The organism is Terrabacter sp. MAHUQ-38, from assembly GCF_014518425.1.
Lineage (GTDB): Bacteria > Actinomycetota > Actinomycetes > Actinomycetales > Dermatophilaceae > Terrabacter.
In genome coordinates, this window is the sequence record NZ_JACVCU010000005.1 from 286,441 (window position 1) to 342,637 (window position 56,197).

Sequence of the window (56,197 nt, forward strand, 5' to 3'; positions counted from 1 at the left end):
TCGATGACGGGGGTGGGAGCCGGCCTGAACGGGCTGTTGGCGAGGTGGCGACGGCGGTCGGGCGTTCCGTGAGAGGTCACCCCTCAGTATGCGCCCTCCCCGGCGGTCCGCAGAGACATCCGAGCCCTCGGGGGGCCGCTCACCCGCATACGGCCCGCGTGGCGTGACCGGATCGTGACCGGTTGACGGGCCCACGACGACCTGCCCTTCGGGCCGCGACCGAGCGCGAACACGGCGCACGAACACGGCGTACGAACACGGCCCACGAAAGGCGCAGGCACCTGTGGGCGGTGCTCGCGCGTCAGTCGACCGGCTCCTGCGTGGGCTGCCAGGCTCCGAGCTCGTTGCCCGCGGGATCGGTGAAGAAGAACCGCCGGCCACCCGGAAAGTCGTAGGGCTCACGGGTGACCGTGCCGCCGGCAGAGACCACGGCCGAGACCGTGGCGTCGAGGTCGTCGGAGTAGAGGAGCACGAGCGCACCCCCCGGCGACCCGGACGCCCCGCGGTTGAGCCCGCCGACCTCGCCGTCGCCGTCGGGCGCCTGGATGCCGGCGTAGTCGGGCCCGTAGTCGTTGAAGGCCCAGCCGAACGCATCGGCATAGAACGCCTTCGAGGCCGAGAGGTCGGGGGCGGCCAGCTCGATGTAGTCGATCGTGTGGTGGACGTGTGCCATGACGTCTCCTCGGGCGCTGGTATGGGCTGGGGTGCGGTGGTCAGTCGATGCCGAGAGCGTTGACGACGCGGTCGAAGGACGACGTCAGACCGTGCTCGACCGCGAGCCTCGACATGAGCGCGGGGTCGGCCACGGATGCCGGCACCGTGATGTCGTCGTCGGGGATCGGGGCGTCCTTGACGACCGCGACCACACGCGGGGCCGCATCGAGGTAGTCGCTGGCGGCCTCGAGGCGCGCCCGCTGGGCCCCCTTGAGCGCGGGGTCGCCCGCGGCGATGGCCGCCCGCAGGGCCTCCAGCGTGCCGTAGGTCGTGATGAGCTTGGCGGCGGTCTTCTCGCCCACGCCGGCCACACCCGGCAGCCCGTCGCTCGTGTCACCGCGCAGGACGGCCATGTCGGCATAGGCGGCACCGGTGCCGACGCCGTACTTCTCCGCGATGAACGCCTCGTCGACGAGGTCGGGGGAGCGCACGCCGCCGCGGGCCGTGTACACGACCCGGACCTGGTTGGCGTCGTCGACGAGCTGGAAGAGGTCGCGGTCGCCCGTGACGATGTCGATGGGCATGCGTCCGCTGTATGCCGTCGCGTAGGTGCCGATCACGTCGTCCGCCTCGCAGCCGTCGACGCCGACGCGCGCGATGCCCAGGGCAGCCAATGCGTCGGCGATGATCGGCACCTGGACCGCGAGCGCCTCGGGGACCTGCTCGCCGGCGAGCTGGTCGTCGCCCGGCTCGGCCACGCGGTGGGCCTTGTACGAGGGGATAGCGTCGACGCGGAAGGCCGGTCGCCAGTCGTTGTCCCAGCAGGCCACGAGATGCGAGGGCCGCCCCCGCTCGACGAGTGAGGCGATCATGTCGAGCACTCCGCGGACCGCGTTGGTCGGGACACCGCTCGGACCGATGACTTCGGGCACGCCGAAGAAGGCGCGGAAGTACAGCGACGCGGAGTCGAGCAGGAGCAACCGGGAGGCGGAGGACGGCATACGCGAGAGGCTACCGGGACGGCTCAGCATGCAGGCCGGCACACCAGAGCGCTCCCGTGAGCACGGTCCGGTCCCGGCCCTCGAGCGAGGCGTACCGACATGAGGAATGCAGCCACCGCCGCATAACCCCTGGTCTACCCTTCGGCCATGGAAGATCTCGACCGTCGCCTCGTCGGCCTGCTGCTCGCTGACGGCCGGATGAGCTACACCGACCTCGGCAAGGCCACGGGCCTGTCCACCTCGGCGGTGCACCAGCGGGTGCGCCGGCTCGAGGAGCGCGGGGTCGTGACGGGGTACACCGCTCAGGTGTCTCCCGAGGCGCTGGGTCTCCCGCTCACCGCACTCATCTCGGTGACGCCGTTCGACCCGAGCGCCCCCGACGACGTGCCCGACCGCCTTCGCCACATCTCCGAGATCGAGGACTGCCACTCGGTCGCGGGTGTCGAGAGCTACATCCTCAAGGTGCGCGTCCAGACGCCCGGCACCCTCGAGGACCTGCTGGCCCGGATCCGCACGGCCGCAAACGTCTCCACGCGCACCACGGTCGTGCTGTCGACCCCGTGGGAGGGCCGCAGCGCCTCAGCGGCGCCCCGCGACGACGCCTGAGCCGCCGGGGTGGCGTATGCCGAGGCCGGGGGTCCGCTCCTCGGCGTGGGCGGGGCGCGTCAGAGGTCTGACGGGTCGGTGTTCGCGCCACAGAGGACGACGGCGACTCTCTCGTCCGGCTCCGGCCGGTAGGCGCCGGAGGTCACGCCGGCAAGAGCTGCGGCGGCGCCGTGCTCGACGACGATGCGCCAGCGGTCCCACAGCATCGACCGCGCCGCGATGATGTCGTCATCGGTGACCACGACGCTCGTCACCGGCAGCCGGCTCGCGACGTCGAAGGCGATCTCGCCGAGCCGTCGGGCGCCGAGGGAGTCCGCGGCGACGCCGGAGACCGGGACGTCCACGGGACGGCCGGCGTCCAGTGCCGACCGGAGCGTCGGCGCACCGGCGGGCTCGACGCCAACGACCGTTGCGGCACCGTCGAGGGCGGTCGTGACACCCGCCAGGAGGCCGCCGCCGCCGACGGCGACGACCACCGTGTCCAACCCGGCAGGCACCTGCTCGAGAAGCTCCAGGGCGAGCGTCCCTGCGCCGGCAGCGATCTCGGGCTGGTCGTAGGCGTGGCAGTAGAGGGCGCCGGTGCGTGACACCTCTTCCTGCGCGGCTTCGTAGGCGGTGGCGTACTCACGGCCGGCCAGGACGACGCGCGCGTCGTAGCTCGCGAGCCGGGCCACCTTGACGGCCGGTGCCGTTTCCGGGACGAAGACCGTGGCGCGCACGCCGAGGCGGGCGGCGGCATAGGCGTTGGCCATGCCGGCGTTTCCTCCGGACGCCACGACGATGCCGGTGGCCGGGTCGAGGGAGCCGTTCTCACGTGCCCGCAGGATGCGGTTGAACGCGCCCCTCGCCTTGAACGAGCCCGTGTGCTGGAGGTACTCGAGCTTGAACACTGCGCGGCCGCCGATGAGGTCGCTGTCGACGGGGCACAACGGTGTGGTGCGGACGTGGTCGCGGATGCGGTCGCCGGCCTCGTCGACGTCAGTGCGCTGGATCACGTCCCGACAGTACGACGACGTCATCAGAGCTGGTCGGTCGGCTCGACCGCCGGGCCCGCGACGTCGACGACGTCGTCGTCCCGCGCGGCCCCGGAGCGCGCGAGCACCCGCGTGCGGTGCCACCACCACAGGGCGAGAGCAGTCAGTGTCATGCAGTCGGCGACGACCGCGAGCGTCGTGAGCGACCCGCTCACCAGCGGCGACACGGCGCCGGCCACGACGGCGTTGACGCAGGTGCTGAGGAACGCCTGGAACGACGAGACGGCGCCTCGATGGCGCGGCCTCGAGTCGAGCACTGCGATCGTGAGGATCGGGAACACGAGCGAGACGCCGAAGGATGCGGTGGCCACGGGCAGCACCGTCCAGAGCACGCCGGGGACGTCGACGACCGCCTGGTAGACGACGGCGAAGACACCACCCGCCAGGGCCACGACCATGCCGGCGAGGACGAATGCTCCCTGCCGGACCCGACCCGCGAGACGGCCCGTGAGGAAGGACCCGAGCATCATCGTCGCGACGAGGGGGATGAAGAGCACACCGAAGTCGCGTTCACCGAGCCCAAGATGGCCGACGACGATCGCCGGGGCCGAGGCCACGTAGAGGAAGAGCGCGCCGAAGTTCAGCGCGATGGCTGCGCTGAGCCGCAGGACGCCGCCGTCGCCGGCGGCCGACATGAAGGACGCGAGCAGCGGACGTGGCCGGAACGGGACACGTGCGCTCGCTGGATGGGTCTCGGGCAGCGAGGTCAGGGCGATCGTCACGAGGACCACGCCGTAGCCCGCCAGGACCCAGAAGATCGTGCGCCATGACCCCCAGCCGAGGATCCACCCGCCGACGATGGGAGCGAGAGCCGGCGCCACCGCGAAGATCATCGAGATGTGGCTCATGAAGCGCTGCGCCCGTGCGCCGTCGAAGAGGTCCCGCACGACGGTACGTCCGACGATCATGCCGGCGCCCGCGACGAGGCCCTGAGCCGCCCGCGCACCGAGAAGGAGCGGCATGCTCGGCGCCAGCGCGCAGAGAGCGCTGGCCACGGCGTACAGCAGGCACCCGGTCACGATGACCCGGCGCCGACCGAGCGCGTCGGACAGCGACCCGTGGAAGAGGCTCGCGACGGCGAAGGCGGCGAGGTAGACACTCAGCGTCTGTTGCATCGTGACCTTGTCGACCTCGAGCTCGCGGGTCATGACGTCGAACGCCGGAAAGATCGCGTCGATGGTGAACGGCCCCACCATCGTCAGGGCGGCGAGGATGAGGACGAGGCGCAGCCGCGACAGCCGTGACCCTGCCGCGGTGGGGACGTCTCGGGTGAGGGTCACGCACGCCCGATCCGGGCGCGCACCGCTCGGGTGACGGCCGCGAGGTCGCCGGGGGAGAGCCCGATGTCGAAGCCACGCCGCCCACCTGAGACGTAGACGGTGTCGAAGCCGTATGCAGTGTCGTCGAGAACCGTTGGGAGAGCGCGCTTCTGCCCGACGGGGGAGATGCCTCCGACGACGAAGCCGGTGCTGCGCTCAGCTGCCGCGGGGTCGGCCATCGTCACACTCTTGGTGCCGAGCGCCGCTGCGACCGCCTTGAGGTCGAGCTGTCCGTCAACGGGCACGACCCCGACCGCGAGTCCCTTGCCGGTGTCGACGAGGAGGGTCTTGAAGACCTGCGCCGAGTCGACGCCCAGGGCAGCGGCGGCCTCCAGGCCGTAGCTGCCGCTCGACGGGTCGTGCGCGTAGGGGTGTCGCGTGTAGGCGACACCGGCGCGGTCGAGTGCCACGGTGGCAGGCGTGGAGGGGCCGTCGGCCTGGCGCCGGCTGCCCATCAGGCGTTCGCGACGGACGCGAGCCCGTCCCAGATCGTCGTGATGACGAGGTCGGTCGCCTCGTCGGCGGTCGTGCCCGGGTGGGCGCTTCGCCACACCGCGAGCCGTTCGCACCCGCCGATGAGGATCTCGGCCATGACCGTGACCCGGTGCGGCTCGAGCACGGCGAAGGCCGGCAGGGTGCGCAGCGCCTCGGCGAACGCCTTCGCCGTCTGCTGGCGGATGCGCTCGACGGACGCCGACGCCTCACCGATGAGGGCGCCCTCCGTGCGCAGGAGCGCGAACGCCTGCGCATGCTCGTCGATGAACGAGAAGAACGCGTGGACGACGTCGCGCACTCGGTCGCGCGCCGGAGCCGCCGGCTGGGCGACCCATGACTCGATGAGGGCCGCGAGGAGCTGACCGCGGGCCCGTTCGATCGTGGCGGCGAGCAGACCCTCCTTCGACCCGAAGTAGTCGTAGATGAGGGGCTTGGTCACGCCCACGAGCTCGGCGATCTCGTCCATCGTCGCCGCCTGGATGCCCCGGCTCGAGAAGACCTGCTCGGCCACGGCCAGCATCTGCGCCTCACGTTCGGCACGGGGCATGCGGACGCGGGTGCCGGGGGCGCGGGAGGTCACCGCCGCAGTCTACGTGCGCCCCTGCCCGATGCCCTCGTGCCTCAGACGAGCTGCGATTCGGCGGCGGCGCGGCTGGTCGCCGCCTGCTCGGTCGCCTCGGCGAGGACCGACTCGTGGTCGACCGACTCGTGCCACCACCGCTGGCCCGACTCGGGCAGGGTGTAGATCGGGTCGTAGTAGACGTACTCGCGCGACAGCGCCTCGGTGTCGTCGCCCTCGATCGAGGTGCGGTAGTTCTTTCGCCAGTAGGAGATCCCGCGCTCGGTGTCGTACTCCTCCACCTGGTGCACCCAGCGCTTGCCGACGAACGGCACGTCGCAGACGATGCGTGGCGTCGAGAAGCCGGGGAGGTACCCCATCATCGAGTGCTGGAGGCGCTGGGCCTCGGCGAGCGAGAGTCGCCAGTGCTCGGAGAACGGGATCATGTCGCACATGTAGAAGTAGTACGGCGTGATCTGTGCACCGTCGGCGAGGGCGAAGCACAGGTCGAGCAGCTGCGCGGTCGTGTCGTTGACGCCCCGCATCAGGACACCCTGGTTGCGGACGTCACGCACGCCCGCGTCGAGCATCGCCTTCGAGGCGCGTGCGACCGAGGGCGTCATCGACTGCGCGTTGTTGACGTGGGTGTGGATCGCGAGAGAGACGCCACGTGCGCGTGCCTTGGCCGACACCCGGCCCACGCCCTCGACGACGTCCTCGGCGAACCAGTGCTGGGGCAGGCCCATGAGCGCCTTGGTCGCGAGGCGGATGTCGCGGATGTTCTCGATGTCGAGGAGCTGGTCGATGAACACCTCGAGGTTCTTCCACGGCATGTTGGCGACGTCGCCACCCGAGACCACGACGTCGCGCACGACGGGCGAGGAACGCAGGTAGTCGAGCATCGCGGCGTAGCGGTCGACGGGCTTGAGGTCGAACTTCAGCTTGGCGACCTGGGGCGTCGAGTTGCCGACGAGGTCCATGCGCGTGCAGTGGCCGCAGTACTGCGGGCACGTCGGCAGCAGCTCGGCGAGCACCTTGGTCGGGTAGCGGTGCGTGAGGCCTTCTGCGACCCACATGTCGTGCTCGTGGAGCGAGTCGCGCGAGGCGTGCGGGTGCGACGGCCAGTCGGTGCGGCGGTCGGAGAACACCGGCAGCATGTAGCGGCGGATGGGGTCGGCGTAGAACGCGTCGGTGAAGTCGTGGCCGGCCGACGGCATGGGGCTGTCGGTCGACGGGACCATGGTGTTGAGCATCTGCGGCGGGACGAGCATCGACATCGTCGCGCGCTCGGCCTGATCCTTGGCGAGGTCGTCGTAGAAGCGGTCGTCGAGCAGGTCGCCGAGGAGGGTTCGCAACTGCTTGATGTTCCTGACACAGTTGACCCGCTGCCACTGCGCGCTGTCCCAGTCGGCCTGGGTGACGTCCGCCCATCCCGGGAACCGTGTCCAGTCGGGCTCGACGAGCTCGCGCCGGCGGTAGGCGTAGGGCTGCTCAACCTTGCTCATGCCGGCAACAGTAATGGCACGGGTGGCGTCTCTCCAACATGTCCGGCCCCCGGATTGGCGAAGATGTGCCTCTAGTGGTCCTATGCTGACGCAAGATCTTCGGCCTCCGTCCGTACAGACAGAAGGATTTGTGAACGTGTCAGACCCGATGTCGGCCGCCCCGGATCCGGTGGCCACGGCCCGCGTGTCGTCGCCTGTCGGCCTCCACCGCGTCCTCGAGCCCGCCGGCGCTGCCATCACGCTCCCGCAGGCCGCGCGCCGCCTCGACGCCCGGCCCGAGCTGTGGGACGACGAGGTGCGGATCGCGGTCGAGACCCTCAACCTCGACGCGGCGTCCTACCGCCAGCTCGCCGAGAAGCACAGCGTCGGCGGGCGGGTCGACGGGGGAGCGGTTCGTGCCGAGGTCCGTGACATCATCGCGACGCGAGGCAAGATGCAGAACCCCGTCACCGGTTCGGGCGGGATGCTCATCGGCACCGTCGAGGAGGTCGGACCGGGCAGCCCCCTCGGCCTCCGCGTGGGCGACCGTGTTGCGACCCTCGTCTCGCTGTCGCTGACGCCCCTCGCGATCACCGACGGGCTCGAGCGCTGGGACGGCCTCTCCGAGCAGGTGCCCGCCGCAGGCCACGCCATCCTCTTCGGTCGCAGCATCGCCGCGACGCTGCCCCACGACCTCGACCCGCACCTCGCGCTCATGGTCATGGACGTCTGCGGCGCGCCCGCGCTCGTCGAGCGGGTCGTCGGGGAGTATGCCGCCCGCGGCCTCGCGCCGACGGTCGCCGTCCTCGGTGGGGCCGGGAAGTCCGGCTCGCTCTCCCTCGCCGCGGCGCGCGCCGCGGGTGCTGCTCGCACGATCGGCGTCGTGCCGGTGGAGCGTGAGCGCGAGGTCCTCGACGCGAGTGGCCTCGCGGACGCGGTGGTGCTCGCCGACGCCCGCTCACCGCTCGGGCTGGCCGCCGCGGTCGAGTCGGCCGGTGGCCCCGCCGACATCACCGTCGTCTGCGTCGACGTGCCCGGCTGCGAACAGCCCGCCATCCTCGCCACCGCGCAGGGGGGCACCATCATCTTCTTCAGCATGGCGACGAACTTCGCAGCAGCCGCCCTCGGCGCCGAGGGCCTTGCGGCCGACGTGCGGATGCTCGTCGGCAACGGCTACGTCCCGGGCCACGCCGAGACCGCGCTCCGCCTCGTGCGCGAGGTGCCCGCCGTGCGGGCGCTCTTCGAGGGCCGTCTGGCCGCCGAGACGGCAGGATCGGACGCATGACGCGGCAGACCCCCATGCTCGAGCTCGACCCCGCGGTCGTGCGGCGTGCCCGGTCCCTGGCCCGGAAGGCCGCGGCGCCCGTCGTCGAGATCGCACGGAGCCACACGACCGTCTCCGTGGAGCGCGCGACCCTGCGTCTCGCAGGTCTGTCCGGTGCCGACCACGAACGCGTGCCGTGGGTCAACCACCTCGTGAACGCCGTCCGCGACGAGGTCGGCCTCGAGCACGGCGTGACGACGCCGGTCTACGACGCGCTCCTGCGCGGCGAGGCACCCGACCTCACGACGCTCGCGCAGAAGGCGGCCAGCGGCAACGTCTCGTTCCGGCTGCCGACGGGGCGTGAGGGCGCGGCCGCCCGGCGCGCCGCGGCGAAGGGCGTAGGGTCCGGGCTGCGCACCATCGACCGCTCGCGCGCCACCCGCGACCGGCTCGTGAAGCGTCACGGCGACCCGAAGACCACGCCGTGGATCTACCTCATCGTCGCGACCGGCGACATCTACGAGGACATCCCCCAGGCCCAGGCCGCCGCGCGCGAGGGCGCCGACATCATCGCGGTCATCCGCTCGACCGGTCAGTCGCTCCTCGACTACGTGCCCGAGGGCGCGACCCGGGAGGGTTTCGCCGGGACGTATGCCACCCAGGAGAACTTCCGCCTGATGCGCGCGGCCCTCGACGACGTGAGCAAGGAGCTCGGTCGCTACGTGCGCCTGACGAACTACGCGTCCGGACTCTGCATGCCCGAGATCGCCGCCCTCGCCGGCATGGAGCGTCTCGACATGATGCTCAACGACTCGATGTACGGCATCCTCTTCCGCGACATCAACCCGATCCGCACCTTCGTCGACCAGCGCTTCTCGCGCCAGGTCCACGCCCGCGCCGGCATCATCATCAACACCGGTGAGGACAACTACCTCACGACCGCCGACGCGGTCGAGGCTGCCCACACGGTCACGGTGAGCCAGCTGCTCAACGAGCGGTTCGCCAAGGAGGCCGGTCTCGAGGACTGGCAGCTCGGTCTCGGGCACGCGTTCGAGATCAACCCGGAGATCCGCGACAGCTTCCGGATGGAGCTCGCCCACGCGATGCTCGCCCGCCGGCTCTTCCCGGACGCACCGCTCAAGTGGATGCCGCCGACGAAGCACATGACCGGCGACGTCTTCCGCGGCTACCTGCTGGACGGGTTCTTCAACCTCGTCGGGGCGATGACCGGACAGGGCATCCTCCTGGTCGGCATGATGACCGAGGCCGTCGTGACCCCGTTCCTGTCCGACCGTGACCTCGCCCTGCAGAACGTCCGCTACGTCATGAACGCGGCGAGCGGGCTCACCGAGGACTTCCACCCGCCGCGCGACGGCTTCATCCAGACCCGGGCCCGCCAGGTGCTCTCCGAGGCGGTCGACCTGCTCGACCGCATCGTCACCGACACCGACGCCGCCGGCGACGCGCCGTTGCTCGCAGCGATCGCGGACGGCACGTTCGGCCTCATGAAGCGTCCCCCGACGGGCGGCAAGGGGCTCGACGGCGTCTTCCGGCGCGCCGACGACTACGACAACCCGGCAACCACAGCCCTGGACGCGTGGACGCCACCGGCGCGGGGGGCGAAGCGATGACCAGCGGCACGGCTCCACGGGGCAACATCGTCCGGCCCTACGGCGACACGACCGGCGACGGCATGGTGCAGATGTCGTTCACGCTGCCCCTCCCGCACGACAAGCTGGCCGAGGGTGCGGCGCTGCAGCTGGCACGCAAGATGGGCCTCGACCCGGCGCTGCTCGTCCACGCCAAGGCCATGGGCCCGGACTTCACCTTCGTCGTCGTCTACGGCAGCTCGACCCACCTCGTCAACCTCGACGACGTGCACGTCGTCGAGCGCGAGTACCCGCTGCTCAGCGCCAAGGACGCGAACCTGGCGATCCGGAAGCAGCTGCGCCGCAAGCTCGTCGTCGTCGGCGCCTGCATCGGCACCGATGCGCACACGGTCGGTATCGACGCGATCCTCAACATCAAGGGCTTCGCCGGCGAGAAGGGCCTCGAGTACTACCGCGAGATCAAGGTCGTGAACCTCGGCGCCCAGGTGCTGGTGCCCGACCTCGTCGCACGGGCCCGCGCCGAGAAGGCCGACGCCGTCCTCGTCAGCCAGGTCGTCACCCAGAAGGACGCCCACATCCACAACACGACGCAGATGTCCGCAGCGTTCCGGGAGGCGTACCCGGCCGGCCAGGTGCCGGTGCTCATCGCCGGCGGCCCCCGCTTCGAGGACGGTTCCGAGAAGGCCCTCGGGGTCGACCGGATCTTCGGCCGCGGCACGACGCCTGGAGAGGTCGCGAGCTATCTCGTCCACGAGATCGGTCTCCGGAAGGGAAAGAAGTCATGACCGACGCCAGCACCGGGGCCCCCGAGCCCACCGCTCCCACCACCCCGGCAACCGCCTCGACGACGCCCGCCACCCGCACGAAGGCGAAGGTGGGCCTGCGCATCACGCACCGCCGCTACGTCCCGTACGGCCACGCGCACTACGCCGGCAACCTCGTCGACGGCGCCTACTCCCTGGCCGCGTTCGGCGACGTCGCCACCGAGATGTGCATCGTCACCGACGGCGACGAGGGCCTCTTCGCCTCGTACAGCGACGTCCAGTTCCGGTCCCGCATCACCGCCGGCGACGTCATCGAGATCTCCGCCGAGATCATCCGCGTCGGCACCCGCTCGCGCGAGATGGACTTCGAGGTACGCGTCGTCGGCCGCGGAAACCAGGAGCGCGGCGCGTCCGCGGCCGAGATGCTCGACCCGCCGATCGTGGCCACGACCGCCCGCGGCGTCGTCGTCGTCCCCTGAGGGGTAGACGCAGACGCGCACCGGCCTACCCGGGCTCGGGGGTACCCCGGGGGGCGGAGGCCGCCGGGGGTCGGCATACGGTGAACCACGTGCGGCGTCTCCTCGTGTCCCTCCTCGGCGGAGGGCTGCTCTGCTTCGCCTTCCCCACCTTCGACGTGTGGGTCGCCGCCCCGTTCGCGCTCGCGCTGTGGGCGTGGGCGTGGACGGGGGCGGGTGCGCGCCGCGGCTTCCTGCTCGGCCTGGCCGGTGGTCTCGTGTTCTTCGTGCCCATGCTCAGCTGGTCGGGCATCTACGTCGGGTCGCTCCCGTGGATCGCGCTGGCGACCCTCGAGTCGCTCTTCGTCGGCCTTGCCGGCGCGCTCGTGGGGTGGCTGGGACGTGCGGGGCGCGTCCGCCCGCTCGCGTTCGCCCTGGTCTGGGTCGTCACGGAAGGACTCCGGGCACGTGCGCCCTACGGCGGCTTCCCGTGGCTCAAGCTGGCGTTCGGACAGGCGGACTCGCCGTTCGGCCGGCTCGTCGCACTGGGCGGCGCCCCCTTCATCGGCTTCGTCATCGCCCTCGCGGGCGGGCTGCTCGCGCTCGCGGTCCAGGCGGCGCTCGGTCGCCCCCGAATGCCGGCACGCCGGGTGGCGTCATCCGTGGCGCCAGCGCTCGTGCTGGGCTTCGCGGGCCTGGCCGTACCGCTGCCGACGGACGGGCAGCCCGCCCAGTTCCTCGGCGTGCAGGGAAACGTCCCTCGGCCGGGTCTGGACTTCAACGCCGAGCGCCGGGCCGTCCTCGACAACCACGTGGCCGCGACCCTCGCGGCCGAGAAGGACGTCGACGCCGGGCGGGTGCCGCCGCCCGACCTGGTCGTCTGGCCCGAGAACGCCTCAGACATCGACCCCCTGCGCAACGCCGACGCCAAGGCGCTCATCCTCCAGACGGTCGAGACCATCAAGCGGCCGCTCATCGTCGGCGGCCTGCTCGAGGAGCCCGTCGGCTTCCTGTCCAACGTCGCGCTGCTCTTCGAGCCGGGCAAGGGCAACACCGACCGCTACGTGAAGCGCCACCCCGTGCCGTTCGGGGAGTACATCCCGAACCGGTCGTTCTGGCGGATCTTCAGCAAGGAGGTCGACCTCGTCCGGCGGGACTTCGTGGCCGGCCCCGCCCCCGGCGTGTTCGACGTGTCGACGCCCGGCGGGACCCAGATCCGGGCTGGGCTCGCGATCTGCTTCGAGGTGGCCTACGACGACATCATGCGCGACGCCGTCGAGGCCGGCGCGAACGTGCTCGTCGTCCAGACCAACAACGCGACCTTCGGCTTCACCGCCGAGTCCCCGCAGCAGCTCGCGATCAGCCGGCTGCGCGCCATGGAGTTCGGTCGCTCCGTCGTGCACGTGTCGACCGTGGGCGAGAGCGCCCTCATCACGCCTGACGGAACCGCACACCAGGTGACGTCGTTGTTCACACAGGCGGTGGTCCGAGGGGCCCTACCATTGCGGGACGCCACGACGCTGGCCACCCGCGTCGGTGAGGCCCCTGAATGGGCAGCCGCCGCAGGACTGCTGGTGATGCTCGCCCTGGGCATCCGGGGCGGTCGCCGAACGCTGCTGCGGACGGCGCACGACCCGGCGCGGCACAAGACGAAGGACGAGGATGACGACGACGCAGCGTGAGCCGGTCACCCGGGTGGCCGTGCTCATCCCGACGTACAACGAGCGGGACAACCTGCCCGGGATCATCGCTCGGGTGCGTTCGAACGTGCCCGGCGCCGACGTCTTCGTGCTCGACGACAGCTCGCCTGACGGCACCGGGCAGATCGCCGACGACCTGGCGGCCTCCGACCCGCAGGTGCGGGTCGTGCACCGCAGGGTCAAGGAGGGCCTCGGGAAGGCCTACCTCGCCGGCTTCGCGCGCGCCCTCGACGAGGGCTACGACGCCGTCGTGGAGATGGACGCCGACGGGTCGCACCTGCCCGAGCAGCTTGCGTCGCTCCTCGCGGCTCTCGGCCAGGCCGACGTCGTGATCGGTGCGCGCTGGGTGCGCGGCGGCGAGGTGCGCAACTGGCCGGCCCGTCGCAAGGTGCTCTCCGTGGGTGCGAACGTCTACACCAAGGTGCTCCTCGGGATGCCGGTCAACGATGCGACGGCCGGTTACCGCGTCTATCGCGCGAGCGCGCTGCGGACGATGGGCCTTCAGGGTGTCGAGTCGCAGGGTTACTGCTTCCAGATCGACCTGACGCTGCGTGCCGTGCGTGCCGGCCTCACGGTCGTCGAGGTGCCCATCACCTTCGTGGAGCGCGAGGTGGGCGTGTCCAAGATGGGCCGTGACATCGTCCGTGAGGCGCTGACGAGCGTCACCCGTTGGGGGCTGGAGCACCGGGTCGGCCAGCTGCGATCTCTCGCGGGTCGCGTCCGTGACCGCCAGCCCGTCGGGGAGCGGTCGTGAGCTCCACCCCTCGCCCGCGCCGGCTTCGCCCGACTCGGCTGGCGGCTGCCGCGCTGCTCCTGCTGCCCGTCGTCGAGATCCTCGTGCTCGTCGGGGTCGGTCAGGCCATCGGCGGCTGGCCGACCTTCCTGCTCCTCGTCGCGACGTCGCTGCTCGGTGTGTGGCTCATCCGCCGAGAGGGAGGCAAGGCCTGGCGCGCGCTCGAGCAGGCCGTTCGGAGCGGGCGCATGCCAGCCCGCGAGATCGCCGACGGCGTCGTCGTGCTCGTGGGCGGTGCGCTGCTCGTCGCACCCGGCTTCGTCACCGACGTCCTCGGCCTGCTGCTCGTGCTGCCCTTCACCCGTCCGGTTGCGCGCAGCATGCTCGCGGCCGTCATCTCGCGGCGGCTCGTCGCGCAGACGGGCCGTTTCACGGGTCCCGCCGTGACCGGCCAGCCGGGCTGGGAGCAACAGCCGCCTCAGGGGCCACGCCGGTCGACCTCGAGCGACGAGGTCGTCGAGGGCGAGATCATCGACGAGGACTGAGCGGACCGTTCGCCCCGAAGCGGGGCGGCATACGCGCGTGGCCTGAAGCGCGCTGGATGGCGACTAGCCCGCCCCCACGAAGGAGAACGGTCGGGCTCAGAAGCCCACCGGACGGCGAGAAGCCCGCCCCCACGAAGGAGAACGGTCGGGCTCAGAAGCCCACCGGACGGCGAGAAGCCCGCCCCCACGAAGGAGAACGGTCGGGCTCAGAAGCCCACCGGACGGCGAGAAGCCCGCCCCCACGAACGGGACGGGCTTCTCGATGCTGCAGTCTGTGGTGCGCGGGTCAGGCGGTCTTGCGACGCCGGGGCTTCTCGCCGCGGGACTCGCGCAGCAGCGTCAGGCGCTCCTCGAGAAGCTCCTCGAGCTCGGGGATGGAGCGGCGCTCCAGCAGCATGTCCCAGTGCGTGCGCTGGTGCTTGACCGGCTTCGCCTCGGGCTCGGGGCCACCGCCCTGGAGCTTGGCGTCGAGGCCGCAGCGGCACTCCCACGTCGCCGGCACGTCCGCCTCGATGGAGAACGGGAGCTCGGTGCGGTGACCTTCTGGGCAGACGTAGACGGTGAGCTGACGCTCACTCGGGACGACGTTCTCGTCGGACTCCATGCTCCTCGTGCCGAGGTTGGAACCGCGTAGTGCTCGATCGGCCATGTGGACCCCTCCAAGACTCCTGCCACTGTGACACCCAATGGTGTCTTACCCTCACAGACGCTTGAACGACCGAATCGGTTGACTTGTTCCCTGGGTGGCGGCGAATTGTAGGCGTTTCTCAGATGACGGCGGGCACCGGGTTGCCGGCCTGTTCGATGCCTTCACGCATGCGGACGCGGGAGAGCAGCACGCCCCCGACCGCGAAGAAGACGATGAGCGCGATGATCGCCCAGCGGTAGCTGAGGGTGAACTGGTAGACGAGGCCGAAGATGAGCGTGCCGAACCAGCTCGTGCCGCGCTCCATCGCCTGGTAGAGGCTGAAGTACTCCGCCTCGCGACCCTTGGGGATCAGCTGGCTGTAGAGCGAGCGCGACAGGGCCTGGGTGCCGCCGAGGACGATGCCGATGAGCAGGCCCAGGGCCATGAAGATGACGAACGACTTCGACGGCACGAGGAAGGCGAAGACGACGACGACCGTCCACAGCCCGATTCCGTAGAGGACGGTCCGCCACGCTCCGATGGAGCCTGCGACCCGACCGAAGAGGCGGGCGCCGAAGAACGCGACGAACTGCACGAAGAGGAAGACGCCGAGGACCGTCGTCTCCGAGAAGCCGAGCTCCTTGGACCCGTAGACGCTGGAGCTGCCGATGACGGTCTGGATGCCGTCGTTGAAGAAGAGGTACGCGAGCAGGAAGAGCTTGGTCTGCGGGTAGTTCGCGAGGTCCCTGAAGGTGCTGCGCAGCTGCGCCATACTGCCCCCGACGACGCCCGCCGAGCGCGCCACCGGCGTCTCCACGGTGCCGGTGAGGTGGCGCAGGCCGAGGTACGGGATGAGCGTGAAGCCGGCCCACCAGAGGCCCGCCGACAGGATGCTGATGCGGGTCGAGGTGGCTCGGTCGAGGCCGAGGTCCTCGTGGAAGAAGTCGAGGGCGAAGTTGAGGGCGAGCAGGATGCCGCCGCCGAGATAGCCGAACGCCCAGCCCTTGGACGACACGCGGTCGCGCTCGTTCTCGTTGGCGATGCGGCACAGGATCGAGTCGTAGATGACGAGCGAGGAGCCCAGGCAGATGCCGGCCACGACGACGAGTGCCGCTCCGAGCTGCCAGTTGGTGCCTGCGACGAAGAACATGAGGCTGGCGGCGAGCGCGCCGGCCCACGCGAATCCGGCGAACAGTCGCGTCGGGCGCGGGCTGCGGTCGGCGATGGCGCCGATGAAGATGAGGACGACGGCCGACAGGATCGTCGTGAAGGTCACGGTGAAGAACCACAGTGACCCGGGCGCGACCGGGATCCCGAGCACCGACAGGTTCGTCGTGCAGTCCTGGCCGTCCGCCAGGCCCGGGCAGGCTGCCGCCTCCGCGACGGACGTCAGGTACGGGCTCATGAGCACCGTGGCGGTGGTCGTGACGTAGGCCGAGTTGGCCCAGTCGTACCAGTACCAGGCCCGCTGCTCCCGCGTCTCCGGACGGGCGGCGTTGACGACGACGTGCGACATGCGCCGACTGTCCCATACGGGCGGGCGGACCGGGCCCGGCTGGGCCCGAACACGCCGCGGGCGAAGTGAACCGGCCGGACCCGTCGCTGGGGAGGGTAGGGGAGCGGGGGAGGGGGCTCCATGGCGCGGGTCGGCGGACGGCATACGTCCACTCAGTGGACAGTCCGTCTCGCGTCAGGAGTTCGCCAGCCGGAGCCAAGTCTTCACAAGGCGCATCGCCCGGCGAGAAGGCGCGAAACCATGTGCGGTTCGGCTTCTGGGGTGCCGAGGAGCTCGGGCTGCTCGGCTCGAAGTACTACGTCGGGCAGCTGACGAGCGCGTGGCGCACGGCGACCAAGAGCTGCCAGAACTTCGACATGATCGCCTCGCCCAACCGCACTGTCATCCTCGCCCCCACGAGGGTGCGATTTAGCGCTAAACTATTGAGGTGGACGCAGGAGCGGGGGACCAGGTGGGGCGGATCATCGCAGCGTGGCGCCGCGAGCGTCCTGACGTCGACGTGAGCTCCATCGGGATCATCACGCCCGTCTGGCGACTCGGAGCCATCGTCATGGACAACCGAGCGCACGTGCTCGCCGCCCACGGTCTCGAGCAGAGCCATCTGGACGTCCTCGGGACGCTGCGCCGCAGCGGTGCGCCGTACCGCCTCACGGCCGGTGAGCTCTCGAGGCGCTGTCGTGTGACACCCGGGGCGACGACGCAGCGCGTGCAGGCGATGGAGAAGCTCGGTCTCGTCGAACGGGTCCGTGAGGAGCCGGACCGCAGGACGGTGCACGTGCAGCTGACGCCCGAGGGCCTGACGCGGCTCGACGAGATCTTCGCCGACGTCATGGCGGGAGACGAGTCGCTGCTGGTGGGCCTGTCACCGCCGCAGCGCACGTCGTTGGAGCAGCTGCTGCGGGCGTGGCTCGATGTCCTCGAGACCGGATCCATGGAGCGTCCAGGAACAACCCCATAACGCCGATAATCGACATTATGTCATTCTGTCGTGGAGGGACCGCTCCTCCGCAGGTCTACCGGTGGTCCTAGACACGCGCGCGGAGCCGTAGCCTTGGCGCGATGCGGTGCGACTACTTCGATGCGCGACGGTGCCGCTCGTGCGCCCTCATGGGAGTGCCGTATGCCGTCCAGCTCGCCGACAAGCAGGAGCGCTGTCAGCAGGTGCTGGGCCCCGTCGCCCCGCACGTCCACTGGCTCGAGCCCTTCGCCAGTCCCGAGTCGGCCTTCCGCAACAAGGCCAAGCTCGTCGTCGGCGGCCGTACGGGTGCCGTCACCGTCGGCATCCTCGACGCGGACGCGAACGGCGTCGACCTGCGTGCCTGTGGTCTGCACGAGGAACCGCTCCAGCACCTCATTCCACGGCTGGCCGACGTCGTCGACGAGATCGGGCTCGAGCCCTACGACGTCTCGGCACGACGCGGTGAGCTCAAGCACCTGATCCTGACCCTCTCCCCTACCGGCGAGGTCATGCTGCGGCTCGTGCTGCGGTCGCGACGCCACCTCGCGCTCCTCGAGTCGCGGCTGGCGGCCTTGCTCGCGCGCCTGCCGGAGGTCCGGGTCCTCTCGGTGAACCTCCAGCCGGAGCACAAGGCCGTCCTCGAGGGTGCGACGGAGATCGTCCTGACCGAGCAGGGCTCCCTGCCGATGCCCGTCAACGGCATCACCCTCGAGCTGCGGCCCAACAGCTTCTTCCAGACCAACACCGCCGTGGCCGCGGGTCTCTACCGACAGGCCGGTGACTGGACCCAAGAGGTCGCGCCATCGGCGGTGCTCGACCTCTACTGCGGCGTGGGCGGATTCGCCCTGCACTGTGCAGCCGCGCCCGGCGCGCCGGTGCGTCGGGTGCTCGGTGTCGAGGTGTCCCCTGAGGCCGTGGAAAGCGCCCGGTTGACGGCTGCCCGTCGGCGCCGCGACCTGCGCGACGTCGAGTTCCGGGTGGGCGACGCCACCGACGTCGAGGCTCTCGACCCCGACCTGCTGCGTGGACCCCGGTCGATGGTCGTCGTCAACCCTCCGCGGCGCGGGATCGGGCCCGACCTGGCTGCCTGGATCGAGGTGTGCGGGGCGGCCCACCTGGTGTACTCGAGCTGCAATGTCGACAGTCTCGCCCGGGACCTCGCACTGCTGCCGTCGTTCACGGCCCGCCAGGCACGCCTCTTCGACATGTTCCCCCAGACGACGCACCATGAGGTCATCGTGCTCCTGGAGCGCGAAACCAGTTCTGCGACAAACCGACCCACGACAGGAGCACGACGCGCATGACCCCCGAGGCCCCGCCGGTGTGGATCGCCCCCGATGTCGAGCGTCCTGGCGGCTCGCTCGTCGCGCCCGAGGCCGAGATGCTGCCCGACCTGCTGGCGTGGCACCGGTCCACCCTGCTCGCAAAGTGCTCCGGACTCACGGCCGTGCAGCTCGCCGAACGCTCCGTGTCGCCCTCGGTGCTCAGCCTCCTCGGGCTGCTGCGCCACCTGCGCAAGGTCGAGCGGATCTGGCTGCGCCAGCGGGTGGCAGCCGAGGACGTCGAACCGCTCCACGGCTTCGGCGGCGGGAAGGACCTCGACTTCGACGACGTCGATGCTTCGACCGCTCGCGAGGACTACGAGGCCCTCCTCGCCGAGTGGCGCGAGTGCGATCGCGCGGTCGCCGGGCGCGACCTGGACGACGTCTTCCAGGCGGGCGGTGACCCCTTCTCGCTGCGTTTCGTCTACCTCCACCTCATCGGTGAGTACGCCCGCCAGAACGGTCATGCCGACCTCGTGCGCGAACGGGTCGACGGCGTCACCGGTGCCTGACGACGCGGGCCGCCGCGGCCAGGAGCGGGCTGACCGCCTGGCCCGGATCCAGCGCCGCTTCGCCGAGTTCGCCGCGGAGTATGCCGCCCTGCCGCTCTACTCGGCCCTGTGCCGCAACCTCGCGGGCGATGCCGAGACCGCCTCGCTCCTGCTCGCCGCACGGCCCGGCCAGGCACGGCCGGTGCTGTGGTTGGCGGCCCTCCACGAGCTCGTGCTCCGCAGGGCGGACACTCCTGCGGCGCGCTGGTATCCGAGCGTCGTGGGCCAGGATTCAGTCCCGCAGGGCGACCCGTGGCCCGACGTCCGGCGGACGGTGCTCGAGCACCGCGACGAGCTCGTCGAGCGGATCGCGACGAGCGCCACGCAGACCAACGAGGTCAACCGGGCCGTGTACGTCTCCGTCGGCCTCGCGGCCGCAGCGGCGGATCTCGCAGGCACGCCGATCGCGCTCGTGGAGCTCGGCGCCAGCGCGGGGCTCCTGCTCGGGATCGACCGGTACACCGTCGACCTCGTGGGCGCCGACCGCACGGTGACGCTCGGCGATCCCGCATCTCCGGTGCGGTGCTCGGGCGTCGACCGCGCCGAGGTCGGTGCGCAGCTCGCCGTCGGACCCGTTCTGCCACCGGTCGTGGCCCGGGTCGGACTGGACCTGAGTCCCGTCGACCTGAACGACGACGATGCGGTCCGCTGGCTGGAAGCCTGTCTTTGGCCCGACGTCCGAGGCCGCGTCGAACGGTTCCGTGCAGCGCGAGCCCTCCTCCGACCTGACCCGCCGGTCGTGCTTGCCGGTGACATGGTCGACGACATCGACCGCGCCGTGTGGCGGGCACGGGACGCCGCTGGAACCGACGCTCACGTGGTCGTGATGAGCTCGTGGGCCATCACCTACGTCGCTGCCCCCCGGCGGCTGGCGCTCGAGACACGGTTGAGCACGCTCGCCCGCGATCTCTCGGCCCTGTCCTGGCTCACCGCCGAGCCTCCCGCATGTGCGCCCGGCATCTCCGCCCATGACCTGCGGGAGGACGGCGGGGGCACCGTCGTGGGACTGCGCCGGTGGCGGGGCGGACGCGAGCTGGAGCCCGTGGTGCTCGGGACCTGCAACCCGCACGGGCAGTGGGTCGACCTCAGTCTCAGGGCGGTCGACAACCGAACATCATAATGTCGATTACCGGCGAATTCGATTGTGCAACAAAGAAATTCGTCACCGCATGCGACGCCCCAGGCCAGCCGCGTACCCGTCGAGCGCCCGCAGCACCGCCGGGGCGCGGTAGACCCGGTTGCGGCGGTGACCCGTCGACTCGAACAGGATGCCGTCGTCGACGAGCCTCTGGAGCGCCGACTGGGCGGTCGGGGCGGACACGCCGAGCTCGCGCACGACGACTCGAGCCGTGACGACGGGCTGGCGGAGCAGCAGGTCGAGCATCGCCCACGAGGCCGACCCGGCCCGGGCCGTCAGCTGCACGGCCCAGTCGGCGCGGACCTCGCGCAGCGTGCCGACGAGCCGCTCGCCGATGTGGGTGCCGTTGCGCGCGGCCTCGGCGACGCACCTCAGGATCGGTTCCACGTCTCCCCCGCGATATGCCGTGAGGGCATCGAAGTAGTCGTCGCGGATCGCGAGCAGGCCGGCGGAGATCGGCACCGTGACCCTGCGGATGGCGCCGGTGTGAAGCAGGACCGAGTGGAGCAGGGCGCGCCCCGTGCGGCCGTTGCCGTCGGTGAAGGGGTGGATCGTCTCGAACTGCGCGTGCGCCAGCGCGGCGTGCGCCAGGGGCGGGAGGTCGTCGCGGTCCATGAACCTCACGAGATCGGCCATCAGCCCGGGCACGTCGACCGCGAGCGGGGGCACGTACTGCGCCTCGCCGGGGTGCAACGGGGACCCGCCGACCCAGACCTGCTGGTCGCGCCACTGCCCCGCCGGGTGCCGGGACTGGTGCGCCATGAGTGCCCGGTGCATGGCCAGCACGGCGTCCTCATCGAGGCGACCGGCGAGCTCGAGCGCAGCCTGCATCGTCCGCACGTTGCCGAGGATGACGGCGGCGTTGGCCCGGTTGCCCTCGCCGATCTCTGCCTCGGCGAGGGCCCGCGCCGAGGACGTGAGGTTCTCGATCTGTGAGCTGGCGGCGCTCTCGGACCGCAGCAGCACGGACGCGAACGGGGCGATCTCCCCCGCTCCCCCGGCGTCGAAGGCCGCCAGCATGCGCGTGGCCTCGTCGAGGTCGGCCGCGAGGTCCCCCGGCAGCACGAGCTCGACGGGTGCTATCTCCGGGACCACGGCGGCATCGAAGCTCGCCGGGGTCGAGCGCAGGGCACGCCGGGACAGGTCGAGGAGCCCTTCGATCGGCTGCCACGGGACCGTCCGAGCCCCGAGCGCCGGCCAGGTCGTCACCATGAGCCACCTCCTTGGTTAAGGTTATCGCATAACCTTTATCAAGGCGCAGTCGTGGTGAGGTCAGGCGTGGACGACGTCCACCGGTGCCTCGATGAGCCACCACGCGGCATACGGGCTCAGGGCGGCGAGCCCGTCGGCGCCCCCGAAGACGGGGAAGCCGCCGAGGGCGTCGTAGGGGTGGGTGATGCCGGCGTCGGCGAAGTGGCGCACCGGGATGGTCTGCCAGGCGGAGGTGACGTTGTAGACACACACCATCGACCCGCTCGCATGGGTGCGGACGACGGCGAGCACGCCGTCATCGGTGTCGAGGAGCAGCCGTGTCTGGGCCGACGCGTGCAGCTGCGGCAGCCCCGCGCGGACCGACGCGAGGTGGCGCAAGCCCTGGAAGACCTTGCCCTCGGTCGTGTCGAGGTCGTCGCGGTGGGAGGCGCGGTCCCAGTCGAGGCGTTCGCGGTGCGCCCATCGGTTGTCGTCCTCGTGGCCCGGCTCCAACGCCCAGAAGGGGTCGTTCGCCATGCCGAGCTCGTCACCGCTCCAGATGACCGGGATGCCGCCCCAGCCGGCCACGACGGCGTGCGCGAGGAAGAGCCGGGCGAGACCCTGGCCGATGGCGTCCTCGTCGCGCCGCACCTCGGCATCGGCGAGGCCGGTCAAGGACGCCGCGGTGCCGCTGATGCGCTTGTCGCCTGTTGCCGGGTTGTGCTGGAAGACGAGCCCGTGCGCCCACGACCCCGGGTGCTCTCCGGCGTACCAGTTCGACAGGAAGCGCCGGTGCGCGTAGCCGTCGAGGCCGGCGGAGGCGGCGTCGCCGTCGTCGATGGCCCACCCGATGTCGTCGTGGCAGCGCACGTAGCAGATCCACGTGCCGCTCTGAGGGGTCGGCGGCAGCGCCGAGAAGGCCCGCTTGGCCAGGCCGGTGCTGCCCGTCGCGAGCATCGACCACACCTGGACCATGAGGCTGTTGTGGTACGCGATGTCGCTGACCCGGCCGGCGTGCTGTCCCTGCCCGAGGTACTGCACCAGGTCCCGAGGCCCGACGATCGCTTCGGCCTTGAACGCCAGTGCGGGGCACGCGATGCGCGCCACAGTGCGCAGCGCCTGCGTCACCGCGTGCACCTCTGGCTGGTTCTGGCAGTTCGTGCCCAGCCGCTTCCACGTGAACGCGATCGCATCGAGGCGGAGCACCTCCACACCGAGGTTCGCGAGGTAGAGGACGATGTCGGCGTACTCGACGAGCACGTCGGGATTGGCCCAGTTGACGTCCCACTGCCACTCGTTGAAGGTCGTCCACGCCCAGCCCCCGAGCTGGTCGTCCCACGTGAAGTTCCCAGGCGCGAAGTCGGGGAACACCTCCGGGAGGGTGCGCTCGTAGGCGTCGGGCATAACCCGGTCTGGGTAGACGTGGAAGTAGTCGCGGTAGTGCGTCTCCCCTGCCCGTGCCCGCCGGGCCCACTCGTGCTCGCGCGCGACGTGGTTGAGCACGAGGTCCAGGACGAGCGAGATCCCCTGTCCACGCAGGTCTCTCGCGAGCCGACGCAGGTCGTCGACGTCGCCGAGATCCGCCCTGACGGTGCGGTAGTCCTGCACGGCGTACCCGCCGTCGTTGTCGCCCTCGCGCGGCTCGAGCAGCGGCATGAGGTGCAGGTAGGTGACCCCGAGCTCGCGGAGGTAGCCGATGCGTGAGCGCATCCGGTCGAGATCGTCCCCGAAGCGCTCGGTGTAGCAGGCGTAGCCGAACATGTCAGGCTGCTGGAGCCAGTCCGGCCGCAGCAGCCGCTGCTGGTCGAGGCGGCGCAGCTCGGGTGCGCGCTCACGGTACGCGGCGACCGCACACTCCACGAGCCGCAGCGCCAGGGCCGAGACGTCCCGCTCGGGGTAGAGCACCATGAGCGCCGCGACGAGGTCGTCGGACCATCGCTCCAGCCTCAGCTCGAGCGTCTCGCGGTCGGCGGGCTCGAGGCCGGCGAGCAGCGAGTGCACCGACTCCGTCGTCGGTCGGACGTCATGGGCGCCTTGGCTCATGGGCCGATTGAACAGCAACGGGCGTCCCCGCGACAGGGGCACGGCGCGGTCAGGTGACGGCTCACTCGAACGGCCTCGGGTCGCCGGCGCCGACGCGGACGACCTCCGGGTAGCCCTCGGACCAGTCGACGACCGTCGTCGGCTCGAGGCCACACTCCCCCGAGTCGATGACGGCGTCGACGACGTGGTCGAGGCGGTCCTTGATCTCCCAGCCCTCGGTCATCGGTCCGTCGTCGTCGGGCAGCAGCAACGTGCTCGACAGGATCGGCTCGCCCATCTCGCGGAGCAGCTCGCGGACGACGGGGTGCTCCGGGATGCGCACGCCGACAGTCTTCTTCTTCGCGTGGAGCAGCCGCCGCGGCACCTCCTTCGTCGCGGGGAGGATGAACGTGTAGGGCCCGGGGGTCGCCGCCTTGATGGCGCGGAACACCGAGTTGTCGAGGTGGACGAACTGGCCGAGCTGTGCGAAGTCCGAGCAGACGAGGGTGAAGTGGTGCTTGTCGTCGAGCTGCCGGATGCGCAGGATCCGCTCCTTGCCCTCGGGGTTGTCGAGCGAGCAGCCGAGTGCGAAACACGAGTCGGTCGGGTAGGCGATGAGCCCACCCGTTCGCAGGATCTCGGCCGCCTGCCCGATCGCCCTGGGCTGCGGGTCCACCGGGTGGACGTCGAAGTACTTCGCCATGCACTCACCCTGTCATGCTGGCCCCATGACGGAGCAGACGGGCGAGGTCCAGATCGAGGTCGCCGACAACCCGGAGCGTGGCCGCTTCGAGCTGCGTGACGGCAAGCGGGTCATCGGCGTAGCGAACTACGCACTCGTCCAAGGCGATTCATCGGGCGACGGCCACGGACGCGACCGGGTCGTCTTCTTCCACACCGAGGTCCGCCCCGAGTACGAGGGCCGGGGCCTCGCCGCGCGGCTCGCGTCGGTCGCGCTCGACGAGACCGTCGCGGTCGGCCGCGGGATCGTCGCGCTGTGCCCGTACATCAAGGTCTACCTGCGCCGCCACCCCGAGCCGTATGCCGCCCACGTCCTGGCGCCGACGCGCGCCGACGTCGACGCAGCCGACCGGGCGGCCGAGCGCGCGGCTGCCGCAGCGGGGTGACCCGGCCGCATGTCGTCGTCGTGGGCGGCGGCATCGTGGGGTCGGCCGTCGCTCGGAACCTGACGCTCCGCGAGCCGCGCCCGGACGTGACGGTCGTCGAGAAGGAGGCTGCCCCCGCAACGCACCAGACGGCGCGCAACAGCGGCGTCGTGCACGCCGGCCTCTACTACGCCCCGGGCTCTGCGAAGGCGACCCTGTCCCGCGAGGGCATGCGTCGACTGCGCACGTACTGCCGTGAGCGAGGCCTGCCGTACGAGGAGGTGGGCAAGCTCGTCGTCGCTCTCGACAGCGTCGAGGAGGCGCGGTTGCGCGACATCGAGGCGCGTGCGGTCGCGAACGGCGTGCCCGGCCTGCGCTGGCTCGACGCTGTCGCCCTGCGCGAGGTCGAGCCGCAGGTCGTCGGGCAGGCGGCGCTGCACTCGCCCACGACCGCCATCACGGACTTCGCGGCGGTGGCGGCCGCGATGCTCGATGACGCTCGTGACGGTGGTGCCGAGGTGCTGACCGGCTTCGAGGTGACCGGGCTCCACCAGGGCTCGGGCCGCGTCGAGGTCCGCAGCAGCGACGGCCGCCAGGTCATGGCCGACCGGGTCGTCGTCGCGGCAGGGCTGCACGCCGACCGGCTGGCGGTGCTCGCAGGTGACGGACCGGACCCGCGCATCGTGCCCTTCCGAGGCGAGTACCACCGCCTCGCGCCCTCGGCGACCCACCTCGTACGAGGACTCGTCTACCCGGTGCCCGACCCCCGCTACCCGTTCCTCGGCGTGCACCTGACCAGACGCGTGGGCGGCGATGTCCTGCTCGGGCCCAACGCCGTCCTCGCGACCGCTCGGGAGGGCTACCGGCGGCGAGACGTCGACCCGTCGACCCTGCTCACCCTCGCGGCCTCGCGCGGGTTCCGGCGGTTCGCCCGCGTGAACCTCCGCACGGGCGTGCACGAGATGGTCGGCTCGCTGAGCCGCCACGCCTTCGTCGAACGCGCCCGTCGCTACGTGCCCGCGATCGAGGCTGCGGACGTGCTTCCCGCAGGCGCTGGGGTCCGGGCCCAGGCGATGGACCCTGACGGCTCGCTCGTCGAGGACTTCCGGTTCAGCCGCGTCGGCGCCGTGCTCTGCATCCGCAACGCACCCTCCCCCGCCGCGACCGCCTCGCTCGCCATAGCCGACATGGTCGTGGACCGGCTCGACCTCGGGTGAGCGGTCCGCGTGGCACCCGGCCGGGTCAGCCGCGTCGGCGCTGCACGACCGCGCGCCCCAGCAGCCCCACGACCAGGACCACGAGCCCGGCCAGGAGCGACGTGGCCGGCACGGCGAACGCGAGAACCACACAGCCGGCGAGACCGACGACGGCCACGACCCGCGGGTAGCGGCGGTGAGCAGGGTCCTGCGTGAGCGCCGATGCGTTCGCGACGGCGTAGTAGGTGAGCACCCCGAACGACGAGAAGCCGATGGCCCCGCGCAGGTCGGTCAGCACCACGAGCACGCACACGAGGACCGCGAGGACGGCCTCGGCGACGTGCGGGACGGCATACCTCTCGTGGACGGCCGCCAGCGGCCGTGGCAGGTCGCCTTCGCGGGCCATCGCAAGGACGGTGCGGCCGACGCCGGCGATGAGGGCCAGGAGCGCACCGAGGGTGGCGGTCGCCGCCGCGGCTCCGACGAGCACCGTCAGCCAGCCGGCAGAGGGCACGGTGGCCGCGGCGTCCCGCACCGGAGCGGTGCTGAAGGCCAGGCCTCCCGTGCCCAGCGCCCGTTCGAGCACGACGGCCGTGACGGCATACAGGGGCACGACGATCGCGAAGGCGCCGAGGATCGCGCGCGGGATGGTCCGCGCGGGGTCGACGACCTCCTCGCCGAGGGTGGCGATGCGCGCATAGCCGGCGAACGCGAAGAAGAGGATCGCGGCACCCTGCAGCAGTCCCCCGACCCCCACCTCGGTCACCAGCTCCGCCGCCGGCTGCCGCCCGGAACCGGGTTCGTGCCCCAGCACCGAGACGGCGACGAGGACGACCACCAGAGCCGCGAGGACGGAGGCCACGATGATCCGGGTGAGCCGCGCCGTACGCGTGATGCCTCGGTAGTTGACCGCCGCGAGCGCCACGACGGCGGCGACCCCGACGGGCTTCTGCCAGGGCTGCGGGACCAGGTACGCGGCCACGACGAGGGCCATGGCAGCACAGCTGGCGGTCTTGCCGATGACGAAGCCCCAGCCCGCGACGAAGCCCCACCAGGGGCCGAGCTGCTCCCGCCCGTAGACGTACGTGCCCCCGGACGTCGGGTACTGCGCCGCGAGCTGGGCCGAGGAGGCGGCGTTGCAGAAGGCGACGGCGGCAGCGACCCCGAGCGCGGCCAGCAGCCAGTCGCCGGCGGAGCGGGCCGCCGGCGCGAAGGCGCTGAAGAGCCCGGCGCCCACCATCGACCCGACGCCGAGGATGACGGCGTCGGGCGTGGTGAGGCGCCGGGCGAGGGACGGTCGTCGACCGTGCGTGCTCATGACCCGAGTGTGCCGGTCACGGCTGCCGGGCGCTCGACCGGCCGGTTCCCGGTGGGCACCCACACCCACCGGGACGAGCCTCAGCGGTGCACGCCCGAGAGCAGGGACTCGAAGGGCGTGACGTCCTCGAACGGGTCGACCCGCCGCTCGGGCCGGTGCCCTGCCACGAGGGCCGCGAAGGACGTGCCGGCACGCTCGATCCGCTCGCCGAGCCGGCCCGCTTCCACGCTGCCCCAGTCCTCGCTGGCGGCGAACACCGCCACCGGAGCGACGAGCGCGCCGAGGTGGGCGAAGAGCGGGCGAAGGGCGTGGTCGATGGCGAGTGAGTGCCGGGCCGTGCCGCCCGTCGCGCCGAGCAGCACCGGGGTGTCGCGCAGCGCGTCCTGGGGAAGCACGTCGACGAGCATCTTGAACAGCCCGCTGTACGACGCCGCGTAGACCGGCGTGGCGACCACCACGGCGTCGGCCTCCACGACGGCGTCGAGGCGTACCTGCAGCTCGGGCGAGGCGAAGCCCGTGAGGACGTTGTTCGTGAGGTCGTGCGCGACGTCGCGCACGTCGATGACCTCGACGACGACCTCGCTGGGGGCGAGGGCGCGAACGGTCGCCTCGGTGAGGCGGTCGGCGAGCAGGCGCGTGGACGAGGGCTGGGTGACGCCGGCGGTGATGACGGCGAGGTGGAACGTGGTCACGTGGTCACCTCCAGGGTGTTGGTGCTGCTCGTGGTGTCGGTGGGCTCCGGGGAGGCGCCCGTCACGTCGTCGACCCCGTGGACTGTCGCGTCGTGCCCGCCTCCCGCGGCCGCGAGACGGCTCGCGTGGGTCGGGGCGTCGGGGACGTGCGCCGGCTTGAGGGCGGCGAACTCCTTGCGCAGGACCGGCACGACCTCCTCGCCGAGCATGTCGAGCTGCTCGAGAACGGTCTTGAGGGGCAGTCCGGCGTGGTCGACGAGCCACAGCTGACGCTGGTAGTCGCCGACGTAGTCGCGGAAGCCGAGGGTGCGCTCTATGACCTCCTGCGGGCTGCCGACGGTGAGCGGCGTCTGGCTCGTGAACTCCTCGAGCGAGGGGCCGTGGCCGTAGACCGGCGCGCTGTCGAAGTAGGGCCGGAACTCGCGGACGGCGTCCTGGCTGTTCTTGCGCATGAAGACCTGCCCGCCGAGGCCGACGATGGCCTGGTCGGCGCCACCGTGCCCGTAGTGCTCGAACCGGCGGCGGTAGAGCTGGACCATCTGCTTCGTGTGGCTGGCCGGCCAGAAGATGTGGTTGGAGAAGAAGCCGTCGCCGTAGTAGGCGGCCTGCTCGGCGATCTCGGGGCTGCGGATCGAGCCGTGCCAGACGAACGGCGGGAGGCCGTCGAGCGGGCGGGGGGTCGACGTGAAGCCCTGGAGCGGGGTGCGGTACTTCCCCTGCCAGTCGACGACGTCCTCGCGCCACAGGCGGTGGAGCAGCGCGTAGTTCTCGATGGCGAGCGGGATGCCGTCGCGGATGTCCTTGCCGAACCACGGGTAGACGGGACCGGTGTTGCCGCGGCCGAGCATGACGTCCATGCGTCCGCCGCTCAGGTGCTGGAGGTACGCGTAGTCCTGGGCGAGGCGCACCGGGTCGTTCGTCGTGATGAGGGTCGTCGACGTCGAGAGGACGAGACGCTCGGTCTGGGCCGCGATATGCGCCAGCAGGACGGGCGGGTTGGCCGGCGCGGCGAAGGGCGGGTTGTGGTGCTCGCCCGTCGCGAAGACGTCGAGCCCAACCTCCTCGGCCTTCTTCGCGATCGCGATCGTGGCCTGGATGCGCTCGTGCTCGGTCGGTGTACGGCCCGTGGTGGGGTCGGTCGTGACGTCGCCGACGGTGAAGATCCCGAACTGCATGTGTCCCAACTCCTCAATGATTGATGTTTCAATCATATCGAACGCAGCGACCCACTCTCCCATTCCCGGGTCGTCGGCGCGTCACGGTCGCTGTGGGATCCTGTCGCGGTGACGCCGGAGACCCCGCCCCCCGCACCACCGTCCCCGAAGGACCGCTTCATCACGGTGTACGGCCGCAACCCCGTCCACGAGGTGCTCCTGGACGAGGACCTCCACGTCGACAAGGTCGTCATCGCCGAGGGCGCCCGGGGTAGCGGCCTGCGTGAGATCCAGCAGGCTGCGCGCCGCCGCCGGGTCGAGGTGCAGTTCGCGAGCGCCGATCGGGTCAAGAAGCTCGCGGGCAACGGCCGGCAGGACCAGGGCGTGTTCGCCGACGTCGTCGCGCCGCGGATGCGCCCGCTCGACCTGGCACTCTCCGAGGCGGAGGTGGGCGCGCTGTCCACCGTCCTGGTGCTCGACGGGGTGACCACCCCCGCCAACGTCGGGATGATCCTGCGCTCGGCCACAGCGGCCGGGATCGACGGCATCGTCGTGCCCCGCAAGGGTGTCGCGTCGCTCGACCCGCTCGTCGTCAAGGCGTCCGCAGGCGTTGCGTTCCGCGCGCCCATCCTCAAGGCGTTCACGGCGCACCAGGCCGTCGCCGACCTCAAGGCGCGCGGCTTCCACGTCGTCGGCCTCGACGCCGGCGGCGACGACGACCTGTTCGCGGCCCACCTGCCCGAGCCCGTGGCGTTCGTCCTCGGCAGCGAGACGGCCGGGCTCGCACCCGAGGTGGCCGACCTCGTCGACACGTGGGTCTCGATCCCGATGGCGGCGGGCGTGGAGTCGCTCAACGTGTCGGCGGCTGCCGCTGTCGTCTGCTTCGAGCTCGTCCGCCGCTCACGTCTCTGACCCCGGGGACGGTTGACGGGCCGTACCGCTGTCAGTGTGCTCAGGCGTGCTCCGATCCGGGCCCGAGTCCCGTCATCCGTCCCTTCGCTGCCGTATGCCGCGTGGTTGCGTCAGCCGCCCCACTTGTCGGCCAGCGCCCGCACGACCGTGATGTTGCGTGCCGTCCCGACGGCACCGGTGAGCTTCTCGATGCGGGCGTTCGTCAGCTTGGCGCCCTGGACGCCGGCCGCGAGGAACAGCACGACGTCGTTGCCGACGACCCGGGCCCCCTCGGTGGCGGCGTCCCATGCGTGGAGCGCCTCGACGCCCGCGGGGTCGAGGTCGCCCGTCATGAACGTGACGTAGCGACCGGCATCCTTCGCGATGGGTGACTCGAGGGCCTCGGCCTCCGCGGCGAGCGTCCTCAGCTGCGCCGGCGTGCGCACGACGACGGGCACGTCGAAGCCGAACTCGGCACTGATGGCGCGACGCAGGTCGGTCTCGACCTTCGCGGCGCTGCGCGTGCCGGACCGCACCTTGAGGTTGCCGGTCTGGATGTGGGTCTCGACGTCCTCGTAGCCCTCGGCCTCGAGCAGCTCGCGCAGGGCCTGCATCCTCACCTGGCGCTTGCCGACGTTGACGGCGCGCAGGAAGCCGATCCACGTCGGCACGTCAGCCCCGAACCGGTGAGCAGGTGCCCCGGCCGACCACGTCCACGCGCCCACCGACGTGCACCGCTCCCCCGGCGTCGACGTCGAGCTGGAGGCGCGAGGGCCGCCCGACGGCCGCTCCCTGGCTGACGACGACGGAGACGTCGCGGGCCCCCTGTGCGACGAGCCAGCCGCCGAGGTTGGCGCACGCCGACCCGGTGGCCGGGTCCTCGCGGACAGCCTGGCCCTCGGTGTAGAAGAGGCGCGCCTCGATCGTCTTGGGGCCGGTCCAGGCCCACGCGTACACGTGCGGCGGGCGCCCAGGAGAGGTCATGTGCTGGGCCATGAGCCGCCCGTCCGGCTCGCAGGACCGGACGGCGTCGACGTTGTCGAGCCGGACGAGCAGCTGCTCGACACCGGCGTCGACCCAGGCAGCATCCGACCGCACGACGAGCATCCGGTGGATGCCGAGCGCCGCCGCCAGGTCGGTCCCGCTCGCGGTGACCTCGCGCAGCGTCGCCGGCCTGGCCTCGAGGCGCCAGCCGTCGTCGATGCGCACGACGGGGATGCGCCCCGCGGGCATCGTCAGGTGGACGGCGTCGAGCTCGCCGCCGAGTCCCGCCAGCACCTCCGCCGTGCCGAGCGTGGGATGACCGGCGAACGGCATCTCGTGCCCGGGCGTGAAGATGCGCACCTGCGCCTCGCCGTCCTCGTCGTGGCGCGCCGTGACGAACGTCGACTCGCTGAGGTTGAACTGGCGGGCCCACGCGAGCATCTCCTCGTCGGCCATCCCTGTCGCGTCGGGGAAGACGCACAGCGGGTTGCCCGAGAAAGGGTCGCCGGGGATCGAGAACACGTTGACGAGGTGGAAGGGCAGGTCCATGCCCCGAGTCTGCCGGAGGGCCCCCGTCCGTGGCGCGCCCACCCCGACCGACGCCGATAGATTGACGGCCATGGCCTCCCCCGACGGCATCTTCCCCGGCAACATCTACCTCTTCCGGCACGGCGAGACCGAGTGGTCCCTGTCGGGCCAGCACACCGGGACCACCGACCTTCCGCTGCTGCCCCAGGGGGAGGCCGCCGCGCGCGAGCTCGCCGACGTCCTGCGCAAGCACCGGTTCGAGCGGGTGCTCGTCTCACCGCTGCAGCGGGCGAGGCGCACCGCAGAGCTTGCCGGCCTGGGCGACTTCGAGGTCGAGCCGCTGCTGCGCGAGTGGGACTACGGCGCTTACGAGGGCATCACGACGAAGCAGATCAGCGCCGAGCTCGGCCACCCTTGGGAGGTCTTCGTCGACGGCGTCAAGCCGGGTGTCACGCCCGGCGAGAGCGTCGAGGAGGTCTCGGCCCGCGCACAGCAGGTCATCGAAAAGGTCTGGCCCGACCTCGAGCACGGCGACGTGGCGCTCTTCGGCCACGGGCACGCCCTGCGGGTCCTCACGGCGACCTACCTCGGGCTCGACCCCAGGTTCGGGCAGAACCTCATCCTCGACGCAGGCTCGATGAGCGTGCTGACCCACCACCGCTCGACGCGCTGCATCGGCATGTTCAACCTCTCCCCCTGGCGCCTGCTCGCCGACTGAACCCAAGAAGGTCACGTATGCCGTGTGGCGCCATGCGGCATACGTGAGTTCCGGTGTGGCACAGCCGGAACCGTGTCAGTCGCGGGGCAGCTCCCACGTGTGCACCGGCTCGTTGGCCATCATGCCCTCGATGTAGCGGCCGAGCATCTCGCGCAGCGCCTTGTCACGGGTCAGGCCCTGGGCCTCGAGCCGGGTCACGCACTCGGACTGCCACGAGGCACCGTTGACCCCGAGGATGCAGCGCTGCTCGATGATCGACAGGAACCGGTCGCGTACGGCAGCCGAGACCCCCCACCGCTCGAGACCCTCGTGCGCCATCGGGAGCAGGCGGCGCAGCACGAGCTCGGTGGCCGGCACCTCGCCGAAGCCGGGCCAGTACGTGCGGGCGTCGATGCCGAGGCGGGCGCCTTCCTCGAAGTTGGACTCGGCAGCCGAGAAGCTCATCCGGGTCCAGACGGGGCGGTCCTCCTCTGCCAGCACCCGCATCGTGCCGTAGTAGAAGGCGGCGTTGGCCATGACGTCGGCGATGCTCGGCCCGGCCGGCAGGACGCGGTTCTCGACGCGCAGGTGCGGTCGGCCCTCGACGATGTCGTAGATGGGGCGGTTCCAGCGGTAGACGGTGCCGTTGTGGAGGCGCAGCTCCTTGAGCTCGGGCACGTCACCGCGCTCGAAGACGTCCTCGGGCTCCTCGTCGTAGAGCTCGGGCAGCAGCGCCGGGAAGTAGCGGACGTTCTCCTCGAAGAGGTCGAAGATCGAAGTGATCCACCTCTCGCCGAACCAGACTCGCGGGCGCACGCCCTGGTTCTTCAGCTCGACGGAGCGGGTGTCGGTGGCCTGCGTGAACAGGGGGATGCGGGTCTCGGCCCAGAGGCGCTGGCCGAGGAAGTACGGTGAGTTGGCCCCGAGGGCGAGCTGCGGGCCGGCGAGGACCTGGGCGGCGTTCCAGTGGTCGGCGAAGCGCTCGGGCTGCACCTGCAGGTGCAGCTGGATCGACGTGCAGGCCGACTCGGGGGCCAGGCTGTCGGAGTAGCGGGCGATCCGCTCCCCCGTCGGTCCCTCGAGCTCGAGCCACACGTCCTCACCGCGCGCGTCGAGGACCGCGTTGTTGAGCGCCGCGTAGCGGATGTTCTCGCTGATCCAGTCGCCCTCGAAGTGTTCCGGCATGACCGTCGGCAGGATGCCGATGGCGACGATGCCGGTGTGCAGCTCGGCCGCCTTCTCGGACGCCCGGTTGAGCGACTCACGCAGCAGTCCCTCGAGCTCGATCGCCGAGTCGCCCGGAAGCGGCCGGGGATGCACGTTGAGCTCGATGTTGTAGCGCGCCAGCTCGGTCTGGTAGTCCTCGTCGGCGATCTGCTCGAGCACCGTCTTGTTGTCGAGCTTCGGACTGAGGTCCTCGTTGACGAGGTTGAGCTCGATCTCGAGACCGGTCATCGGCCGGTCGAACTCGAACTCGCTCTTGCCCAGCATTCGCTCGAACACGTCGAGGTCGCGGCGGACCTTCTCGCGATACTGCTGCCGCTGCTCGCGTGTGTACCTGGCCTGTTCGACGTCGGCTCCCACGTGCCGAGACAACCACACTCGCGGTCTCGGCGCGAGAGGCGCGCGGGCAGTGATCAGCCCTCGAACGCCTCCGGCGGCGGGCACGAGCACACGAGGTTGCGGTCGCCGTACGCGCCGTCGATGCGGCTGACCGGCGGCCAGTACTTGTCGGCGGCGTTCACACCGACCGGGAAGGCGGCCTCGGTGCGGTCGTACGGATGCGCCCACTCCCCCGCGATGTTCAGGGCGGTGTGCGGCGCGTGCCGCAGCATGCTGTCGCCGACGGTGACCTCACCGGCACGGATCGCCTCGATCTCGCCGTGGATCGCGATCATCGCGTCGCAGAAGCGGTCGAGCTCGTAGAGGTTCTCCGACTCGGTCGGCTCGACCATGAGCGTGCCTGCGACCGGGAAGCTCATCGTCGGGGCGTGGAAGCCGTAGTCGACGAGCCGCTTGGCGATGTCGTCGACCGTCACTCCGGTCTCGGCGGTGATCTGGCGGACGTCGAGGATGCACTCGTGCGCGACGAGCCCGTCGTGGCCGGAGTAGAGCACCGGGTAGTGCTCGCGCAGCCGGGCCGCGACGTAGTTGGCTCCGAGGACCGCCATCTGCGTCGCGTGCCGCAGGCCCTCGCCGCCCATGAGGCGGACGTACGCCCACGAGATCGGCAGGATGCTCGCGGACCCGTAGGGCGCGGCCGAGACCGGTCCGACGCCCGAGTCCGGACCGGCCTCCGGGGCGAGCGGGTGGTTGGGCAGGTGCGGTGCGAGGTGCGCCCGGACCGCCACCGGCCCGACACCGGGACCGCCGCCACCGTGCGGGATGCAGAACGTCTTGTGCAGGTTGAGGTGGCTGACGTCGGCGCCGAACTTGCCCGGCTGGGCGAGCCCGACGAGGGCGTTGAGGTTGGCGCCGTCGACGTACACCTGGCCGCCCGCGTCGTGCACGAGCTCGCACAGCTCGGTGATGGTGTCCTCGTAGACGCCGTGCGTCGACGGGTAGGTCACCATGATCGCGGCGAGGTCGTCGCGGTGCGCCTCGACCTTCTCGCGCAGGTCGTCCATGTCGACGGTGCCACCGGGGGCGGTCTTGACGACGACGACCTTGAGGCCGGCCATCACGGCCGAGGCCGCGTTGGTGCCGTGGGCGCTGGCCGGGATCAGGCAGACGCGGCGGTGGCCCTCGCCGCGTGCCTGGTGGTAGGCGTGGATCGCGAGGAGGCCGGCGAACTCGCCCTGGGAGCCGGCGTTGGGCTGCAGCGACACGGCGTCGTAGCCGGTGATCTCGCACAGCCAGCCGGACAGGTCGTCGATGAGGGCCCTGATGCCCTCGGTCTGCTCGGCCGGCGCGAACGGGTGGAGGTTCGCGAACTCCGGCCAGGTGACCGACTCCATCTCCGTCGTCGCGTTGAGCTTCATCGTGCACGAGCCGAGCGGGATCATGCCGCGGTCGAGCGCGAAGTCGCGGTCGGAGAGACGGCGCAGGTAGCGCAGCATCGCCGTCTCCGAGTGGTGCGAGTGGAAGACCGGGTGGGTGAGGAACTCCGACGAGCGCTGAAGCCCAGCCGGAATGCCGCCGCCGACGGGCGTGCCGAGGGTGTTCTTCACGTCGTCGGACGCCGGCAGGCCGAACGCGTCGAGGACCGCGAGCACCGTTGCGGCAGTGGACGTCTCGTCCAGGCTGAGGGACACCCGGTCGGCGTCGACCCGCCACACGTTGATGCCGCGCTCGGCGAAGGTGGCCGTGACGTCGCCCGCACGGCCCGGCACGATGACGGTCAGCGTGTCGAAGAACGCAGCGGTCTCGACGTCCAGCCCACCGGCGACGAGGGCTTCGCGCAGGCGTGCGGTCAGGCCGTTCACCCGGCGGGCGATGCCGACGAGACCCGCGGGACCGTGCCACACGGCATACATGCTCGCCATGACGGCGAGGAGAACCTGGGCGGTGCAGATGTTGGACGTCGCCTTCTCGCGACGGATGTGCTGCTCGCGCGTCTGGAGCGCGAGGCGGTACGCCTGGTGTCCCTCGGCGTCGACGGACACGCCGACCAGGCGGCCGGGGATCTGGCGCTCCAGGCCACGGTGGACGGCCATGTAGCCGGCGTGCGGGCCGCCGAAGCCCATCGGCACCCCGAAACGCTGGGCGCTTCCGACGGCGATGTCGGCGCCCCACTCACCGGGAGCGCTGGCCAGGGTCAGCGCGAGCAGGTCGGCGCACGTCGTGACGAGCCCCTTCGACTCGTGCACGGCGTCGGTGAGCGGGGTCCAGTCGACGATCTCGCCGGTGGCGTCGGGGTACTGGACCATGGCACCGACGACGTCCTTGCCGCCCGCGGCGGCGGCCAACGACTCGGTGTCTCGCACGGCCCGCAGGTCGGCGACGACGAGCGGTAGGCCGAGCGCTTCGGCGCGGGTGCGCATGACGGCGATCGTCTGCGGGAAGAGACGCTCGTCGACGAGGACGACGGCGTCGGCGGCCGCCCGGCTGGCGCGACGCATGAGCGACATGGCCTCGGCCGCGGCGGTCGACTCGTCGAGCAGGGACGAGCCCGCGACGTCGAGGCCCGTGAGGTCGGTGACGACCGTCTGGAAGTTGAGGAGCGCCTCGAGGCGGCCCTGCGAGATCTCCGGCTGGTACGGCGTGTACGCGGTGTACCACGCGGGGTTCTCGAGGACGTTGCGGCGCACGACCGGCGGCGTCACGGTGCCGTAGTAGCCAAGCCCTATCAGCGAGGTGAGGACGGTGTTGCGGGAGGCGAACGCGCGCAGCTCGTCGATGACGGCACTCTCGCTCGCGGCGGCCTCGACCTGCAGCGGGGCCTCGGAGCGGATGGTGCCGGGGATGGCGCGGTCGCACATCGCGTCGAGGCTCGGCTGGCCCACGACCTCGAGCATGCGGCGCAGGTCGTCGCCGGCGGGGCCGACGTGGCGGCTCACGAAGTCGGCCATCTGCGTCTCGGTGGACACTCCGGTGGTCACGGGCACGAGCTGGTCGATCGACATGCGGGCTCCTGGCGGGTTCGAGCGGACGACACACGCTCCCCGTCTGTCGAGCACCGCACGGTGCCTTCAGAGTTGCCTCGCCCGCATGGTCCTGGCGCCTGAGAGGTTCCGGGGATGTTGCCCCTTCGGCGCCTCGCAGGTGCTGAGCACCCCGAGGACTCTCCCATGCAGGGTCGATCGGCAGGGCCAAATCTACCAGCAGGCGGGAGCGCTGCGGGCACGCGAACGGCCCGGCGGGAGACTCCCGTCGGGCCGTTCGACGATACGGGCGTGGATGCTCAGGCCATGCGGCGGGCCTGGCGGCGAGCGGTGAGCTCGTCACCGGGGTGCTCCGACGGCGCGTCGTCATCCGCCCGCTCACTCGGGAGCTGCGCGAGCTCACCCTCGACCTCGCGCCAGACGCGCCCGACCGCGATGCCGAAGACGCCCTGACCCCCCTGTACGAGGTCGATGACCTCGTCGGCGGACGTGCACTCGTAGACCGAGGCGCCGTCGCTCATCAGCGTGATCTGCGCGAGGTCCTCGACGCCGCGCTCGCGAAGGTGGCCGATGGCGACGCGGATCTGCTGAAGGGAGACGCCCGTGTCGAGGAGACGCTTGACCACCTTGAGCACGAGGATGTCGCGGAAACCGTAGAGGCGCTGCGTGCCCGAACCGGTGGCGCTGCGGACCGACGGCTCCACGAGCCCGGTGCGGGCCCAGTAGTCGAGCTGACGGTAGGTGATGCCGGCTGCCTTGCAGGCGGTCGGTCCCCGGTAGCCGGTGTCCTCGGCAAGCTCGGGCAGGTCGTCGGTGAACAGCAGTCCCTGGGACCCGACCGGCAGCCTGCGACTGGCGTCGCGCGCGTCCTCGATGGCGGCCATGCCGTCCTCCTCCTGCTCGGGCTGCGGGCCGCCGTGGTGCGTGCGCGCAGACGACATGCAGATAACTACAGTCACGTCGTTCTCCTGACGGTAGGCCGCGTCCCCCGTCCGGTCAATCACCGAGGCCCCGAGCGGCAGCGCGTGTCGGTGCCTCGGCGCAGACCTTGAGGTTTCACTGCAAGGTTAGGCTGGCGCACCGCCCGGTGAACCGCTTCCCTACGTCCGGCTCATTCCGGTCGGTCCGGCAGGTCCGGTCGGTCGGGGCGGTCGCCCGGCTCGCCCTCGGGCGACGGGCCCTCGAAGTCCTCTGCGGACACGTGGTCGAGGAACTCCTTGAACTTCTCGACCTCGTCGTCCTCCTCCGAGGAGACGACGATCGCGGCCTCGTCGAGGATGGCCGGCTCGACGAGCACCTTGGCACCCGTTCGCAGCGCCAGCGCGATGGCGTCGCTGGCCCGCGAGCTCACCTCGTTCTTGCCGTCGATGATGAGGGCTGCGTGGAACACGGAGTCCTTGAGGGCGACGATGCGCACCTCGGTCAGCTCGTGGCCGAGGACCGTGAGCAGGTCGCGCATCAGGTCGTGGGTCAGGGGTCGCGGCGGGACCACGCCCTGCTGGGCGTAGGTGATCGCGGCGGCCTCGGCCGCGCCGATCCAGATCGGCAGGTAGCGCCCGCCGTCCCGCTCGCGCAGCAGGACGATCGGCTGGTTCGTGGGCATCTCTACACGGACGCCCAGGACATCTACCTCTCTCACCTCTCCACCGTACCCCGCCCCGCGCGGGACTCGCGGGTCGTCAGCGCGCGAGTCCCGCGCGGACGAGCGCGACGTGCAGGGAGATGCAGGCAGAGGCGATCTCGGCGGCGCGCTCCTCGCGGGTTCCGCTCCCCCGGCGCGTCGCGAGCACCTGCTGGACGAGGCCGATCTCGCGGTCCGCGGCCGTCCGGAACGGGCGAAGATGGCGGGGCTCGAGCCCGTGTCCCGCCAGGGCGTGCGCCGCCGCGGCGATGGCCAGCGACTCGTGCCCGAAGTGGCCTCGGGCGTCCGGCTGGAGCAGGCCGTACGTCTCGAGCGCGTGCATGGTGTCGCGGTCGATTCCGGTCGCCTCGCGCAGCTCCGGACCCGTCAGCGTCACGTCGTGCTGCCCGACGAGCTCGTGTGGCCCCGGGACCTCGGGGTCGACCTCAGGAGTCGGAGGGCGCGGCCGGCCGTCAGTGTCGTCGCCCGGATCGGTCAGGCCACGGTCGAGCGCGTCGAGCGCCTCGCGGATGACTTTCAGCGGCCAGTACCGGTCTCGCTGCGCAGCAAGGACGTAGCGGAGTCGACGGACGTCGTCATCGGTGTAGGTCCGGTAACCGGACGCGGTGCGGTGTGGGGTGACGAGCCCCTCGGCCTCGAGAAACCTGATCTTCGAGGCGCTGACGTCGGGAAACTCTTCGGACAGTGACGTCAGCACCTTGCCGATGGTCAGGCGCGCAGGAGCCGGGGACGCGCCCTCGGCTCCGGTCGTGCGTCTGCTCATGCGGGTGCGTGCTGCGCTGCTCCGGCCGAGTAGTAGACGAGGCGGAACTTGCCGATCTGGACCTCGTCACCCTGGTGCAGTGGGGCCTCGTCGATCCGCGCCCGGTTGACGTACGTGCCGTTGAGCGAGCCCGAGTCACGTACGACGTAACCGCCGCCCCGGGCGATGAACATCGCGTGCTTGCGCGACACCGTCACGTCGTCGAGGAAGATGTCCGAGTCGGGGTGACGACCGGCCGCCACCTCCTGGTCGTCGAGCAGGAACCGGGCGCCGGTGTTGGGGCCGCGGAGCACCACGAGCAGCGCAGTGCCCGGCCGAAGTGCCTCGATGGTCGCCTGGTCCTCGGCCGTGAGCCCACGAGGGTCGATGGTCTCGACGTGGTCGCTGTCCTGCGACGGGACGCCTTGGAACCGCATGGTGCGGGGTTCGACGTTCATGTCGTCGGGGTCGGGCAGGTCGCTCGACATGCGGTCCTCCTCTATCGTGCGGGCGGATTGGGGTCCATCCAACTCTAGTTGACCCGGGCAGGTCGGCATCCGACCGGATCAGGCGCGGGCGGTGCCGAGGGGATCAGGACAGTGACGCGGTGTACGCCGAGGCATCCATGAGGCCCTCGACGGACGAGGTGTCGGCCAGGCGCAGCTCGAACATCCAGCCCTCGCCGTAGGGATCGGAGTTGAGCAGCTCGGGAGCTGCGTCGAGCGCGGCGTTCGTGGCCGTCACCTCGCCGTCGAGCGGCGCGTAGACGTCGCTGACCGACTTCGTCGACTCGACCTCACCACACGAGTCCCCCGCAGCCACGGTGTCGCCCACCGAGGGCAGCGAGACGTAGACGACGTCGCCGAGCGCGTCCTGGGCGAAGGACGTGATGCCGATGCGGACGACATCGTCGTCCCCGACGCGGACCCACTCGTGGTCGCTGGTGTAGCGCAGGTCGGAGGGATAGTCCAGGTCGCTCATGTCGCTCCTTCGTCGGTGGTCGGCCCGGGTCGGGGCCGGGGTGGCTGCACGTGGCCGGCGCCTGCGGCGCTGCGGCGGCACCTGAGAGGATGCCATGCCCATGCCGTGCGCGCAGGCACTGGGCCCCACCGCGTGGCGCCACGGTGGACGCGGCATCCCCGAGCGGTCACTCGACCGGCTTGGCGTGGGTCATGTCGGTCGGCCGGTGCAGAGACCTGATCTCGTTGAGGCTCGACTCTGTGATGGTCGCGTTGGCGCCCTTCTGGCGTACCGACTCGACGATGCCGCCGGGGATCGTCATGGCCGACGACAGGGTCTTCGAGTCGCCGATGACCTTGATGACCAGAGGCCGGCTGACCTGGGTGCCGTCGATGAGGATCTCGCCGTCGCGGTCGCCGACGAAGGACGAGGCCACCACGCGCACGCCGCCGACGTCGATCGCCTCGGCCCCGGCGTCGCGCAGCTCCTGGATGATGTCGAGGACGATCGGACCCGTGACCTGGTTGGTCGGGTCGCTGATGCGCAGCGTGATGCCCGGACCCTTGGCGCCGATCGTCCCGGCGAGGATGCCGAGGGTGTCGACGCGCTTCTGTGCCTGCTCGAGCGCCTCCCCCGCCGTACCCGTGCCGCTCTTGAGCCGGTCGCGCGTCGTCTCGAGCTCGCGCACCTGCTGGTCAAGGCGGGAGGAGCGCAGGGAGACGTCGTCGAGGAGCCGCACGAGGTCAGGCTGGCTCAGCTCGTCGAGGCCGCGCTGGTTCGTCAGCTGCACCTGCGCCGCGATGCCGGCCCCGAGCAGCATCGCGAGAAGGGCGCTGAGCAGGTTGGCACGCGTGCCGCGCGGGCGACTCATCTTGAGCAGGCGCACCCACGCCGCCTTGCCGTCGACCGGGATGCGGCTCGTGCCCTGCTCATGCGCGTCCGGGGAGGTGAGGTCCTCGTCCGGGGCGGCGACGACACCGGCGCCGAACACGGGGGCCGGCGGCGTGGTGAGGTCAGCGTCGTCCGGCCGGTCCGCAGGAGCTTCGGGCTCGTCGGCATGGTCGGGCTGTTCGACGTCAGGCGCCTCAGGCGTGGGGGCGACCTCGGGCGTCTCGGGCGACTCATCGGTGGCGGCGTCCGTCTCGGGAGCCGGAGGTGACTCGGGACGTGGCTTCTTGGGCTTGCCCACGGTCACGCCCTGAAGAGATGCCGGCGGATGGAGGCCACGTTGGAGAAGATCCGCACGCCCAGGACGACGACGACGCCGGTGGACAGCTGCGACCCGACCCCGAGCTGGTCGCCGAGGAAGACGATGAAGGCGGCCACGACGACGTTTGACAGGAACGAGACGACGAAGACCTTGTCGTTGAAGATGCCGTCGAGGATGGCGCGGATGGCGCCGAAGACCGCGTCCATCGCCGCGATGACCGCGATCGGGAGGTAGGGCTGCAGCCACACCGGCACCGACGGGTCGAGGAAGAGCCCCACCGCGAGTCCGGCCACAAGGCCGAGAACTGGGATCACGAAGGGTTCTCCTCACTGGTCGGTGGCGCGGGACGCGAGGTGCCGTCCGGGATGAGCCCCGTGCCCGTCGGGCTCGGTGAGCTCGGTGAGCCCGTACCTTTCTGGAGCCCGGTCACCGCCGGGCTGCTGGGCGCCGACGAGCCTACGGGTGAGCCGATCGGTTCCGCGACCTCGAGGTGTGCGGCCGAGTCGCCAGGCACGGTCAGGGAGTCACTCGTGGCGAGGACGGAGCGGATCTTGAACTCCTCGGTCAGCTGGGAGAGGTACAGGCCGGCGAACGACGGTTCGAAGAGCTGCTGCATGCCCTGCGCGTCGCCCAGCGCGGTGATGACGTAGGGCCGCGCGAGGGGGCGGAAGTCCACGATGATCGCCTGTCCGGCGAAGCGGATCGCGGCGGTCGAGCTGAGCCGGTGGCCGTTGATCGAGATGGCCTCGGCGCCGGCGCCCCACAGGCCGTTGACGATGATCTGCAGGTCACCCGACGTGACCCGCCCCTCCTCGAAGCCGCTGCTCGGACGGTTGCCCGCGTTGGCGTCGGTGTCGGCGGAGGCGGCGTCGTCGAGCGTCAAAGTCAGACCCGGTCCGCGGAGCGACACGGCGCCCGCCTGCACCTCGAGAGCCTTGATGGTGGCGGTGAGGTCAGGACCACCCGACTGCTGGAGGGCCAGCGCCTCGTAGTCCCTGACCTGCTTGCCGAGGCTCGCGACCTTGGCCTCCTGCTGCGTGCCGTGCTGCTGCAGCGCCTCGATGCGCGTCACGAGCTCCTTCTTCACGGCCGCGGCGGCAGTGGGCTTGGGCCGCAGCGCCTGCGACGCCACGGCGAAGAGAAAACCGGTCAGCAGGGCGAGCACGACGACGAGCACCGTACGCGTCGAGGTGGCCCGGGGCAGACCTGCCGCGGCCCGGCGGTCGGCGGCCTCCTGGTAGCCCGCGTCGAGCGGCCGCTCCATCATCGTCGTGAGCAGCGTCATCGACGCGTCGGGGCGTCGTCCGGGATCCCCGCGCCTCGCCTTCCCCGGTCGCTGCTCCGGGGTCATGGCGTCGCCCCCTGGGCGGGACCGGGACCGCGCCTCAGCACGGTCCGCGCGTGGACGGCATACAGCACGGCGGCCAGCCAGTAGAGCACCACGCCCCACCACGCGAAGCCCCAGCCGATGGGTCGCGCGAGCTCACCGACCCAGTCGTCACGGTGCGCGAGGAGCAGCAGGGGGAAGGCGTAGAGCAGGTTGAACGTCGCCGCCTTGCCGACGAAGTGGACCGGCAGGCCGAGCTGCCCCTTGGTGCGCAGGTAGAGCAGCATGAGCGCCATGACCGCCTCGCGGGCGAGCAGGACGACGACGAGCCAGACGGGGATGATGTCGCGCCAGGCCAGCCCGAAGAGGGTCGTCAGGATGTAGAGCCGGTCGGCGATCGGGTCGAGGAACTGGCCCAGACGGCTCTCCATGTCGAACACGCGGGCGATCTTGCCGTCGAGGTAGTCGGTGATGCCGGATAGGAGCAGGAGGAGCAGCGCGAGGGCGTCACGCTCGGAGAGGATCGCCCACAGGAAGACCGGCACGCCGAGCAGCCGCAGCACCGACAGGGCGTTGGGGATCGTCAGCAGCCGCTCTGACACGACGTGCTCGCGTACTGCCTTCTCGACCTCCACGGCGGCAAGCCTAACCGGCTCTCCTGACCCTCCGGCCCACGTCCTCGGCATCGATGCAGACCCGGAACCGGCTCGTCCCATCCGCGCGCAACGCGGGAGTGCTCACGTCCCTCTGGCACACTCTCCACCATGCCCGGCGGACACGCGCACTCGCACGCCCACGGTTCCGACGACGCTCACGCGAAGGTGAGGGTGAGCGCGCTGGCGCGGGTCGGCCTGACGCTGTTCCTCGTCCTCGCAGCGGCAGCCACCGTGTTCGGCGTCGTCCGCTACTGGCCGGGCGACGCCCGGACCCCCAACCAGGTGCGCACGACCGACTTCGCCGCACCGGGCGTCACCTTCCCGGTCGCCGAGGTCCAGAAGATGCTGCCGCCCTGCGAGGGAGCCGACGCAGGTGCGGGTGCGAAGCCGGCCGAGGGCCAGGGCGGCGACGTCGCCGCATCGGACGCGACGTGCGGTGCGATGACGGTGCAGCTCGAGCAGCCCACGGCCACCTCGGGCGACGTGCGTCCCACCGTCTCGGTATCGGTGCCCCCGGCGATCTCCACGTCCGGGCTGCGCGAGGGCGACACGGTCCAGCTGCTGCGGATCCCGGCGCAGGACGACCAACCGGAGGCGTACTCCTTCCTGCAGGTGCAGCGCGGCGCACCGCTGTCCCTCATGCTGGCGCTCTTCCTCGTCGTCGTCGCCGTCGTGGCTCGCTGGCGGGGCCTCCTCGCGCTCGTCGGGCTCGGTTTCGGCGGACTCGTCGTCGTCAAGTTCATGCTGCCCGCACTGCTCGACGGCCAGTCCGGGCTCCTCGTCGCGCTCATCGGGTCCTCGGCGATCATGTTCGTCGTCCTCTACCTCGCCCACGGACTCTCGGTGCGCACCAGCACCGCGCTGGCCGGCACCCTGTTCGGCGTGGCGATCACGGCAGGGTTGGGGCTGCTCGCGGTGGACATGGCGCGCCTCAGCGGGGTGGCGGACGACGAGGGTGCCACCCTGGCGGCGTTCATCACGACGATGAGCCCACAGGAGCTGCTGACGTGCGCGATCATCGTCGCCGGCCTGGGTGTCCTCAACGACGTGACGATCACCCAGTCCTCCGCGGTGTGGGAGCTGCGGGCCGCGGCCCCGGGCATGGGTCGCCGCGAGCTGTTCCACTCCGGCATGCGGATCGGGCGCGACCACATCGCCTCGACGATCTACACGATCGTCTTCGCGTATGCCGGTGCGGCCCTGCCGGTGCTGCTGCTCCTCTTCCTCTACGACCGTCCCGTGCTCGACCTGCTCCAGACCGAGTCGCTCTCCGAGGAGATCGTGCGCACCCTCGCGAGTGCGATCGGGCTAGTGCTGGCCGTGCCGGCGACGACCGCGATCGCCGCCCTGACGGTCGGCTCGGCGAAGGCCCCGAAGGCTGCGCCCAGGGGCGACCAACCGGGCGAGCCCGGTCACTCCGTGCCGGCCGGGGTGGCGGGCGTCCACGGGGCGGGGCCGTCCGCCGCCGACCTCGTTCGCGCCGCGAGCGGTCCCCCGCCGCCGTCGACGCGGGCAGAGGCCCGCTCGCGGATGTCCTCGAGCTGACCCGACTGGTGGCGTGCTTCGTTTGTGGTCAGCGCACCTGCGACCACTAGGCTCCCGCCCATGCATCGTGTGACGACCCTTGAGGCGTTCGAGGACGACCGGGGCAACCGCATCGAGTTCGAGGGGAGGGTCGAGGACAACATCCGGCTGAAGTTCAAGGGACGCAACAACGTCCTGCGGGTCGCCGGCCAGGCGAACATCGCCCAGCTGTTCGTCGACTTCGACTGCGACAACGGCCTCGTCGAGATCGGCCCGAGCCGGGGTGTCCCTCCCCTGCGCGCCGCGATCCGCGTCGGCGACGGCTGCACCGTGACGATCGGGCGCAACGTCTCGTGCACCACGACGGTCGCCATGTCGACGGCCGAGGGCACCTCCATCACGATCGGTGACGACGTCATGATCGCCACGGACATCGAGATCCGTGCCGACGACGGCCACCCCATCTTCGACATCCGCACGGGCAAGCGGGTCAACGTCTCTCGTTCCATCGTCATCGGCAACCACGTCTGGCTGGGCCTCGGCTCGTGCGTGCTGGGCGGCGTGACGATCGGAGACGGCAGCGTCGTCGGCATGCGCTCCGTCGTGACGCGTTCGCTGCCCAACAACGTCGTCGCCGCGGGTTCGCCGGCCAAGGTCGTCAAGCGCGACGTGGCCTGGGAGCGGCCTCACCTGACCATGACAGCACCGTTCCACAAGCCCACGGTCGACACGGTGAAGAAGTCGACCTACTGGATGCTCACGGCTGAAGGCAACGCCGCACCGAAGCCGCACCGGTCGGTGTATGCCGGCGCGCGTCGTCGGGCGAAGAAGGTACTGAAGCGCGTGCGGGCCACGGTGGCTCGGCCAGGGCGTTAGCCGGCGGCAGCGCTCAGCCGCTGAAGTTCCGCGAGGTCGGGGCGCTCACCGCTCCCCCGCGGATGCCGTGCACCCAGAAGGTCTGGTTGCCGTTCTTCGTCCCGAACGTGTGGGGAGAGGTACAGGAGACCCAGCCCGTCGCCAGGGGCGTGCTGTTGCCGGAGGTGAGCTGGCACTCGTAGGTGTAGCCCGTGAGGCTCGTCCACGTCGCGAGGGCCGTACCGACCGCGGGGACGACCACGAGGTTGGCCGGAGGGGCGATGGTCGCCACGACCTCGATCGACTGCGACTTCTGCGGCGCGGCCTCGTAGGCGGCGTTGCCCGGCTGGTCGGCCAGTACGGTGCACGTGCCGGCGGCGACGTAGGTGACGGTCGTCCCGCTGACGGTGCAGACCGCGGTCGTGCTCGTCGAGAAGGCCACGGCCAGTCCTGACGTCGCCGAGGCGCTCACCGTGTATGCCGTGCCGCCCACGGTCGCGTTCGTCGGCGCGGCCGAGGTGAAGGTCACCGTCTGGGTGGCCTTGACGACGGTGAACGACTGCGAGACCTGCGGGGCCGCGGCGTACGTCACGTTGCCAGGCTGGGCGGCGGAGACGGTGCACGTGCCGGCGGCGACGTAGGTGACGGTCGTCCCGCTGACGGTGCAGACCGCGGTCGTGCTCGTCGAGAAGGCCACGGCCAGTCCTGACGTCGCCGAGGCGCTCACCGTGTATGCCGTGCCGCCCACGGTCGCGTTCGTCGGCGCGGCCGAGGTGAAGGTCACCGTCTGGGACTGCTTGTTCACGACCTCTACCACTGGCGCCGACGTGGAGCCGGCCCAGGAGCCAGATGCGGCGTAGGCGGCCGTCAGCTCATGGCTGCCCGGGGACGCGTAGGCGACGCGGCACGTCGCCACACCCGACGCGTCGAGGGTCTGGCTCCCGGACGTGCACGAGATGGTCGAGCCGGCGTCGCTGAAGGTGACGGTCCCGGACGGCGTGGTCTGGCCTGAAGCCGACACCACGGTCGCCGTGTAGGTGACGGTCTGCCCGACGGTGGCGGGGTTCGGGGTCGCCGAGAGAGTCGTCGTGGTTGCGACCGCCTTGTGCACCGTCACGACGGCACTGGGAACGCTCGCCGCGGTCCACCCGGAGCGGACGCCGACCACGGTGTAGCGGTACGTCCCGTCGGGGACCGAGCTGTCGGTGCAGGAGGTCCCCGTGACCGGGGACGAGGAGGTGCTGCCGCACGCCGCGCTCTGGTCCCCGCTGGTCGTGCTGGTGCGCACGACCACGTAACCCGTCGCGGCCACGCCCGTCGAGGCGGCCGCCCACGCGACGGACACGTTCGTGCCGCCGACGGGGACGGTGCCCGTGACCGCGGTGGGGGCTGCGAGGGTGGTCGTCCTGGCGGCGCCGGAGCCGCCCCCCAGGGAGGCCCAGGACGACCAGGCGCTGCCGCAGACCGCCATGAGCGTCACGAACAGCGTGGAGACGTGAAGGGCGCGCACGCCGCGGCTCACTGCGGCACGGCGTGCGCGCGTCTGCGGGGTCGCCAGGAACGGCATCAGCCGCTCGCCGCCCGGGAGCCGACCATCGGCGGCGCGTCCGGGACGACGTTCTGGGTGACCGCGGTGGTGCCGGCGGCCCGGGGGCCTGACCACGCCACCGGCATCCCGTGCACCGCTACGAGAAGAGCGACGAAGACACCGAGAAGCGCCAAGGCTGCCTGCCTGGCGGTCATGGGCCGCTTCATGGTTCCTCCGGGGCGCGTGTCGGGCTGTGGTCGTGCCGTCCCTCTGTTGGGGGCGGAACGAAGGGATGGGTGCCGGGGTCGAGACGGCACCCATCCCGGTCTCGGTCAGCTGGCGATGTAGTGAAGCGTCACGTCGGCGCCCTTGCAGGCGTCCTGGTTCGTGGCCTTGTTGTTGAACTGAAGGGTGAAGTCGACGGTGGTCGTGGCGGCCGGGGCGAGGTCGACCGAGCTCACGCCGAGCGAGACGGCGGTGGCGGAGGTCGACGGCGCGGCCGTGCCGTTGAGCTTGTAGTCGCTGCCGGTGCAGCCGTCCTTGTTCGTGGTGACGTACGCCGTCACGCTCTGGATCCGGTAGCTCTCGGAGGCCGTGTTCTTGATGGTGGCCGTCGCGTTCTGGGCCGAGTCGCCCGGGAACATCGCGTTCGCGACGCCGCCCGTGACGAGGAAGACGTTGTCGGAGCCGGCCGCGGTCGAGGCGCTCCCGGTGCCACCACCGTTGGTGGTCCAGTAGGCGTAGGCCCCACCCGCGGTCGCCAGCCCGAGCACGCCGGCGGTGACGATGGCGGCGGTCTTCTTCTTCGAGCTCGTCTTCTGAGTGCGCATGGTGTCGCCCATGACCTTTCCTTCTACGGGTTGCTGGAGTGGTGCTGGTGGAACCATGGCACGCGAAAAGGACGAGATCGGGCGGGCTCGGCCAATGTTGCGGATACCTTGCGGATCACTTGTGCATCAACGGGACTCCTTGCACCGGGCGTCGGATGCCCTTGCAGAGCAAAGGGATTCACGAAGTCCGCCAGCGAGGGCGTCGACTGTCAGCGGGCATCGTGCGCTGCCGTTCGTGTGAGCCGTTGTGAGACCCGTACGCGGGTCAGGTCGTCACAGGCTGAGGCTGCGGCGGCAGGGCAACCGGCTCGGTTGCCGTCACGGCGGGCCGCATCTCCTGGGCGCGCCCGAACCTGAGGTAAAGGGAGGGGACCACGAACAGGTTGAGCAACGTCGAGGTGATGAGACCGCCGAGGATGACGATGGCCATGGGGTACTCGATCTCGTGACCGGGCACGTCACCCATCACGACGAGAGGAACGAGCGCGAGGGCCGTCGCGAGCGTCGTCATCAAGATCGGTGCGAGGCGCTCGCGAGCCGCCCGGATGACGAGCTCCGGGCCGAACGTCACGCCCTCGACTGCTTCGAGGTGCTGGCAGTGGCTGACCATGAGGATGCCGTTGCGGGCCGCGATCCCGAGGACCGTGAAGAGGCCGACGAACGAGCCGATCGTCATGGTCCCGCTCGTGAGCCAGGCGGCGAGCACCCCGCCCACCAGGGCCATCGGGAGCGTGAGGAGGCTGAGCACTGCGAGCCTCCAGCGACGGAACGACCCGTAGAGAAGACAGAGGATCACCACGAAAGCCACGCCGGACAGCAGCTGCAGGCGTTGCGATGCCGCCGTGCGCTCGGTGTCCTCGCCGGTGACCTCGAACCGGTAGCCCAGTGGCAGCTCGACGCTCGCCGCGGCTGCCCTGACGTCTGCTGCAACGTCTGCGAGCGGTCGCCCTTCCACGTTCGCGCCGACGTCGAGGCGCCGCGACCCGTCGACGCGGCGGATCATGCTCGGCGTCGACTTCATCTCGACCGTGGCGACGTCGGCCAGTCGCACCGTCCCACCCGACGGTGTGTCGATGAGCATGTCACGGACGTGATCTGGGGTCCGGCGCGACTCCGGCACGCTCCACACCATGACGTCGTAGGCCTTGCCGGCTCGGTAGACGTCGGACAGCTCTTCGGCGGCCAGGTAGACAGCTGCTTGACGACGGACATCGCCGGGCTTCAGGCCGACGGCCTGCGCCTTGTCCAGGTCGACCTGCACGACCAGGTGCGGAATTCGGGTCTGGAGATCGGTGTGCGGGTCCTTGACGCCCGGGATGCGCGCGATGGCCTCCTCGATCTCGTGCGCCTTCTTCTCGATGACATCGAGGTCGTCCCCGTAGACGCGAACGACGACGGCCTCACCGGTGCCGGTCAGCACCTCGCGAATGCGTTCCTTGAGGTAGGTCTGAACGTCACGCCGCAGTCCGGGGTAGCCGTCGACCACGCTCTGGACCCGGCTGAGCGTTTCCTCGTAGTCCTGCTCGGGGTCGATGCTGATCCAGTTCTCGACGAAGTAGATCCCGTAGACCTCGTCGCCCATTGCGGCCTGTCCGACGTGCGCACCGAAGTTTCGTACCCCCGGGACCGCGCGCAGCTCGCGGCTCGCCGCCCTTGTGACCGCCATCGTCTCGTCGTAGGACGCGCTCGGCTCGAGGACCCAGTGCATCAGGAAGTCGCGCTCGCGGAAGGTGGGGAGCAGGTCCTGGCCCAGCCGGGGGACGACGACCGCGCCCCCGGCGACAAGGGCCAGGACGACCGCGTATGCCGCGAGCGGCCTACGCACGGTGGGACGCAGCAAGCGGGTGTAGCCGGCCTGGGTCCAGCGCACGAGAGGCGGGGGCTGTGGGTGCAGCCGGGCCTTCCGCAGGAGGATCACGGCCATCGCCGGTGTGACCGTGATCGCCACGAGCATCGAGGCCGCCACCGCGAGGGTGTAGGAGAGGGCGAGCGGCTGGAAGAACGAGCCCATGAGCCCGGTGAGGAAGAAGACCGGGATGGCGGCCGCCAGGATGATGAGCGTCGCGTAGACGATGGGGCTGCGTACCTCGAGTGAGGCCTCGAGGACGATCGAGGCCGTCGACCGCGTGCCGCCACCCGCACGGTGCTCGCGCAGCCGACGCACGATGTTCTCGACGTCGATGATCGCATCGTCGACGACCACCCCGACGGCGATGACCAGTCCCGCGAGCACCATCGTGTTCGTCGTCTCGCCCCGATGGTGGAGGACGAGCGCTGCGGCTACGAGCGACAAGGGAATTGCGACGAGTGAGATGACGGCCGTGCGCCACTGGAACAGGAAGAACACGAGCACGATCGCGACGAGCAGGACGCCGAGTGTGAGTGCCTGGGTCAGGTTGTCGATGGCGAGCTCGACGAAGCTCGCAGGGCGGAAGATCGTGGGGTCGATCTGGAGGTCACCGAGCGCGGGCTGCAGCGTGGCAAGGGTTTCCTCAACGGCATGGGTGACGTCGAGGGTGTTGCCCCACGGAAGCTTCTCGACGATGAGCAGCAGCCCGTCGCCATCGTTGATGACCGCGTCGCCAGTCAGCAGCTGATGGCCCTTGACGACCTCGGCCACGTCGTCCATGAGGATGATCCGGGCGCCGTCGCGCTTGACGACGATCTGCGAGATGGACTCGGCTGAGTCGAGGGGCAGCACGTGCTGTACGGCCAGGCGCTGGCCTGCGGAGTCGAGGTAGCCGCCCGTGCCGATCTTGGTGCCGGTCCGGTGCTTGAGCAGGCCGGCGTCCGTGCCGGCCGACGCAGCCGACATCACCTCCTCCAGAGTGACGCCGGCGGCTCGCATGCGTTCGGGGTCGATCTGGATCTGCCACTGGTTCTTGCGCATTCCCCACACGGCGACGTTCGCGACGCCGGGCAGCGACATGAGCTGGGGGCGGATCTTGTAGCGCACCAGCGTCGCCTGCTCGATGAGATCGAGCGAGTCGGACCGTATGCCGATCTTCATGACGCGGCTCGTCGCTGAGAGCGGCTGCAGTACGACAGGTGGGGTCGCCCAGCTGGGCAGGGTCGGTGTGATGGTCTGGATTCGTTCGGCCACGAGGCGCCGGGCCTCGATGACGTCGGTCCCCTTCGCGAAGATGAGCTCGATCGAGGACTGCTGCGGTATTGACTTCGACCGCAGCGTCTCGAGCCCCGGCATTCCGTTGAGGCCCTGCTCCATCGGGACGGTGATGAGCTCTTCCACCTCCTGGGCGGACAGCCCAAGCGCGTCGGTCTGCACCTCGACGCGCGGCGGCGCGAACTCGGGAAAGACGTCGACGCGGGTCTCTCGCAGCTGTAGGCCACCGATGATGAGCATGGCCATCGACGCAGCAACCGCGATGTAGCGGAACCGGAGGCTCGCGCTGAGGATGCGACGCATCATGGCTGGACCTCCTAGTGCCCGCCGCCGACGCCGTTCTCGGCGCCGTAGAGCTTGATGACCGCTCGTGTGACGATCCGCGTCCCGGCCGGCGGCCCATCGGACAGGGTGGCGGTCTCGCCCTCCACGCGTTCGATCGTCACGGGGACCCGGATGAACGTGCGATCGCGTGGGCTGGCGTACACCCACGGCTCCCCCGTCTTGTCATAGACGACCGCGGAGTACGGCACTGACGTGGGGTTGTCGACGACCACGGTTGTGAGCTCCAGCCGACGCACGGCGTCCGGCGTGAGCGTGAGCGTCTTCGGCGTCGATTCATCCTCTCCGTCCGAGATCGTGACGGCCGGCTGTGGCTCATGCACCGTCGGCTCGACCGTGGCGCACGCGGCGGGCATCGTGGTGATGACAGCGGCGACGGCGAGGGCCGGAACCCACCGGGTCCTAGGCATGGCTGCCCACCGCGGCGGGCTCGTAGATGGCGGCGTCGTGGTATGGGTCGTCTGCGGGCTCCTCGCGGCTGCCGTACCGGGACGCGATCGCCGGGAGGACCACCGCTGACGCGATCCCTGTCGTCACTGCACCGCAGGCCGTGACGATGGCGAGGTCGGTGATGGCCTCGAGGCCTGCTCGGTCGCCGAGCAGTGCGACACCAAGCCCGACGAGGAAGGTGAGCGCCGCCGCCGGAAGCACTGCACCGGCTGGTGACCCGACGACGCCAGGTTCCGCGGCGCGGTCTGCGTGAGGTTGTGCAAGCCGGGTGACTGTCAGGGCGTTGTGCACGCCCATGACGGCAAGCGCGAGGAGGCCCATGAGTGCCCCGATGGTCAGCGTGCCGACGAGCAGCGCCCCCAGCAATCCACCGACCATGCCAAGCGGGACCGCAGCCGTGGCCGCGACGGACGTCCACCAGTTGCGTGTCGCCGCCTGGAGCAGGAGCAGGACGCCGAGGGCCGCCGCGATGGCGTAGAGGAGGACGTCGCGCTGGTTGTCGGCGATGGCTGCAGCCTCGTCGCGGACCTCTGCGTGGTACTCGGCGGGCAGCCGCATCGTCGCGAGGTTCGTTGCGACCGCGTCCCGGACCCCCCCGCCCGAGACATCAGCGACGATGTCGAGACGGCGCTGCACGGCTTCCCGGTCGATGACCGTTGGCTGCTCCGAGATGGCGATCGCGGCGACGTCGCCGAGCCGGACCTGCGTACCGCTGGGCGTGTCGATCGGCAGCTGCCGCACCTTGTCCGTGCTGTTGCGGAGCTCCTCGCGGGTCCACACCTGCACGTCGAAGACCTTCTGCTGCTCGAAGATGGCGCCGACCTCGAGTCCTCCCACGAGCGTGGCAGCCTGGCGCCGGACGTCGCCCGGCGTCATGCCGAGGGCCTCGGCCTTCGCGAGGTCGACCGTGATCTGGATGTTCTGCTCCGTGGGGGCCTCGACCAGTCGAGCGCCGCTCACGCCATCTGTTCGGGACACGACGTCGAGCGCGCTCCTGGCGCTGGCGCGCAGGGTGTCCGGCTCGGGGCCGTACACCGACACCACCAGCGGGCCACCGGGCCCCGGGAGGATGGAGTCGACCCGACCGTCGAGGAAGGTCCCGATCGACGGCTCGAGGTCACCCTTGGATCGAGCAGCGTCTGTCGCGGCGGCCGCGACCGCGTCGCGGTCGGCTTCCGGCTCGAGCGTGATCCACAGCTCTCCCGAGTTCGCGCCGGCGACGCGATCTCCCGTCACCGCGCGGCCGACATGGCCCCCTACACCTGCCACGCCGTCGAGGCCGCGGACCTGAGCTGCCAGCGACCCGAGCGTGCTCGTCAACGCCTGCGGTGACGTGCCTTCCGGGGCTGTGGCCCGCAGGACGAGGGTCCCCTCGTGGTAGCTAGGCCGAGTCTCCATGTCCATACCGACCGCCACGGCGGCGGAGCCAGCGATCCCGACCGCGATGACGGCGACGAGGACTGCAACGGAGGAGGAGACGCGGCGGACCGCGGTGGACAGGCGCGACGACACCTGTTGTGGCACAGGGTTCCTCGCAGAGCTCGGCGGCGGGATGAGCGCCGCGATGGCGGGGGCGACGAGCACGGCGACGACGAGCGAACCGGCCGTCGCCAGAAGGAAGCCCTTGGCGGCCTCTGGCAGGAAAGCGCCGGCCCGGCCCTCCAGCGTGAACACCGGCAAGGCGAGCAGCACGGCGGCCAAGGTCGTGTACACGGCGTTGACCCCGACGCTGCTGTAAGCGCTTCCGACTCGTTCGACGGGCGGAAGCTCGCGTCGCAAACCCGCCAAGCCGTGGACGGCTGCGACGGCCTGAGCGATCGCGAGGAGCGTGCCGGCCGCCAGGCCGGTGAGCGCGACGAGGTTGATGGACGTGTCGAGGATCCAGAGGACAAGCCAGCCGGCCAGCAGCGAGAGCGCAACGGTGGAAACCACCGTCACGACGGGTCGCCAGGACCGGTAGAGCAGGGCGGACCCGAACGCGACCAGGAGCAGGGTGAGCAGCGCGGCCAGAGCGAGGTTGCGGCCGACGCCGGCGACGTAGTCGGCTGGGCGGTAGAGCGACGCGTCCATCGTGACCCCGGGCAGGCCCACGGCCAGCGCGTCAAGCGCGTCCTCGATCCCTTCGCTGACCTCGGCGGTGCTCGCCCCGGGCTGCTTCTCGACGACCAGGACGAGGCCCGAGGTGTCAGCCACGATGCCGTCGCCGATGATCGTTGGGGGCGCCTCGACGATGTCGGCGACATCGGACAGGGTGATCTGCTTGCCCGTCGCCCCCTCCACCGCGATGCGTCCGAGCGCGCTGGCGTTCGTGATCGGTGAGATGTGCTGAACATTGACCCGCTGTTGCGGCAGGTCGAGGAACCCACCCCGGCCTGGCGTCGATGCCTCGAGGAAGCTGAGGGGGGACACCCACAACGCGTTGCCCGTGGTCGCGACGAGCTCGTCAAGGGTGACGCCGTGCTGCTGCATCCGGGCCGGGTCCGCCTGGACCTGGAGCTGGCGGTCGCGCATGCCCCAGACTGAGACGTTCGCGACGCCCTCCACGCTCATGAGCTTGGGACGCAGAGTCCACCGAGAGAGCACCGAGAGGTCAACGAGCGACTGATCCTTGGCGGACAGGCCGATCATCATGACGCGGTTCGCCGACGAGGTCGGCTGGAGCATGACGGGAGCCTTTGAGGCGTTGGTCAGCAGGGCGCCCTGTGTGAGGCGCTCCTGCACCACCTGACGTGCACGGATGGGGTCGGTCCCGTCCTCGAACGTCATGATGATCGAGGACAACCCCGGGATGGACGACGACCGCATCTGGTCGACCCAGGCGACGCCGCTCAGGAGGTTGGACTCGAGCGGGACGGTGACGAGGTCCTCGACCTCCTGTGCCGACAGGCCGAGGGCCTCGGACTGGACCTCGACCGTCACGGGGGCGAACTCGGGCACGGGCTCGACGGCGGTGTCCTTGATCTGAAGCACCGTGAATGCTGCGACTGCGAGTGCGAGGATGGCAACTAGCACTCGGGACGTGGCGCCTGCCTTGACGATTAGACCGGTCATCACGACCCCCTTCGGCGAAGGCCTGCCGTAGCAGGCGGGGGAGAGCTCCTAGTCCTCTTCAACGGGAAGCGTAGTGACGCCGAAAAGCCCTGTGATACTGCAAAGTACGTAGACCGGGTCTCCTAAGGCAGCCTCACGAGCACGCGACGAACCGAAGTCAAACGATGCCCGGACAGGTAATGCAGTGTCCGGCGACATCACATCGATCGCAGGTGAGGAGACGGGGTAGGCATACACGCGACGGCGGTGCGGTGCGGCACCCAGAGCCGGGGGGATGGGGTCCTCCCTTGCCGCAGGGGCATGAAGCGGGCCCTGACCTGCCGAAGCAGATCAGGGCCCGATCGGTCGGGCTGACAGGATTTGAACCTGCGACCCCTTGACCCCCAGTCAAGTGCGCTACCAAGCTGCGCCACAGCCCGATGCCCCTTGGGGCGATCGAAACCCTAGCGCACGGTGGGCCGCTCGTCCCAATCGGCCCCCTTCGAAGGCGGGCTCAGCGCCGGCGCTTCTCCCGAACGCGCACCGAGACCTCGATGGGCGTGCCCTCGAAGCCGAACTGCTCGCGTAGGCGACGCTCGATGAAGCGCCGGTAGCCCGCCTCGATGAAGCCAGAGGCGAACACCACGAAACGCGGCGGGCGGGTCGACGCCTGGGTCGCGAAGAGGATCCGGGGCTGCTTGCCACCCCGTACCGGGTGCGGGTGCGCGGCCACGACCTCACCGAGGAACGCGTTGAGCCGAGCCGTCGGGACGCGGGTGTCCCACGACTCCAAGGCGGTCTCGATGGCCGGCACGAGACGGTCCATGTGGCGGCCGGTGCGGGCCGAGATGTTGGCCCGTGGCGCCCACGGCACCTGGACGAGCTCCTTCTCGATCTCGCGCTCGAGGTAGTAGCGGCGCTCCTCGTCGAGTTGGTCCCACTTGTTGTAGACGATGACGAGGGCTCGACCGGCGTCGATGACCTGCTGCACGACGCGGACGTCCTGCTCGGCGATGGGCTCCTCCGCATCGATGAGCACGACTGCCACCTCGGCCTTCTCGAGCGCCGTCTGCGTGCGCAGGGAGGCGTAGAAGTCGGCGCCGCGGCTCTGGTGGACGCGGCGCCGTATGCCGGCGGTGTCCACGAAGCGCCAGGTCTTGCCGCCGAGCTCGATGAGCTCGTCGACGGGGTCGCGGGTCGTGCCCGCGACGTTGTCGACGACGACGCGCTCCGAGCCAGCCAGCCGGTTGAGCAGGCTGGACTTGCCGACGTTGGGGCGACCGATCAGCGCGACGCGCCGCGGTCCACCCTGCGCGTA

The 56,197-nt window shown here is 70.7% G+C and carries 55 protein-coding genes, 1 tRNA gene and 1 riboswitch (2 of these 57 running past the window's edge); of the genes, 19 read left to right on the forward strand and 37 right to left on the reverse strand.

Annotated elements, in window-relative coordinates:
* The 3 genes from H9I49_RS19355 to H9I49_RS19365 all read right to left on the reverse strand — a co-directional run.
* Positions 1-80, reverse strand: partial view of a hypothetical protein gene (locus H9I49_RS19355; protein WP_188032021.1) — the 5' end (the start) only. Its footprint begins 145 nt before the window's first position; 80 of the gene's 225 nt are visible here — the first part of the coding sequence; it begins with the start codon at positions 78-80; the stop codon falls past the left edge of the window.
* Positions 81-301: 221 nt separating this feature from the next.
* On the reverse strand, positions 302-673 hold the full coding sequence (locus H9I49_RS19360) for a VOC family protein (RefSeq protein WP_188032022.1): 372 nt from the start codon (positions 671-673) through the stop codon (positions 302-304).
* 40 nt (positions 674-713) lie between these two features.
* Positions 714-1,655: a 5'-3' exonuclease gene (locus H9I49_RS19365; RefSeq protein ID WP_188032023.1), complete on the reverse strand. Its 942-nt coding sequence runs from the start codon at positions 1,653-1,655 to the stop codon at positions 714-716.
* A gap of 147 nt (positions 1,656-1,802) precedes the next feature.
* Between H9I49_RS19365 and H9I49_RS19370 the strand changes: the two genes are divergently transcribed.
* On the forward strand, positions 1,803-2,261 hold the full coding sequence (locus tag H9I49_RS19370; protein ID WP_188032024.1) for an Lrp/AsnC family transcriptional regulator: 459 nt from the start codon (positions 1,803-1,805) through the stop codon (positions 2,259-2,261).
* A gap of 59 nt (positions 2,262-2,320) precedes the next feature.
* Here the strand turns inward: H9I49_RS19370 and H9I49_RS19375 are convergent, their stop codons facing one another.
* From H9I49_RS19375 to H9I49_RS19395, 5 genes are read right to left on the reverse strand one after another with little or no spacing between them, the layout of a single operon-like run.
* Positions 2,321-3,256: a threonine/serine dehydratase gene (locus H9I49_RS19375; RefSeq protein WP_370587663.1), complete on the reverse strand. Its 936-nt coding sequence runs from the start codon at positions 3,254-3,256 to the stop codon at positions 2,321-2,323.
* A 23-nt stretch (positions 3,257-3,279) separates the two neighbouring features.
* On the reverse strand, positions 3,280-4,575 hold the full coding sequence (locus H9I49_RS19380) for a multidrug effflux MFS transporter (RefSeq protein ID WP_370587664.1): 1,296 nt from the start codon (positions 4,573-4,575) through the stop codon (positions 3,280-3,282).
* On the reverse strand, positions 4,572-5,069 hold the full coding sequence (gene ybaK / locus H9I49_RS19385; RefSeq protein WP_188032026.1) for a Cys-tRNA(Pro) deacylase: 498 nt from the start codon (positions 5,067-5,069) through the stop codon (positions 4,572-4,574). Before ybaK ends, H9I49_RS19380 begins: the two co-directional genes overlap by 4 nt.
* Positions 5,069-5,689 carry a TetR/AcrR family transcriptional regulator gene (locus H9I49_RS19390; RefSeq protein ID WP_188032027.1) on the reverse strand — a complete coding sequence of 207 codons (621 nt, stop codon included), beginning with the start codon at positions 5,687-5,689 and terminating at the stop codon, positions 5,069-5,071. Before H9I49_RS19390 ends, ybaK begins: the two co-directional genes overlap by 1 nt.
* 41 nt (positions 5,690-5,730) lie before the next feature.
* Positions 5,731-7,173, reverse strand: a complete 1,443-nt coding sequence (locus H9I49_RS19395) for a KamA family radical SAM protein (RefSeq protein ID WP_188032028.1) — start codon at positions 7,171-7,173, stop codon at positions 5,731-5,733.
* 136 nt (positions 7,174-7,309) lie between these two features.
* On the opposite strand from H9I49_RS19395, the gene H9I49_RS19400 reads away from it, so the two are divergent.
* The 7 genes from H9I49_RS19400 to H9I49_RS19430 all read left to right on the forward strand — a co-directional run bounded on the left by H9I49_RS19400 (position 7,310) and on the right by H9I49_RS19430 (position 14,223).
* Positions 7,310-8,437 carry an L-erythro-3,5-diaminohexanoate dehydrogenase gene (locus tag H9I49_RS19400; RefSeq protein WP_370587665.1) on the forward strand — a complete coding sequence of 376 codons (1,128 nt, stop codon included), beginning with the start codon at positions 7,310-7,312 and terminating at the stop codon, positions 8,435-8,437.
* Positions 8,434-10,047, forward strand: coding sequence for a lysine 5,6-aminomutase subunit alpha (locus tag H9I49_RS19405; protein ID WP_188032029.1), 1,614 nt, complete (start codon positions 8,434-8,436; stop codon positions 10,045-10,047). The genes H9I49_RS19400 and H9I49_RS19405 overlap by 4 nt, the downstream gene beginning before the upstream one ends.
* Positions 10,044-10,811 carry an OAM dimerization domain-containing protein gene (locus tag H9I49_RS19410; RefSeq protein WP_188032030.1) on the forward strand — a complete coding sequence of 256 codons (768 nt, stop codon included), beginning with the start codon at positions 10,044-10,046 and terminating at the stop codon, positions 10,809-10,811. The genes H9I49_RS19405 and H9I49_RS19410 overlap by 4 nt, the downstream gene beginning before the upstream one ends.
* Positions 10,808-11,269: a hotdog domain-containing protein gene (locus H9I49_RS19415; protein ID WP_255524105.1), complete on the forward strand. Its 462-nt coding sequence runs from the start codon at positions 10,808-10,810 to the stop codon at positions 11,267-11,269. Before H9I49_RS19410 ends, H9I49_RS19415 begins: the two co-directional genes overlap by 4 nt.
* A gap of 89 nt (positions 11,270-11,358) precedes the next feature.
* Positions 11,359-12,927, forward strand: a complete 1,569-nt coding sequence (gene lnt / locus H9I49_RS19420; RefSeq protein ID WP_370587666.1) for an apolipoprotein N-acyltransferase — start codon at positions 11,359-11,361, stop codon at positions 12,925-12,927.
* Positions 12,908-13,699 (forward strand): polyprenol monophosphomannose synthase, encoded by a 792-nt coding sequence (locus H9I49_RS19425; protein WP_188032032.1) that lies wholly within the window; start codon positions 12,908-12,910, stop codon positions 13,697-13,699. The genes lnt and H9I49_RS19425 overlap by 20 nt, the downstream gene beginning before the upstream one ends.
* On the forward strand, positions 13,696-14,223 hold the full coding sequence (locus tag H9I49_RS19430; RefSeq protein ID WP_188032033.1) for an FxsA family protein: 528 nt from the start codon (positions 13,696-13,698) through the stop codon (positions 14,221-14,223). Before H9I49_RS19425 ends, H9I49_RS19430 begins: the two co-directional genes overlap by 4 nt.
* A 286-nt stretch (positions 14,224-14,509) precedes the next feature.
* Here H9I49_RS19430 and H9I49_RS19435 read toward each other — a convergent pair whose 3' ends face one another.
* A complete protein-coding gene (locus H9I49_RS19435; protein ID WP_188032034.1) occupies positions 14,510-14,872 on the reverse strand; it encodes an RNA polymerase-binding protein RbpA in 363 nt (120 codons plus the stop codon).
* 118 nt (positions 14,873-14,990) lie between these two features.
* Positions 14,991-16,367, reverse strand: coding sequence for an MFS transporter (locus H9I49_RS19440; RefSeq protein WP_188032035.1), 1,377 nt, complete (start codon positions 16,365-16,367; stop codon positions 14,991-14,993).
* Between the two features lie 242 nt (positions 16,368-16,609).
* On the opposite strand from H9I49_RS19440, the gene H9I49_RS23515 reads away from it, so the two are divergent.
* The 5 genes from H9I49_RS23515 (at position 16,610) to H9I49_RS19465 (ending at position 20,318) form a co-directional block, all read left to right on the forward strand.
* Positions 16,610-16,870: a M28 family peptidase gene (locus tag H9I49_RS23515; protein ID WP_223128924.1), complete on the forward strand. Its 261-nt coding sequence runs from the start codon at positions 16,610-16,612 to the stop codon at positions 16,868-16,870.
* Entirely contained in the window at positions 16,795-17,325 is a 531-nt protein-coding gene (locus tag H9I49_RS19450; protein WP_223128925.1) for a MarR family transcriptional regulator, read from the forward strand. The genes H9I49_RS23515 and H9I49_RS19450 overlap by 76 nt, the downstream gene beginning before the upstream one ends.
* Before the next feature lie 101 nt (positions 17,326-17,426).
* Entirely contained in the window at positions 17,427-18,629 is a 1,203-nt protein-coding gene (locus tag H9I49_RS19455) for a methyltransferase domain-containing protein (RefSeq protein ID WP_188032037.1), read from the forward strand.
* On the forward strand, positions 18,626-19,159 hold the full coding sequence (locus H9I49_RS19460; RefSeq protein ID WP_188032038.1) for a DUF664 domain-containing protein: 534 nt from the start codon (positions 18,626-18,628) through the stop codon (positions 19,157-19,159). Before H9I49_RS19455 ends, H9I49_RS19460 begins: the two co-directional genes overlap by 4 nt.
* The gene (locus H9I49_RS19465; RefSeq protein ID WP_370587667.1) at positions 19,152-20,318 is read left to right on the forward strand and encodes a DUF2332 domain-containing protein; all 1,167 of its coding nucleotides are present in this window, start codon (positions 19,152-19,154) and stop codon (positions 20,316-20,318) included. The genes H9I49_RS19460 and H9I49_RS19465 overlap by 8 nt, the downstream gene beginning before the upstream one ends.
* Before the next feature lie 42 nt (positions 20,319-20,360).
* On the opposite strand, the gene H9I49_RS19470 is transcribed toward H9I49_RS19465, so the two are convergent.
* From H9I49_RS19470 to H9I49_RS19480, 3 genes are all read right to left on the reverse strand, one after another.
* Entirely contained in the window at positions 20,361-21,548 is a 1,188-nt protein-coding gene (locus H9I49_RS19470) for a Fic family protein (RefSeq protein WP_188032040.1), read from the reverse strand.
* Between the two features lie 60 nt (positions 21,549-21,608).
* The gene (locus H9I49_RS19475) at positions 21,609-23,570 is read right to left on the reverse strand and encodes an amylosucrase (RefSeq protein WP_188032041.1); all 1,962 of its coding nucleotides are present in this window, start codon (positions 23,568-23,570) and stop codon (positions 21,609-21,611) included.
* Between the two features lie 61 nt (positions 23,571-23,631).
* On the reverse strand, positions 23,632-24,252 hold the full coding sequence (locus tag H9I49_RS19480; protein ID WP_188032042.1) for an L-threonylcarbamoyladenylate synthase: 621 nt from the start codon (positions 24,250-24,252) through the stop codon (positions 23,632-23,634).
* Between the two features lie 25 nt (positions 24,253-24,277).
* Between H9I49_RS19480 and H9I49_RS19485 the strand changes: the two genes are divergently transcribed.
* The gene (locus H9I49_RS19485; protein WP_188032043.1) at positions 24,278-24,676 is read left to right on the forward strand and encodes a GNAT family N-acetyltransferase; all 399 of its coding nucleotides are present in this window, start codon (positions 24,278-24,280) and stop codon (positions 24,674-24,676) included.
* On the forward strand, positions 24,673-25,872 hold the full coding sequence (gene lhgO / locus H9I49_RS19490; RefSeq protein ID WP_370587668.1) for an L-2-hydroxyglutarate oxidase: 1,200 nt from the start codon (positions 24,673-24,675) through the stop codon (positions 25,870-25,872). The genes H9I49_RS19485 and lhgO overlap by 4 nt, the downstream gene beginning before the upstream one ends.
* 25 nt (positions 25,873-25,897) lie before the next feature.
* On the opposite strand, the gene H9I49_RS19495 is transcribed toward lhgO, so the two are convergent.
* From H9I49_RS19495 to H9I49_RS19505, 3 genes are all read right to left on the reverse strand, one after another.
* Complete coding sequence (locus tag H9I49_RS19495; protein WP_188032044.1) at positions 25,898-27,169, reverse strand: APC family permease; 1,272 nt, start codon at positions 27,167-27,169, stop codon at positions 25,898-25,900.
* 80 nt (positions 27,170-27,249) lie between these two features.
* Positions 27,250-27,861 (reverse strand): CE1759 family FMN reductase, encoded by a 612-nt coding sequence (locus tag H9I49_RS19500; RefSeq protein WP_188032045.1) that lies wholly within the window; start codon positions 27,859-27,861, stop codon positions 27,250-27,252.
* On the reverse strand, positions 27,858-29,036 hold the full coding sequence (locus H9I49_RS19505) for an LLM class flavin-dependent oxidoreductase (protein ID WP_188032046.1): 1,179 nt from the start codon (positions 29,034-29,036) through the stop codon (positions 27,858-27,860). The genes H9I49_RS19500 and H9I49_RS19505 overlap by 4 nt, the downstream gene beginning before the upstream one ends.
* Positions 29,037-29,144: 108 nt before the next feature.
* Between H9I49_RS19505 and H9I49_RS19510 the strand changes: the two genes are divergently transcribed.
* Entirely contained in the window at positions 29,145-29,927 is a 783-nt protein-coding gene (locus H9I49_RS19510; RefSeq protein ID WP_188032047.1) for an RNA methyltransferase, read from the forward strand.
* Positions 29,928-30,037: 110 nt separating this feature from the next.
* Here H9I49_RS19510 and H9I49_RS19515 read toward each other — a convergent pair whose 3' ends face one another.
* Together H9I49_RS19515 and H9I49_RS19520 are read right to left on the reverse strand one after the other, a co-directional pair.
* Positions 30,038-30,577 carry a DUF1697 domain-containing protein gene (locus H9I49_RS19515; protein ID WP_188032048.1) on the reverse strand — a complete coding sequence of 180 codons (540 nt, stop codon included), beginning with the start codon at positions 30,575-30,577 and terminating at the stop codon, positions 30,038-30,040.
* 1 nt (position 30,578) lies between these two features.
* A complete protein-coding gene (locus tag H9I49_RS19520) occupies positions 30,579-31,439 on the reverse strand; it encodes a PhzF family phenazine biosynthesis protein (RefSeq protein ID WP_188032049.1) in 861 nt (286 codons plus the stop codon).
* Positions 31,440-31,509: 70 nt separating this feature from the next.
* Between H9I49_RS19520 and H9I49_RS19525 the strand changes: the two genes are divergently transcribed.
* Positions 31,510-32,136 carry a histidine phosphatase family protein gene (locus tag H9I49_RS19525; protein WP_188032050.1) on the forward strand — a complete coding sequence of 209 codons (627 nt, stop codon included), beginning with the start codon at positions 31,510-31,512 and terminating at the stop codon, positions 32,134-32,136.
* Between the two features lie 75 nt (positions 32,137-32,211).
* Here the strand turns inward: H9I49_RS19525 and H9I49_RS19530 are convergent, their stop codons facing one another.
* The 11 genes from H9I49_RS19530 to H9I49_RS19580 all read right to left on the reverse strand — a co-directional run bounded on the left by H9I49_RS19530 (position 32,212) and on the right by H9I49_RS19580 (position 43,175).
* Positions 32,212-33,699 carry a glutamate--cysteine ligase gene (locus H9I49_RS19530; protein ID WP_188032051.1) on the reverse strand — a complete coding sequence of 496 codons (1,488 nt, stop codon included), beginning with the start codon at positions 33,697-33,699 and terminating at the stop codon, positions 32,212-32,214.
* Between the two features lie 53 nt (positions 33,700-33,752).
* Positions 33,753-36,680, reverse strand: a complete 2,928-nt coding sequence (gene gcvP, locus H9I49_RS19535) for an aminomethyl-transferring glycine dehydrogenase (protein WP_255524106.1) — start codon at positions 36,678-36,680, stop codon at positions 33,753-33,755.
* A gap of 76 nt (positions 36,681-36,756) precedes the next feature.
* A riboswitch (glycine riboswitch) is annotated at positions 36,757-36,856 on the reverse strand.
* Positions 36,857-36,958: 102 nt separating this feature from the next.
* Positions 36,959-37,543 (reverse strand): MerR family transcriptional regulator, encoded by a 585-nt coding sequence (locus H9I49_RS19540; RefSeq protein WP_188032252.1) that lies wholly within the window; start codon positions 37,541-37,543, stop codon positions 36,959-36,961.
* Positions 37,544-37,770: 227 nt separating this feature from the next.
* Entirely contained in the window at positions 37,771-38,298 is a 528-nt protein-coding gene (locus tag H9I49_RS19545) for a bifunctional nuclease family protein (protein WP_188032052.1), read from the reverse strand.
* 40 nt (positions 38,299-38,338) lie between these two features.
* Positions 38,339-39,064 (reverse strand): MerR family transcriptional regulator, encoded by a 726-nt coding sequence (locus H9I49_RS19550; RefSeq protein ID WP_188032053.1) that lies wholly within the window; start codon positions 39,062-39,064, stop codon positions 38,339-38,341.
* Positions 39,061-39,531 carry an FHA domain-containing protein gene (locus H9I49_RS19555; protein ID WP_188032054.1) on the reverse strand — a complete coding sequence of 157 codons (471 nt, stop codon included), beginning with the start codon at positions 39,529-39,531 and terminating at the stop codon, positions 39,061-39,063. Before H9I49_RS19555 ends, H9I49_RS19550 begins: the two co-directional genes overlap by 4 nt.
* 103 nt (positions 39,532-39,634) lie before the next feature.
* Complete coding sequence (gcvH, locus tag H9I49_RS19560) at positions 39,635-40,024, reverse strand: glycine cleavage system protein GcvH (protein WP_188032055.1); 390 nt, start codon at positions 40,022-40,024, stop codon at positions 39,635-39,637.
* 166 nt (positions 40,025-40,190) lie between these two features.
* Entirely contained in the window at positions 40,191-41,198 is a 1,008-nt protein-coding gene (locus H9I49_RS24605; RefSeq protein WP_370587669.1) for a DUF881 domain-containing protein, read from the reverse strand.
* Entirely contained in the window at positions 41,195-41,527 is a 333-nt protein-coding gene (locus H9I49_RS19570) for a small basic family protein (RefSeq protein ID WP_188032056.1), read from the reverse strand. The genes H9I49_RS24605 and H9I49_RS19570 overlap by 4 nt, the downstream gene beginning before the upstream one ends.
* Entirely contained in the window at positions 41,524-42,564 is a 1,041-nt protein-coding gene (locus H9I49_RS19575; protein ID WP_255524107.1) for a DUF881 domain-containing protein, read from the reverse strand. The genes H9I49_RS19570 and H9I49_RS19575 overlap by 4 nt, the downstream gene beginning before the upstream one ends.
* Positions 42,561-43,175: a CDP-alcohol phosphatidyltransferase family protein gene (locus tag H9I49_RS19580; protein WP_188032057.1), complete on the reverse strand. Its 615-nt coding sequence runs from the start codon at positions 43,173-43,175 to the stop codon at positions 42,561-42,563. The genes H9I49_RS19575 and H9I49_RS19580 overlap by 4 nt, the downstream gene beginning before the upstream one ends.
* A gap of 129 nt (positions 43,176-43,304) precedes the next feature.
* On the opposite strand from H9I49_RS19580, the gene H9I49_RS19585 reads away from it, so the two are divergent.
* Together H9I49_RS19585 and H9I49_RS19590 are read left to right on the forward strand one after the other, a co-directional pair.
* Entirely contained in the window at positions 43,305-44,741 is a 1,437-nt protein-coding gene (locus H9I49_RS19585) for a YibE/F family protein (protein WP_188032058.1), read from the forward strand.
* A 60-nt stretch (positions 44,742-44,801) separates the two neighbouring features.
* Positions 44,802-45,596 carry an acyltransferase gene (locus tag H9I49_RS19590; protein WP_223128928.1) on the forward strand — a complete coding sequence of 265 codons (795 nt, stop codon included), beginning with the start codon at positions 44,802-44,804 and terminating at the stop codon, positions 45,594-45,596.
* Positions 45,597-45,609: 13 nt separating this feature from the next.
* Here H9I49_RS19590 and H9I49_RS19595 read toward each other — a convergent pair whose 3' ends face one another.
* From H9I49_RS19595 to der, 8 genes are all read right to left on the reverse strand, one after another.
* On the reverse strand, positions 45,610-47,142 hold the full coding sequence (locus H9I49_RS19595) for an Ig-like domain-containing protein (protein ID WP_188032059.1): 1,533 nt from the start codon (positions 47,140-47,142) through the stop codon (positions 45,610-45,612).
* On the reverse strand, positions 47,142-47,318 hold the full coding sequence (locus tag H9I49_RS19600) for a hypothetical protein (protein WP_188032060.1): 177 nt from the start codon (positions 47,316-47,318) through the stop codon (positions 47,142-47,144). The genes H9I49_RS19595 and H9I49_RS19600 overlap by 1 nt, the downstream gene beginning before the upstream one ends.
* A gap of 117 nt (positions 47,319-47,435) precedes the next feature.
* The gene (locus H9I49_RS19605) at positions 47,436-47,945 is read right to left on the reverse strand and encodes a hypothetical protein (protein ID WP_188032061.1); all 510 of its coding nucleotides are present in this window, start codon (positions 47,943-47,945) and stop codon (positions 47,436-47,438) included.
* A 253-nt stretch (positions 47,946-48,198) separates the two neighbouring features.
* Positions 48,199-51,363, reverse strand: a complete 3,165-nt coding sequence (locus H9I49_RS19610; protein WP_188032062.1) for an efflux RND transporter permease subunit — start codon at positions 51,361-51,363, stop codon at positions 48,199-48,201.
* A gap of 11 nt (positions 51,364-51,374) precedes the next feature.
* Positions 51,375-51,809, reverse strand: a complete 435-nt coding sequence (locus H9I49_RS19615; protein ID WP_188032063.1) for a hypothetical protein — start codon at positions 51,807-51,809, stop codon at positions 51,375-51,377.
* Positions 51,802-54,900: an efflux RND transporter permease subunit gene (locus H9I49_RS19620; RefSeq protein WP_188032064.1), complete on the reverse strand. Its 3,099-nt coding sequence runs from the start codon at positions 54,898-54,900 to the stop codon at positions 51,802-51,804. The genes H9I49_RS19615 and H9I49_RS19620 overlap by 8 nt, the downstream gene beginning before the upstream one ends.
* A gap of 345 nt (positions 54,901-55,245) precedes the next feature.
* Positions 55,246-55,319: transfer RNA gene (locus H9I49_RS19625), tRNA-Pro, on the reverse strand.
* A 74-nt stretch (positions 55,320-55,393) separates the two neighbouring features.
* On the reverse strand, positions 55,394-56,197 hold the 3' portion of the coding sequence (der, locus tag H9I49_RS19630) for a ribosome biogenesis GTPase Der (RefSeq protein WP_188032065.1). It continues 696 nt past the right edge of the window; only the last 804 of its 1,500 coding nucleotides appear in the window; its start codon lies beyond the right edge, outside the window — the gene reads right to left on this strand; it ends in the stop codon at positions 55,394-55,396.

Bases quoted from the DNA above. Each gene is read 5' to 3' on its own strand.
- H9I49_RS19480 (WP_188032042.1), bottom strand. From the start codon at position 24,252: ATGGCGAAGTACTTCGACGTCCACCCGGTGGACCCGCAGCCCAGGGCG.
- H9I49_RS19550 (WP_188032053.1), bottom strand. From the start codon at position 39,064: ATGAGCAGACGCACGACCGGAGCCGAGGGCGCGTCCCCGGCTCCTGCG.
- H9I49_RS19520 (WP_188032049.1), bottom strand. From the start codon at position 31,439: ATGGACCTGCCCTTCCACCTCGTCAACGTGTTCTCGATCCCCGGCGAC.
- H9I49_RS19525 (WP_188032050.1), top strand. From the start codon at position 31,510: ATGGCCTCCCCCGACGGCATCTTCCCCGGCAACATCTACCTCTTCCGG.
- H9I49_RS19485 (WP_188032043.1), top strand. From the start codon at position 24,278: ATGACGGAGCAGACGGGCGAGGTCCAGATCGAGGTCGCCGACAACCCG.
- H9I49_RS19425 (WP_188032032.1), top strand. From the start codon at position 12,908: ATGACGACGACGCAGCGTGAGCCGGTCACCCGGGTGGCCGTGCTCATC.
- H9I49_RS19610 (WP_188032062.1), bottom strand. From the start codon at position 51,363: ATGATGCGTCGCATCCTCAGCGCGAGCCTCCGGTTCCGCTACATCGCG.
- H9I49_RS19615 (WP_188032063.1), bottom strand. From the start codon at position 51,809: ATGCCTAGGACCCGGTGGGTTCCGGCCCTCGCCGTCGCCGCTGTCATC.
- H9I49_RS19410 (WP_188032030.1), top strand. From the start codon at position 10,044: ATGACCAGCGGCACGGCTCCACGGGGCAACATCGTCCGGCCCTACGGC.
- H9I49_RS19460 (WP_188032038.1), top strand. From the start codon at position 18,626: ATGACCCCCGAGGCCCCGCCGGTGTGGATCGCCCCCGATGTCGAGCGT.
- gcvH (WP_188032055.1), bottom strand. From the start codon at position 40,024: ATGAGCGACCTGGACTATCCCTCCGACCTGCGCTACACCAGCGACCAC.
- H9I49_RS19555 (WP_188032054.1), bottom strand. From the start codon at position 39,531: ATGTCGAGCGACCTGCCCGACCCCGACGACATGAACGTCGAACCCCGC.
- ybaK (WP_188032026.1), bottom strand. From the start codon at position 5,069: ATGGGCAGCCGGCGCCAGGCCGACGGCCCCTCCACGCCTGCCACCGTG.
- H9I49_RS19455 (WP_188032037.1), top strand. From the start codon at position 17,427: ATGCGGTGCGACTACTTCGATGCGCGACGGTGCCGCTCGTGCGCCCTC.
- H9I49_RS19435 (WP_188032034.1), bottom strand. From the start codon at position 14,872: ATGGCCGATCGAGCACTACGCGGTTCCAACCTCGGCACGAGGAGCATG.
- H9I49_RS19365 (WP_188032023.1), bottom strand. From the start codon at position 1,655: ATGCCGTCCTCCGCCTCCCGGTTGCTCCTGCTCGACTCCGCGTCGCTG.
- H9I49_RS19470 (WP_188032040.1), bottom strand. From the start codon at position 21,548: ATGGTGACGACCTGGCCGGCGCTCGGGGCTCGGACGGTCCCGTGGCAG.
- H9I49_RS19540 (WP_188032252.1), bottom strand. From the start codon at position 37,543: ATGGCCGCCATCGAGGACGCGCGCGACGCCAGTCGCAGGCTGCCGGTC.
- H9I49_RS19590 (WP_223128928.1), top strand. From the start codon at position 44,802: ATGCATCGTGTGACGACCCTTGAGGCGTTCGAGGACGACCGGGGCAAC.
- H9I49_RS19605 (WP_188032061.1), bottom strand. From the start codon at position 47,945: ATGGGCGACACCATGCGCACTCAGAAGACGAGCTCGAAGAAGAAGACC.
- H9I49_RS19415 (WP_255524105.1), top strand. From the start codon at position 10,808: ATGACCGACGCCAGCACCGGGGCCCCCGAGCCCACCGCTCCCACCACC.
- H9I49_RS19585 (WP_188032058.1), top strand. From the start codon at position 43,305: ATGCCCGGCGGACACGCGCACTCGCACGCCCACGGTTCCGACGACGCT.
- H9I49_RS19395 (WP_188032028.1), bottom strand. From the start codon at position 7,173: ATGAGCAAGGTTGAGCAGCCCTACGCCTACCGCCGGCGCGAGCTCGTC.
- H9I49_RS19595 (WP_188032059.1), bottom strand. From the start codon at position 47,142: ATGCCGTTCCTGGCGACCCCGCAGACGCGCGCACGCCGTGCCGCAGTG.
- H9I49_RS19600 (WP_188032060.1), bottom strand. From the start codon at position 47,318: ATGACCGCCAGGCAGGCAGCCTTGGCGCTTCTCGGTGTCTTCGTCGCT.
- H9I49_RS19620 (WP_188032064.1), bottom strand. From the start codon at position 54,900: ATGACCGGTCTAATCGTCAAGGCAGGCGCCACGTCCCGAGTGCTAGTT.
- H9I49_RS19575 (WP_255524107.1), bottom strand. From the start codon at position 42,564: ATGACCCCGGAGCAGCGACCGGGGAAGGCGAGGCGCGGGGATCCCGGA.
- H9I49_RS19360 (WP_188032022.1), bottom strand. From the start codon at position 673: ATGGCACACGTCCACCACACGATCGACTACATCGAGCTGGCCGCCCCC.
- H9I49_RS19440 (WP_188032035.1), bottom strand. From the start codon at position 16,367: ATGTCGCACGTCGTCGTCAACGCCGCCCGTCCGGAGACGCGGGAGCAG.
- H9I49_RS19370 (WP_188032024.1), top strand. From the start codon at position 1,803: ATGGAAGATCTCGACCGTCGCCTCGTCGGCCTGCTGCTCGCTGACGGC.
- H9I49_RS19495 (WP_188032044.1), bottom strand. From the start codon at position 27,169: ATGAGCACGCACGGTCGACGACCGTCCCTCGCCCGGCGCCTCACCACG.
- gcvP (WP_255524106.1), bottom strand. From the start codon at position 36,680: ATGTCGATCGACCAGCTCGTGCCCGTGACCACCGGAGTGTCCACCGAG.
- H9I49_RS19475 (WP_188032041.1), bottom strand. From the start codon at position 23,570: ATGAGCCAAGGCGCCCATGACGTCCGACCGACGACGGAGTCGGTGCAC.
- H9I49_RS19405 (WP_188032029.1), top strand. From the start codon at position 8,434: ATGACGCGGCAGACCCCCATGCTCGAGCTCGACCCCGCGGTCGTGCGG.
- H9I49_RS19505 (WP_188032046.1), bottom strand. From the start codon at position 29,036: ATGCAGTTCGGGATCTTCACCGTCGGCGACGTCACGACCGACCCCACC.